Source organism: Arthrobacter sp. FW305-BF8, from assembly GCF_021789315.1.
In the GTDB taxonomy this organism is placed as follows: domain Bacteria; phylum Actinomycetota; class Actinomycetes; order Actinomycetales; family Micrococcaceae; genus Arthrobacter.
Window position 1 is genome coordinate 4519362 of the sequence record NZ_CP084561.1, and the last position, 57083, is coordinate 4576444.

Annotated in this window: 51 protein-coding genes and 1 riboswitch (2 of these 52 cut by a window edge); of the genes, 28 read left to right on the forward strand and 23 right to left on the reverse strand. The window is 67.1% G+C overall.

Annotation, left to right across the window (positions count from 1 at the left end; translation table 11 throughout):
- Positions 1-788 carry the 3' portion of a metallophosphoesterase gene (locus tag LFT45_RS20530; protein WP_236805407.1) on the forward strand. It extends 73 nt beyond the left edge of the window, so only the last 788 of its 861 coding nucleotides appear in the window; its start codon lies beyond the left edge, outside the window; its stop codon occupies positions 786-788.
- Positions 789-847: 59 nt separating this feature from the next.
- Positions 848-1717, forward strand: a complete 870-nt coding sequence (locus LFT45_RS20535) for a DUF4031 domain-containing protein (RefSeq protein WP_236805408.1) — start codon at positions 848-850, stop codon at positions 1715-1717.
- A gap of 28 nt (positions 1718-1745) precedes the next feature.
- On the opposite strand, the gene LFT45_RS20540 is transcribed toward LFT45_RS20535, so the two are convergent.
- The 3 genes from LFT45_RS20540 to LFT45_RS20550 are packed head-to-tail and all read right to left on the reverse strand — an operon-like array spanning position 1746 to position 4004.
- A complete protein-coding gene (locus tag LFT45_RS20540; RefSeq protein ID WP_236805409.1) occupies positions 1746-2147 on the reverse strand; it encodes a YccF domain-containing protein in 402 nt (133 codons plus the stop codon).
- A 59-nt stretch (positions 2148-2206) separates the two neighbouring features.
- On the reverse strand, positions 2207-3400 hold the full coding sequence (locus tag LFT45_RS20545) for an MFS transporter (protein ID WP_236805410.1): 1194 nt from the start codon (positions 3398-3400) through the stop codon (positions 2207-2209).
- A gap of 7 nt (positions 3401-3407) precedes the next feature.
- Positions 3408-4004: a phosphoribosylanthranilate isomerase gene (locus LFT45_RS20550; RefSeq protein ID WP_236805411.1), complete on the reverse strand. Its 597-nt coding sequence runs from the start codon at positions 4002-4004 to the stop codon at positions 3408-3410.
- Positions 4005-4110: 106 nt separating this feature from the next.
- On the opposite strand from LFT45_RS20550, the gene LFT45_RS20555 reads away from it, so the two are divergent.
- The 5 genes from LFT45_RS20555 (at position 4111) to LFT45_RS20575 (ending at position 6854) form a co-directional block, all read left to right on the forward strand.
- A complete protein-coding gene (locus LFT45_RS20555) occupies positions 4111-4749 on the forward strand; it encodes a HutD/Ves family protein (protein ID WP_236805412.1) in 639 nt (212 codons plus the stop codon).
- Between the two features lie 43 nt (positions 4750-4792).
- Positions 4793-5323 carry a ferritin gene (locus LFT45_RS20560; RefSeq protein ID WP_236805413.1) on the forward strand — a complete coding sequence of 177 codons (531 nt, stop codon included), beginning with the start codon at positions 4793-4795 and terminating at the stop codon, positions 5321-5323.
- Between the two features lie 70 nt (positions 5324-5393).
- Positions 5394-5460: riboswitch (guanidine-III (ykkC-III) riboswitch) on the forward strand.
- Between the two features lie 9 nt (positions 5461-5469).
- Complete coding sequence (locus LFT45_RS20565) at positions 5470-5793, forward strand: DMT family transporter (protein WP_236805414.1); 324 nt, start codon at positions 5470-5472, stop codon at positions 5791-5793.
- Entirely contained in the window at positions 5793-6176 is a 384-nt protein-coding gene (locus LFT45_RS20570; protein ID WP_236805415.1) for a DMT family transporter, read from the forward strand. Before LFT45_RS20565 ends, LFT45_RS20570 begins: the two co-directional genes overlap by 1 nt.
- Positions 6177-6203: 27 nt before the next feature.
- Positions 6204-6854: an MBL fold metallo-hydrolase gene (locus LFT45_RS20575; RefSeq protein WP_236805416.1), complete on the forward strand. Its 651-nt coding sequence runs from the start codon at positions 6204-6206 to the stop codon at positions 6852-6854.
- Positions 6855-7005: 151 nt separating this feature from the next.
- On the opposite strand, the gene LFT45_RS20580 is transcribed toward LFT45_RS20575, so the two are convergent.
- Positions 7006-8859 carry a DEAD/DEAH box helicase gene (locus tag LFT45_RS20580; RefSeq protein ID WP_236805417.1) on the reverse strand — a complete coding sequence of 618 codons (1854 nt, stop codon included), beginning with the start codon at positions 8857-8859 and terminating at the stop codon, positions 7006-7008.
- 721 nt (positions 8860-9580) lie between these two features.
- On the opposite strand from LFT45_RS20580, the gene cycA reads away from it, so the two are divergent.
- From cycA to LFT45_RS20605, 5 genes are all read left to right on the forward strand, one after another.
- Positions 9581-11071 carry a D-serine/D-alanine/glycine transporter gene (cycA, locus tag LFT45_RS20585; protein WP_236805418.1) on the forward strand — a complete coding sequence of 497 codons (1491 nt, stop codon included), beginning with the start codon at positions 9581-9583 and terminating at the stop codon, positions 11069-11071.
- A 201-nt stretch (positions 11072-11272) separates the two neighbouring features.
- A complete protein-coding gene (locus LFT45_RS20590; protein WP_190604760.1) occupies positions 11273-11620 on the forward strand; it encodes a molybdopterin oxidoreductase in 348 nt (115 codons plus the stop codon).
- Positions 11620-14130, forward strand: coding sequence for a nitrite reductase large subunit NirB (nirB, locus tag LFT45_RS20595; RefSeq protein ID WP_236805419.1), 2511 nt, complete (start codon positions 11620-11622; stop codon positions 14128-14130). Before LFT45_RS20590 ends, nirB begins: the two co-directional genes overlap by 1 nt.
- Positions 14127-14456, forward strand: a complete 330-nt coding sequence (locus LFT45_RS20600) for a Rieske (2Fe-2S) protein (RefSeq protein WP_236805420.1) — start codon at positions 14127-14129, stop codon at positions 14454-14456. Before nirB ends, LFT45_RS20600 begins: the two co-directional genes overlap by 4 nt.
- Before the next feature lie 43 nt (positions 14457-14499).
- Positions 14500-15204 carry an SAM-dependent methyltransferase gene (locus LFT45_RS20605; protein WP_236805421.1) on the forward strand — a complete coding sequence of 235 codons (705 nt, stop codon included), beginning with the start codon at positions 14500-14502 and terminating at the stop codon, positions 15202-15204.
- Positions 15205-15294: 90 nt separating this feature from the next.
- Here LFT45_RS20605 and LFT45_RS20610 read toward each other — a convergent pair whose 3' ends face one another.
- Entirely contained in the window at positions 15295-16692 is a 1398-nt protein-coding gene (locus LFT45_RS20610) for an MFS transporter (RefSeq protein WP_236805422.1), read from the reverse strand.
- 2 nt (positions 16693-16694) lie between these two features.
- Positions 16695-17768: an Lrp/AsnC family transcriptional regulator gene (locus LFT45_RS20615; protein WP_236805423.1), complete on the reverse strand. Its 1074-nt coding sequence runs from the start codon at positions 17766-17768 to the stop codon at positions 16695-16697.
- Between the two features lie 100 nt (positions 17769-17868).
- Here LFT45_RS20615 and LFT45_RS20620 point away from each other — a divergent pair, with 100 nt between their 5' ends.
- Complete coding sequence (locus tag LFT45_RS20620) at positions 17869-19167, forward strand: M20 metallopeptidase family protein (protein WP_236805424.1); 1299 nt, start codon at positions 17869-17871, stop codon at positions 19165-19167.
- A gap of 24 nt (positions 19168-19191) precedes the next feature.
- Complete coding sequence (locus tag LFT45_RS20625) at positions 19192-20478, forward strand: MFS transporter (protein WP_236805425.1); 1287 nt, start codon at positions 19192-19194, stop codon at positions 20476-20478.
- 70 nt (positions 20479-20548) lie between these two features.
- Here LFT45_RS20625 and LFT45_RS20630 read toward each other — a convergent pair whose 3' ends face one another.
- The gene (locus LFT45_RS20630; RefSeq protein ID WP_236809458.1) at positions 20549-21811 is read right to left on the reverse strand and encodes an MFS transporter; all 1263 of its coding nucleotides are present in this window, start codon (positions 21809-21811) and stop codon (positions 20549-20551) included.
- A gap of 208 nt (positions 21812-22019) precedes the next feature.
- On the opposite strand from LFT45_RS20630, the gene LFT45_RS20635 reads away from it, so the two are divergent.
- Positions 22020-22439, forward strand: a complete 420-nt coding sequence (locus LFT45_RS20635; protein WP_236805426.1) for a hypothetical protein — start codon at positions 22020-22022, stop codon at positions 22437-22439.
- A 20-nt stretch (positions 22440-22459) separates the two neighbouring features.
- Here LFT45_RS20635 and LFT45_RS20640 read toward each other — a convergent pair whose 3' ends face one another.
- Positions 22460-23707, reverse strand: coding sequence for an FAD-dependent oxidoreductase (locus tag LFT45_RS20640; RefSeq protein ID WP_236805427.1), 1248 nt, complete (start codon positions 23705-23707; stop codon positions 22460-22462).
- 185 nt (positions 23708-23892) lie between these two features.
- On the opposite strand from LFT45_RS20640, the gene trmB reads away from it, so the two are divergent.
- Together trmB and LFT45_RS20650 are read left to right on the forward strand one after the other, a co-directional pair.
- Positions 23893-24825 (forward strand): tRNA (guanosine(46)-N7)-methyltransferase TrmB, encoded by a 933-nt coding sequence (gene trmB, locus LFT45_RS20645; protein ID WP_236805428.1) that lies wholly within the window; start codon positions 23893-23895, stop codon positions 24823-24825.
- Positions 24826-24930: 105 nt separating this feature from the next.
- On the forward strand, positions 24931-25737 hold the full coding sequence (locus tag LFT45_RS20650) for a DUF1206 domain-containing protein (protein WP_236809459.1): 807 nt from the start codon (positions 24931-24933) through the stop codon (positions 25735-25737).
- Between the two features lie 46 nt (positions 25738-25783).
- Here LFT45_RS20650 and LFT45_RS20655 read toward each other — a convergent pair whose 3' ends face one another.
- Together LFT45_RS20655 and LFT45_RS20660 are read right to left on the reverse strand one after the other, a co-directional pair.
- Positions 25784-26467, reverse strand: a complete 684-nt coding sequence (locus LFT45_RS20655) for a zf-HC2 domain-containing protein (protein WP_236805429.1) — start codon at positions 26465-26467, stop codon at positions 25784-25786.
- A complete protein-coding gene (locus LFT45_RS20660; protein ID WP_190604781.1) occupies positions 26464-26964 on the reverse strand; it encodes a sigma-70 family RNA polymerase sigma factor in 501 nt (166 codons plus the stop codon). The genes LFT45_RS20655 and LFT45_RS20660 overlap by 4 nt, the downstream gene beginning before the upstream one ends.
- Positions 26965-27156: 192 nt before the next feature.
- Here LFT45_RS20660 and LFT45_RS20665 point away from each other — a divergent pair, with 192 nt between their 5' ends.
- Both LFT45_RS20665 and LFT45_RS20670 read left to right on the forward strand, forming a co-directional pair.
- On the forward strand, positions 27157-27669 hold the full coding sequence (locus LFT45_RS20665; RefSeq protein WP_236805430.1) for a COG4315 family predicted lipoprotein: 513 nt from the start codon (positions 27157-27159) through the stop codon (positions 27667-27669).
- Between the two features lie 57 nt (positions 27670-27726).
- Positions 27727-28320, forward strand: a complete 594-nt coding sequence (locus LFT45_RS20670; RefSeq protein WP_236805431.1) for a DUF5655 domain-containing protein — start codon at positions 27727-27729, stop codon at positions 28318-28320.
- An 81-nt stretch (positions 28321-28401) separates the two neighbouring features.
- Here LFT45_RS20670 and LFT45_RS20675 read toward each other — a convergent pair whose 3' ends face one another.
- The 6 genes from LFT45_RS20675 to LFT45_RS20700 all read right to left on the reverse strand — a co-directional run bounded on the left by LFT45_RS20675 (position 28402) and on the right by LFT45_RS20700 (position 35377).
- Entirely contained in the window at positions 28402-29922 is a 1521-nt protein-coding gene (locus LFT45_RS20675) for a glycoside hydrolase family 32 protein (protein ID WP_236805432.1), read from the reverse strand.
- 30 nt (positions 29923-29952) lie between these two features.
- The gene (locus LFT45_RS20680) at positions 29953-30831 is read right to left on the reverse strand and encodes a carbohydrate ABC transporter permease (protein ID WP_236805433.1); all 879 of its coding nucleotides are present in this window, start codon (positions 30829-30831) and stop codon (positions 29953-29955) included.
- A 1-nt stretch (position 30832) separates the two neighbouring features.
- The gene (locus LFT45_RS20685; RefSeq protein WP_236805434.1) at positions 30833-31792 is read right to left on the reverse strand and encodes a carbohydrate ABC transporter permease; all 960 of its coding nucleotides are present in this window, start codon (positions 31790-31792) and stop codon (positions 30833-30835) included.
- 83 nt (positions 31793-31875) lie between these two features.
- Positions 31876-33171, reverse strand: coding sequence for a sugar ABC transporter substrate-binding protein (locus LFT45_RS20690; RefSeq protein WP_236805435.1), 1296 nt, complete (start codon positions 33169-33171; stop codon positions 31876-31878).
- Between the two features lie 127 nt (positions 33172-33298).
- Positions 33299-34321: a LacI family DNA-binding transcriptional regulator gene (locus LFT45_RS20695; RefSeq protein WP_236805436.1), complete on the reverse strand. Its 1023-nt coding sequence runs from the start codon at positions 34319-34321 to the stop codon at positions 33299-33301.
- A 186-nt stretch (positions 34322-34507) separates the two neighbouring features.
- Positions 34508-35377: a DMP19 family protein gene (locus tag LFT45_RS20700; RefSeq protein WP_236805437.1), complete on the reverse strand. Its 870-nt coding sequence runs from the start codon at positions 35375-35377 to the stop codon at positions 34508-34510.
- A 187-nt stretch (positions 35378-35564) separates the two neighbouring features.
- Between LFT45_RS20700 and LFT45_RS20705 the strand changes: the two genes are divergently transcribed.
- Positions 35565-38999, forward strand: a complete 3435-nt coding sequence (locus tag LFT45_RS20705) for a DEAD/DEAH box helicase (protein WP_236805438.1) — start codon at positions 35565-35567, stop codon at positions 38997-38999.
- An 18-nt stretch (positions 39000-39017) separates the two neighbouring features.
- Here the strand turns inward: LFT45_RS20705 and LFT45_RS20710 are convergent, their stop codons facing one another.
- Positions 39018-39410, reverse strand: a complete 393-nt coding sequence (locus tag LFT45_RS20710; protein ID WP_236805439.1) for a hypothetical protein — start codon at positions 39408-39410, stop codon at positions 39018-39020.
- 292 nt (positions 39411-39702) lie between these two features.
- Between LFT45_RS20710 and LFT45_RS20715 the strand changes: the two genes are divergently transcribed.
- The 8 genes from LFT45_RS20715 (at position 39703) to LFT45_RS20745 (ending at position 49767) form a co-directional block, all read left to right on the forward strand.
- Positions 39703-41064: an NAD(P)H-dependent oxidoreductase gene (locus tag LFT45_RS20715; RefSeq protein ID WP_236805440.1), complete on the forward strand. Its 1362-nt coding sequence runs from the start codon at positions 39703-39705 to the stop codon at positions 41062-41064.
- Between the two features lie 76 nt (positions 41065-41140).
- Positions 41141-41881, forward strand: coding sequence for a FadR/GntR family transcriptional regulator (locus tag LFT45_RS20720; RefSeq protein WP_236805441.1), 741 nt, complete (start codon positions 41141-41143; stop codon positions 41879-41881).
- 89 nt (positions 41882-41970) lie between these two features.
- On the forward strand, positions 41971-43296 hold the full coding sequence (locus tag LFT45_RS20725) for an MFS transporter (protein ID WP_236805442.1): 1326 nt from the start codon (positions 41971-41973) through the stop codon (positions 43294-43296).
- A 136-nt stretch (positions 43297-43432) separates the two neighbouring features.
- Complete coding sequence (locus LFT45_RS20730) at positions 43433-45190, forward strand: GAF domain-containing protein (RefSeq protein ID WP_236805443.1); 1758 nt, start codon at positions 43433-43435, stop codon at positions 45188-45190.
- Positions 45187-45393, forward strand: coding sequence for a helix-turn-helix domain-containing protein (locus LFT45_RS23555; protein WP_442863633.1), 207 nt, complete (start codon positions 45187-45189; stop codon positions 45391-45393). Before LFT45_RS20730 ends, LFT45_RS23555 begins: the two co-directional genes overlap by 4 nt.
- 157 nt (positions 45394-45550) lie before the next feature.
- Positions 45551-46801 carry an iron-containing alcohol dehydrogenase gene (locus LFT45_RS20735; protein WP_236805448.1) on the forward strand — a complete coding sequence of 417 codons (1251 nt, stop codon included), beginning with the start codon at positions 45551-45553 and terminating at the stop codon, positions 46799-46801.
- A 48-nt stretch (positions 46802-46849) separates the two neighbouring features.
- Complete coding sequence (locus tag LFT45_RS20740) at positions 46850-48325, forward strand: NAD-dependent succinate-semialdehyde dehydrogenase (protein ID WP_236805454.1); 1476 nt, start codon at positions 46850-46852, stop codon at positions 48323-48325.
- A gap of 62 nt (positions 48326-48387) precedes the next feature.
- Positions 48388-49767, forward strand: coding sequence for an MFS transporter (locus LFT45_RS20745; RefSeq protein ID WP_236805460.1), 1380 nt, complete (start codon positions 48388-48390; stop codon positions 49765-49767).
- A gap of 82 nt (positions 49768-49849) precedes the next feature.
- On the opposite strand, the gene LFT45_RS20750 is transcribed toward LFT45_RS20745, so the two are convergent.
- The 6 genes from LFT45_RS20750 to LFT45_RS20775 all read right to left on the reverse strand — a co-directional run.
- Positions 49850-52228, reverse strand: a complete 2379-nt coding sequence (locus LFT45_RS20750; protein ID WP_236805462.1) for a SulP family inorganic anion transporter — start codon at positions 52226-52228, stop codon at positions 49850-49852.
- Between the two features lie 366 nt (positions 52229-52594).
- Complete coding sequence (locus LFT45_RS20755; RefSeq protein WP_236805463.1) at positions 52595-53455, reverse strand: phosphogluconate dehydrogenase C-terminal domain-containing protein; 861 nt, start codon at positions 53453-53455, stop codon at positions 52595-52597.
- A gap of 1 nt (position 53456) precedes the next feature.
- Positions 53457-54272: a sugar phosphate isomerase/epimerase family protein gene (locus LFT45_RS20760; protein WP_236805469.1), complete on the reverse strand. Its 816-nt coding sequence runs from the start codon at positions 54270-54272 to the stop codon at positions 53457-53459.
- Complete coding sequence (locus LFT45_RS20765) at positions 54269-55102, reverse strand: triose-phosphate isomerase family protein (protein ID WP_236805470.1); 834 nt, start codon at positions 55100-55102, stop codon at positions 54269-54271. Before LFT45_RS20765 ends, LFT45_RS20760 begins: the two co-directional genes overlap by 4 nt.
- Positions 55086-55556 (reverse strand): ribose-5-phosphate isomerase, encoded by a 471-nt coding sequence (locus tag LFT45_RS20770; protein ID WP_236805476.1) that lies wholly within the window; start codon positions 55554-55556, stop codon positions 55086-55088. The genes LFT45_RS20765 and LFT45_RS20770 overlap by 17 nt, the downstream gene beginning before the upstream one ends.
- On the reverse strand, positions 55553-57083 hold the 3' portion of the coding sequence (locus LFT45_RS20775) for a dihydroxyacetone kinase family protein (RefSeq protein ID WP_236805485.1). The gene runs 242 nt beyond the window's last position; 1531 of the gene's 1773 nt are visible here — the last part of the coding sequence; the start codon falls outside the window, past its right edge; it ends in the stop codon at positions 55553-55555. The genes LFT45_RS20770 and LFT45_RS20775 overlap by 4 nt, the downstream gene beginning before the upstream one ends.

The following is a 57083-nucleotide window of genomic DNA, read 5'->3' on the forward strand; positions in this document are numbered from 1 at the left end:
GCGAGCAGGATTTCTGTGACATGGTCACCGGCAAGCTGGGCGGCCACTTTCCCTACCAGGTGGTCAGCGGAAACCACGAGAGCGACGGCCATGACGGCGACATCGCCAACATCGTCAACTGCCTGCCCAACAAGTTGGCGGGGCTGCAGGGCGAGTACGGAGTGCAGTGGTACGCCGACTACCCGGAACGGAACCCGCTGGTGCGTTTCATCATGGTGTCCCCGGGGATCGAATTCCATGACGGAAACATCCTGGACTACTCGCGGGGCAGTGAGCGGTGGCGCTGGACAGCAGCAGCGTTGGACGGTGCCAAGTCCAAGAACATCCCGTGGACCGTGGTGGGCATGCACACTCCTTGTCTCAGCGTGGGCAAATATGATTGCCAGGCGGGAGCCGACTTCACGGACATGCTCATCGACAAGAAGGCAGATCTTGTTCTGAGCGCCCACGACCACATCTACCAACGGAGCCACCAACTGGGTGGGGGCCGGGGCTGCCCTGCACTGGTGCCGGACACATTCTCCCAAGGCTGCCTCGCCGATTCGGACGCCACCATGGTCCAGGGTGCCGGAACGGTCTTCGCCACGGTCGGAACGGGCGGCAGGGGGCTGTATGACGTCAACGATCAGGATTCGGAATCCGGCTACTTTGCCGCCTGGTCCGGGAGCAACTGCGACGCCGCCCTCGGCACGCTGGACGTGACGGCCACCGCTGACCGGCTCGCAGCAAAGTTCGTCCCTGCGGAGAGGTATACCTTTACGGACAACTTCGAGATTGGACGAAAGTAGCCGGGCCGCAGCTGCACTGACGCGGATGGCGGGCACGGCACCGGACTAGACTCTCTCCCATGGCCGTCTACATCGATCCGCCGCTTTGGCCTGCCCATGAAACACTTTTTTCGCATCTGATTTCAGACACTTCCCTGGCGGAGCTGCACGCCTTCGCCGCTGCGGCGGGCATCCCTGAGCGGGCATTCGACGGCGACCACTACGACGTGCCGCAGCGCCGCTATGACGGTCTGGTGGCTGCCGGTGCCATTCCGGTTGAGGCGCGGGTCCTCGTGCGGAAACTCATTGCCAGCGGGCTCCGGATCCCCGCGCGCAGCCGCACGAAGTCCCTCAAGACTCCCCTGCTCCACCGCTGGAACATGGTGCTGCCCGGCCATGACGCCCTGTTCCTGGACCTGCTGGACCGCTGGAGCGAGAGCCACCGCAGGTACCACGGCTGCACGCACCTGCTCGCCGTGCTGGAGGCCCTGGACCTGCTCACCGCACCCGCGCGGCCGCCGCGCACCGTGCTGCTGGCGGCCTGGTTCCACGACGCCGTCTACCGGGGAGTGGCGGGCCAGGACGAGGAGGAGTCCGCCCGGCTCGCCGAACTCAGGCTCAGCCAGGCCGGACTGCCGGAAGCCGAGGTCGATGAGGTAGCGCGGCTGGTCCGGCTCACCTCGGACCACCGGCCGGAGGACGGGGACGACGACGGCGCCCTCCTCTGCGACGCGGACCTGTCAGTTCTGGGCGGGGAACCGGAGCGCTACGCCCGGTATGCGGCGGCCGTCCGGGAAGACTACGCGCACATCGGCGACGCCGACTTTGCGGCCGGGAGGGCCGCCGTCGTCCGCCAGTTGCTGGCACTGGACCCGCTCTTCCACACCGAGCGGGCCCGCAGCCTGTGGCTGGAGGCCGCCCGGCGGAACCTGAAGGCTGAGCTGGCCTGACCGGTGCCGGCCGGACGCCGCCCGGGTGTCAGCGGTAGGCCGTGATGAACGGCCTGTCCGTGGGCACGATCTGCTTGCCCAGTGGCATGAGGGAAACCGGGATCAGCTTCAGGTTGGCGATGGCCAGCGGGATGCCGATGATGGTGATGGCCATGGCGAACGCCGTGACCACGTGCCCAATGGCAATCCAGATGCCGGCCACCAACAGCCAAATCACGTTGCCGAGGAGCGAGAACACGCCGTTTCCGCCCGGCTTGTCCACCACCATCCGGCCAAAGGGCCACAGGGTGTAGGACGCGATCCGGAAGGAGGCGATGCCCCAGGGGATGGTCACGATGAGCAGGCAGCAGATGATGCCGGCGGCGAAGTAGCCCAGCGCCAGCCAGAAGCCGCCGAATACCAGCCAGATGATGTTCAGGAGTGTCTTCATCCGTCCATTCTGCCGGGCCGGAAGGCTGCAGCGCCTCGGGATCTGCCCTGAATTAACCCTTAACCTTCAGCCTGCGAACTTTCGGCCTTGGGCACCTTCACCCTTAGGCTGAGGCGCGGGACCCCGGCGGCCGCGACCAGCAGCGCGAGAAGCCCCAGGCCCAGCGGGAGCGAGGCGGCGGTGGCGACGGCTCCCACCAGGAGCGGGCCGCCGGCGTCGCCGAGTTCGCGTCCAAGCTCGGCCGAGCCCATGGTGCGCCCCATCCGGTCCTTCGGTGTGCTGTCGGCCAAATGCGCAAAGCCCAGCGGCGTGGCCGCGCCGACGCCGCCCCCGATGAGGGCCGCGGCGATAAAGATCGTCGCCGGCCCCGGGACGGCGGCCACCAGGGCCACCCCGGCGGCGGTGAGCAACAGGCCGGTCCGCATTCCGCCTGCGTCTCCGATGCGGTGCATGTCGCGCATCGCTCCGATCCGCGGCTGGACCAGCAGGGAGGCGACGGCCAGCACACTGACGGCGGCGGTGCCGGCCACCGGATCAAGGCCGTGCTGCACTGCCAGGGCCGGAAGGAAACCGATAGCCGCTCCCATGGCCGCCATCGATGCCGCCAGCACCAGCGTGGGCACCAGGAACCTGCGCTCCGCAACCTGCCGGGCCAGGTCCAGCACCGTGTACCGCTGGCGCGGGAGCGGCGGCAGGTGAGGGACGGCGAGAAGGATCCACACGGCGGTGGCTGCGGCAAGCGCGGAAAGAGCCCCGAAAAGCAGCGCAAAGCCGCCGCCCGCGATCAGCCCGGCGCCGAGCAGAGGGCCAATCACATAACCGAGGCTCTTCCAGGACCCGTACCTGCCGAAGAAGGTCCCGGCATTCTTCCCGGCCGAGAGCCGGGCCACCATCGCCGAGGACGCCGGGGAGAACGCCGATGCGGCGGCCCCTTGGCCCAGGCGGGCAAGGCCCAGCAGCAGCGGATCCGCGGCCCCCAGTCCGATCAGGGACAGCGCGGCGAAGCCGATCAGTCCGCCGACAATGACCGGCTTGGCGCCGATCCGGTCGCTCAGCGCGCCAAAGACCGGCTTGAGGAACACCTCGGAGATGTCGTAGACGGCCAGCAGGATTCCCAGGTTAAGCAGGGTCAGGCCGATGTTGCCACTCTGGGCGCCCATGCCGGCTGCAATGCTGTGCGCGCCGAACGCGGTCACGAATCCGGCAGCGTAGAGGGGAGCCGCGGGCGTCCGGGCGCGCGCCGCCTGGGTCACGGGGCGGTCAGCCTTTGGCTGCCGTGACGAAAGACCTGATCTTAGTCAGGTCCTTCACTCCCCTGCTTTGTTCGACGCCGGAGGAGACGTCCACGCCCCATGCCCCGGCATCACGGGCGGCTTCGGACACGTTGGCGGGGTCGAGACCGCCGGCCAGGAGCCACTGCCGTCCCGCCAGGCCTTTGGCGCGCACGGAACCGTAGTCCCAGGCCTCGCCGGAACCGGGAACCGCGGCGTCGATCAGCAGCAGTTCCTCGCCCCAGTTGCCAAACGCCTCCGGTGCGGCACCCATGGTGACGGCGCGGATGACCTTCATCCCGGCGTCGTGCGCTGTTTTGACGTCATCCGGTGTGCGGTCACCGTGAAGCTGGATCCAGCCCAGTCCCGCGGCGCGGGCGATGGCCACCGCGTCGGCGGCCGATTCGGAGCGGAAGACGCCGACGGCGGCTACACCCTCCGGTACAGCCTTCACCAGCTGGGTGGCCAGATGCGGTGACACCACCCGGGGGCTGGCCGTCAGGACAAAGCCGACGGCGTCCGCTCCGGCTTCCACGGCCTCCCGGACAGATTCAGGCGTGCTCAGGCCGCAGACTTTGACGAACATTCACCGGCTCCTCGTTGTTGAAAGCGTCGACCACTTTCTGCAGCGATCCGTCGCCGACTTTACGCGGGGAAAGAGCGTGCGGGCAACGCGCGGATAGGCTGGGCTGATGCAGATCATCCGCTTCGCCCACCTCAAACCCCAGCCCTGGCGCAACGGCGGCGGTGTCACCCGCGAGCTGGCCAGCCATCGCGGCGGCACTTCAGCTGGGGCCACGTCATCGGACGGCGGCGCGTGGGACTGGAGGGTCAGCATCGCCGACGTCACCAGTGCCGGGGAGTATTCCCCCTTTCCGGGGATGGAACGAGTGCTGACCGTGGTCGAGGGCGAGCTGCTGTTGCTGGCCGTGGATGGGACCGAGCACCCGCTCGAAAAGTACCGGCCCTTCCGGTTTTCCGGCGGTGCGGCCTCCTCCTCGGCCCTGCCCACCGGGGATGTCCGCAACCTCAACGTCATCGCCCGGGAGGGCGCCTTCAAGGCGTACACCTCCATCGTGGAGCTGTCCAAGAAGCGAGCCCATCCCGTGTTCGAGGGCCAGCTGGGCATCCTGCTGCAGGGCCAGGCAGCGGTCAGTCCTGGGAATGCCGGGCAGGACAGTGGCGGCGGGCAGGACAGCGGCGGAGGGCAGGACGGCGCGCCCGTGGCACTGAACCGCTACGACTCAGTGGTGGGCTCGGACAGCCAAACACCGGAAATCCTGGGCCGCGGATTTCTGGCCGTGGCGTCCATTGATCCCCTGACCAGCTAACAGCTCTGGTCCGCAGGAGGTGCCGGACCCTAGACTCGGTGCCATGACCAAGTCAAAATTCAGCGACCTCCTGCTGCTGCAGATAGGCAACGAATTCGCAGCCTCGCAGCAGTACATTGCCGTGGCCGTCTGGTTCGCCAACCAGGATCTCCCCCAACTCGCCAGGTACTTCTACCGGCAGTCGGTGGAGGAACGCAACCACGCCATGATGATGGTGCAGTACATGGTGGACCGCGGCGTTTCCGTCAGCATCCCCGGCGTACCCGCCGTCCGCAATGACTTCGCCTCCGTCACCGACCCGCTGGCACTCGCGCTGCAGCAGGAGAAGGAAGTCACCCGCAGCATCGAAAGCCTCTTCCGCGCAGCCCGCGCCGAGGACGATGCCCTCGGCGAGCAGTTCATGCTCTGGTTCCTCAAAGAGCAGGTGGAGGAAGTCGCCTCGATGACCACCCTCCTGAACATCGCCGAACGGGCGGACAACACCTTCGACATCGAGAACTTTGTCGCCCGGGAAACCATCGGCGACGGCGGCCGCGATGCCGCAGCGCCGGAGGCGGCCGGCGGCGCCCTCTGATCGGGGGCCGCTGGCGGTGAGCTTTGCCACCAACGGTGGCCGCCGCCGTCGGGCGTTGCTAGGGTGAAAACCAAGGTCCCCTTCCGCGGACCTCCGGACGACGGTTCAGTACCCGGTGCGCGACAAGACTGGCCAAAGGATCTGTCATGTCGTGGTTCATCCTCATTTTTTCAGGTGCCCTCGAGGCGGTGTGGGCGGCAGCGCTGCACCGGGCGTCCCAGTCCTCCGGCCGGCGCCGGATGGCGGCCGGAGCCCTTTTCCTGGTCGCGGTCGTGGCCAGCACCGCAGGCCTCGGCATCGCCATGCAGTCCATTCCCACCGGCACCGCCTACGCAGTGTGGGTGGGCGTGGGCGTGGTGTTGACCTCCGCCTACGCGATCGTCGCCAAAGTAGAACGGCCGACGGCGGCGCGGCTCCTGCTGCTGGCCGGTATCGCCGCGTGCGTGGTTGGCCTGAAGGTGGTGGCCTGATGCTCGCGAAGCCTGCCACGGCGTGGATTATCCTCCTCGCCTCTGCCGTCCTGGAAGCCGTCTGGGCGACGGCACTGGGCCTGTCCGACGGCCTGACCCGGCCACTACCCACCGTTGTTTTCGTGGTGACGGCCGCGCTCAGCATGCAGGGCCTGGGCATGGCGGTGAAGCACATCCCGCTCGGCACCGCCTACGCCGTCTGGGTGGGGATCGGCGCGGCGCTAACGGTCGGCTGGGCCATGGCCACCGGCGTCGAGCCCTTCAGCCTGCTCAAGGTGCTGTTCATCGCGGGGATTGTGGGATGCGCGGCCGGACTCAAGATGCTGCCGGCCGGTTCTGCCCGCCAGCGCGGGACTCAGCGCGGGGCCGGTTCGCCTCCCTAGGCTGGGTCTCATCCCTAGACTGGCCTCATGGACACGCTCATTCACTCACTTCGGGACATCACCATCCGCCGGATCTCGGTCAGCGAGATGGACAACAACGTGTATCTGCTGACGGCAAAGGGGTCCGGAGCGCAGCTGCTGATTGACGCCGCTGATGACCTGCCGGCCATCCAGAGTCTGCTGGCGGATGCCACGGCGGACACTTCAGGCGAGCCCAAGCTGGCGCTCATCGCCACCACGCACCAGCACTGGGACCACGTGCGCGCACTGCCGGGCCTCGTTGAAGCCACCGGAGCCAAGACCGCCGCGGGCACGGAAGACGCCCCGGAACTGCCTGTAACGGTGGACGTGCTGCTGGACCACGGCGACGTCGGGAACTTCGACGGGTTCGACGTCACCGCCGTCCACCTGCGCGGCCACACCCCCGGCTCGGTGGCGCTCGTCTACCAGGACCCGGAGGGACCGGCCCACATCTTCTCCGGCGACTCCCTCTTCCCTGGCGGCGTGGGCAACACGCAGAAGGACCCCGAGCGGTTCAACCAACTGCTCACGGACGTCACCGAGCGGATCTTCGGCATCTACCCGGACAGCGCCGTGGTGCACCCGGGCCACGGCAAGCCCACCACGCTCGGCGCCGAGCGGCCGCACCTTGAGGAGTGGCGCGCCCGCGGCTGGTAGCTGGCGCTGCGCCCAGTGACCTGCGCTGCGCCCAGTGAGCTGCGCTGCGCTCAGTGATCTGCGCTACGCAAAATGCCGGTCGCTACGGGAATTCCCGTAGCGACCGGCATTTTGCGTGTCGCCAGTTACCTGGCGTGTCGTCGGCCGGGTATCAGCGGCCGCGGCGCTCGTTCGACGCCGGGGCCGACGCGCGGCGCGGGGCCTTCCGGGCCGGACGTCCGTCACCGGAGCGGCCGCTGCCGCCCGACGAGGAACCGCCTGCGTATGACCCACCCGATGTGCCACCGGTGGTGGAGGACCAGACCGGAGCGTTGCCGCCGGCCTTGCTGCCGGCCGCTGCGCGCTGGCCGGTGGCGGGACGTCCGCTGCGCTGGCCGCCGCTGGCCGGACGGCCGGTGCCGCCACGGGGGGATTCGCTGCGGGTGAAGCGGGACTCGGACCGTCCGTCCGAACCGCGTCCGGCCGATGAACGGCCACCAGCCGCAGGCACATCGTTGCGGTGCGTGGACGCAGTGCCACGGCCACGTGCGTTGCGGCGGGCAGCAGCTGCCGCAGTGGCGCGGTCCTCGTTCTGCTCAGCGACGCGGTCGGCAGCCGCACGAGCTTCGGTGCGGCCCTCGTAGGCCGCGGCCCGGCGCTCGGCGCGGGGCAGGTCCGTGCGCGGAGCCTCAGCGGAAACCCGCCCGCGCCCGCCACGGCCGCCACGGCCGCCGGCCGTGGGTGATGCCTGGCGGCGTGCGCGCTTGCGCTCCGCGTTGGCGCCGGTGGACTTGCCGGCACCCTGCTGCGGAGCTTTCGCCGCGAGGAGAGCCGCACGGGTCCGAGGATCAACCTTGTCGGCGATCGCGCCCACCAGCTCGGCAACGATCGGCGAGCTTGCGGTGACCCGCTCGAAGCTGACCTCGACGCCGGCAGCCTTCATGAGCTTCTTGACGTCCGTCTGCTGCTCGGGCAGGGTCAGCGTGACCACGGTGCCGTCGGAGCCGGCACGGGCGGTGCGGCCGGAGCGGTGCAGGTACGCCTTGTGCTCGGTGGGCGGGTCGACGTGGATGACCAGCTCGACGTCGTCCACGTGCACGCCGCGGGCGGCGACGTCGGTGGCCACCAGGACGCGGACGTCACCGGAGGAGAACTCGGCAAGGTTGCGGTCGCGGGCGTTCTGCGACAGGTTGCCGTGCAGGTCGACGGCGGGAATCCCGGCGTCGGTCAGGGTCTTGGCCAGCTTGCGGGCGTGGTGCTTGGTGCGCATGAACAGCACACGGCGGCCGGCGCCGGACGCCAGTTCAACGATCAGCTGCTTCTTGACGGTCTGGTCGTTGACCACCAGCACGTGGTGCTCCATGGTGGTCACGGCGGCCTGCGGATCGTCCACGGAGTGGGTCAGCGGGTTGGACAGGTAGCGCTGGACGATCTTGTCCACGCCGTTGTCCAGCGTGGCGGAGAACAGCAGGCGCTGGCCCTGGCTCGGGGTCATGTCCATGAGCTTCTTGACCACGGGCAGGAAGCCGAGGTCGGCCATGTGGTCGGCCTCGTCCAGCACCGTCACCTCGACGGCCTCGAGGGTCAGGATGCGCTGGCGGATCAGGTCCTCCAGCCGGCCCGGGCAGGCGATGACAATGTCGACGCCGGCGCGCAGCGCCTTCTCCTGACGGGCCTGGGAGATGCCGCCGTAGATCACGGTGGTGTTCAGGCCCATGGCCTTGGCCAGCGGCTCGATCGTTGCGTTGATCTGGGTGGCCAGTTCACGGGTGGGCGCCAGGACCAGGCCCATGGGGCGCCCGGGCTTGCGGAAGTAGGCGGCTTCGCGCTCCGCGAGGCGGGCCACCAGCGGGATGGCGAAGGCGATGGTCTTACCGGAGCCGGTGCGGCCACGGCCCAGGACGTCGCGGCCGGCCAGGGTGTCCGGCAGGGTCTTGACCTGGATGGGGAACGGGGATTCGATGCCCTGGGCGGCCAGGATTTCGGTGAGTGCCTTGGGCGTGCCGAGGGCAGCAAAAGTAGTCATATGCGTTTATCAGGGTCTTTCAGGCGGTATCCAGCGGATATCGGCCCCCGACGCCGGTTGGCTCAGGGGGTCGCCGAAGAAAAGTCAGGTGATCAACCGGGCTGCTGCCAGAGTTCAAACAGCGGCCGCCGGGACCAATAGCGTTCATCGACGCAGGATGTGCCTCTCACATGAAAAAAGCCCACTCTCCAAGTTTCAGAGCAAAGCGGGCATCACTGCACATCAAGTCCCACCAGTCTACCATCAGGGCCCCGCGAGCCATTCCCGCCCCGCTTGCTGCCGCCTATGCCGGAACTTTCGCTGCCCCCTTTGCGGCCTCAACCCGTCGCCGGCCGCGGCTCTTGCCCCTCTCGGCACCGCCCGGCAAGGCGTGATGCAGCTCACGGACAACAATGGGCGACATTTGGGACTGGCATGCTGGACATATGTCGAAGACTATTGCGGCGCTTCGCCCTCAGTGCGAATTTCCTGCCAGCGCGGCTAACCACCGGCTGGACTGCAGGAATGCGCTTTTCTGGCGGACCACTCCGCCCGGTACGGGGACACCCAGCCCGTCCGCTGCCGAGCAGCGCGGGCGGCGGTTGCACCCCCTGCCGCGCCCCGCCGCTCATAGTCTTAACACCATCCCAACTGTTAGTTCCGTCACATCCATGGCGGACCGACGCGGCCGGCACGGCAACTTCCCGGACGTGCCGGCACCTGTGACAAGGAAGAAGACTTGATGTCTGAACGCACCACCAGCATTTCCGATCAGCCGTCCGCAGAGCGTGCTGAATCCGGCCAAAGCAGGGAGCCGCACCTCGCCCGCGGACTCGGCAACCGCCACATCCAGCTCCTGGCCATCGGCGGCGCCATCGGCACCGGCCTGTTCATGGGCTCCGGCAAGACCATCTCCCTCGCCGGCCCGTCCGTCATCTTCGTGTACATGATCATCGGCTTCATGCTGTTCTTCGTCATGCGGGCCATGGGCGAAATCCTGCTCTCCAACCTGAACTACAAGTCCTTCAGCGACTTCGCCGGCGACATCCTTGGCCCGTGGGCAGGGTTCTTCACCGGCTGGTCCTACTGGTTCTTCTGGGTAGTGACGGGCGTGGCCGACATCGTTGCCATCGCCGGCTACGTGGACAAGCTGGCCCCTGGCACTCCCCTCTGGATCCCGGCACTCATCACACCCGTGGTCCTCATCCTGCTGAACCTTCCCACGGTCAAGGCCTTCGGCGAGGCCGAGTTCTGGTTCGCCATCATCAAGGTGGTGGCCATCCTCGCCCTGATCGCCACCGGCGTGGTCATGATCGCCACCAACTTCACCTCGCCGAGCGGCGCGGTCGCCAACCTGGCGAACATGTGGAACGACGGCGGCATGTTCCCGCACGGCATGTTCGGTTTCATCCTCGGCTTCCAGATCGCCATCTTCGCCTTTGCCGGCATCGAACTCGTGGGCACGGCAGCCGCCGAAACCAAGGACCCGGAAAAGAACCTTCCCCGGGCGATCAACTCGATCCCGATCCGTGTCCTGCTCTTCTACGTGGGCGCCCTGGTGGTCATCATGGCCGTCAACCCGTGGCGCAGCATCGACGCCGCCAGCAGCCCGTTCATCGGCATGTTCACCCTCGCCGGCCTGGGCATCGCCGCCGTTGTGATCAACCTCGTCGTCCTCACCTCGGCCGCCTCCAGCGCCAATTCCGGCATCTACTCCACCTCGCGCATGGTCTACGGGCTCGCGCAGGACGGCAACGCCCCGAAGGCCTTCGGCAAGCTCAGCGTCCGCAAGGTTCCGCAGAACGCGCTCCTGTTCTCCTGCGTCTTCCTGCTGGCCGGCCTGGTCCTGCTGTACGCGGGCGACTCCGTGATCGGCGCCTTCACCATCGTCACCTCCGTGGCCTCGGTGCTGACCATGTTCGTCTGGTCGATGATCCTCATCAGCTACATCATGTTCCGCCGCCGCCGGCCGGAACTCCACGCGGCGTCCGCCTTCAAGATGCCGGGTTCGGCCTTCATGCCCTACGTGGTCCTGGCCTTCTTCGTGTTCATGCTCGTAGCCCTGGCCCAGGCCGAGGACACCCGCCTCGCGCTGGTGGTTGCCCCGGTGTGGTTCCTGCTGCTGGGCGCTGCCTGGTACTTCAACCGCCAGACGCCGCTGCAGCAGGCCCGGATCGAGGAGTGGAAGGCCGAGGGCGCCAGCGTCCCCGCGGTGACCTCCGGCAAGGCCTAATTCCGCACGATAAACGCCGCGCCGCGGGGCACCCAAGTGACCCGCGGCGCGGCTTTTCCATGCCTGGCCGACGGACGGTGAGGAAGGTGTTAAGCGGAAATTACACAGGCAGCCGGGCGATGTAACACGTGCGGCGAAGGATGGACTCATGCCGGGCTGATGCCAGCGGCCGCAGCGTTCCTCCGCCGAAAGGATCTGACCGTGATCTTGAAGAACATCTTCCTTCAGGGCATCTTCCCGTTCGACGGTGCGGGGCTCGAAAAGGCCGTGCCCATCCACAGCCAGCTCTCCCATTTCGTCCCGGACGGCGTGATCAACCAGACCCTCTATTTCCGGGGCGGCAATTCCTCCGGGGAGCTGATCACGGTGGTCCTGATGCGCGACGGCGTGCCCATGCGGTACTTCCCGATTGCGGCCAGGGGCGACGTCCACGTCCCGCTCCGCGTTGTGGAAGACATCGACGGCGGCTCGCTGATCGAGCTGAGGCTGCTGGCGGACACGGGGGTCAGCGGATCCGTCGTTGTCGACATGGGCATGGTGGAACACTGATGACCGCCCTCGCCAGCCGCGGGCGGAGCACGCCCGCTGATACGCGGCGCAGGCTCGTGGTGATCGGCAACGGGATGGCCGGTGCGCGCGCCGTCGAGGAAATCCTGGCCCGCGGCGGCGCGGTCCAGCACAGAATCACCATGTTCGGCGACGAGCCCTATGGCAACTACAACCGGATCATGCTCAGCCATGTCCTCTCCGGCGAGGAGGACGCGGGTGGCATTTTCCTGAATTCGCTGGACTGGTACCGGGAGAACGGCATCACGCTGCACGCGGGGGTCCGGGTCGAAAAAATCGACCGTTTCGCCAAGCTGGTGTTCTCCGACGACGGCCGGGCCACGCCGTACGACGTCCTGATCATTGCCACCGGCAGCCGCTCGTCCATGCCCGCCGTCGAGGGCCTGTACACGCCGGGCGGACGGCTGCTGCAAGGCGTGTTCGCTTTCCGGACCATCGATGACACCCAGGGCATGGTGTCGTACGCCCAGCAGGACCACCACCGCCGCGCCGTCGTGATCGGCGGCGGACTGCTGGGGCTGGAAGCCGCGCGGGGCCTGCAAAGCCACGGTGTCGGCGTCGACGTCGTCCATTCCGGCGGGCACCTGATGAACGCGCAAATGGGCCCCGACGGCGGCGCGGTCCTGCGCCGCAGCGTGGAGGCACTCGGCATCAGGGTGCACACGAGCAGCCGGACCACTGCCATCCTGGGCGGCGACAAGGTGCGCGGCGTCCAGCTGCGGGACCAGCCGAACATCGAATGCGACCTGGTGGTGGTGGCTGCCGGAATTCGCCCCAATGTGGAGGTGGCGGTGACCAGCGGCCTGCCGGTGGAGCGGGCCATCGTGGTGGACGACCACATGCGCGTCCCCGACGAGGACGAAATCTACGCCGTCGGAGAGTGCGTCCAGCACCGCGGAGAGGTATACGGGCTGGTGGCGCCGCTGTGGGAGCAGGCCGCCGTGCTGGCCGACCACGTCACCGGGGCAGATCCCTCCTCTGTCTACCTGGGATCCCGCACCGCCACGAAGCTCAAGGTGGCCGGCGTCGACGTCGCCTCCATGGGGCTGCAGGCCCCGGAACGCGACACCGACGAGCACTTGGTGTTTTCCGAGCCCAGCAGGGGCGTGTTCAAGTCCATCGTGATCCGCGACAGCAAGATCGTGGGCGCAACGCTGCTCGGGGACAGCCGCAAGGTGGCCTACCTGACGCAGGCATTCGACCGCGGGCTGCCGCTGCCGGAGGAACGGGTGTCCCTGCTCTTCGATCTCGGCGGACCCGGCGAGGAAGCCGGGGTGGCCGAACTCGGCGGCGATGCCCAGGTCTGCAACTGCAACGGCGTCAGCAAGCGAGCGATCACGGACACCGTGAGGGGCGGCTGCACCACGCTGTCCGGCGTCATGGACGTCACCCGCGCCGGCAAGGGCTGCGGATCCTGCAAGCTGCTGGTCCGGCAGGTGGTGGAATGGGCCGCTGATGGCACCGTGGATGAGGACCCTGCGGCCGAATACTACGTTCCCGGTGTGCCGCTGGAGAAGGCCGCGCTGATGTCGGCGATCCGGGACCGGGGCCTGCGGTCCGTGTCTGCCGTGTTCGCGGCGCTGGCACCGGCCGGCGCCGAGGACGCAAAGTCCAAGATGGGGCTGGCATCCCTGCTGAAAATGATGTGGGCCGGTGAGTACATCGACGAGCGCGACGCGAGGTTCGTCAACGACCGCGTCCACGCCAACATCCAGCGTGACGGCACCTTCTCGGTGGTGCCGCAGATGAAGGGCGGGGTGACCTCCCCGGAGCAGCTCCGCCGGATCGCCGACGTCGCGGACAAATACAACATCCCGATGGTCAAGCTGACGGGTGGGCAGCGGATCGACCTGCTGGGTGTCCCCAAGGAGGACCTGCCGAAGGTGTGGGCAGACCTGGGCATGCCGTCGGGCTACGCGTACGGCAAGAGCTTCCGCACCGTCAAGACCTGTGTGGGCCAGGAGTTCTGCCGCTTCGGCACGGGGGATTCCACGAAGCTGGGCATCGAGATCGAGTCGCGGTTCCAGGGCATCGAGTCTCCCGCGAAACTGAAACTCGCGGTGTCCGGCTGCCCCCGGAACTGCGCGGAATCCCTGGTCAAGGACGTTGGGGTTGTGGCGGTCGACGGCGGACGCTGGGAGATCTACATCGGGGGCGCGGCGGGTGCCCACATCCGGAAGGGGGACCTGCTGGCCACCGTGGACGATCCCGGGACCGTGACGCTGCTGGCCGGTCGGTTCATGCAGTACTACCGGGAACACGCCAACTGGCTTGAACGCACATATTCCTTCGTGCCGCGCGTCGGGATTGAGCACCTCCGCGCCGTGATCGTGGACGACGCCGAGGGGATCGCCGCCGGGCTGGACGAGGCGATGCAGCGGTCCGTCGACAGCTATACCGACCCCTGGGCCGAGCGCAACGACCCCTTCACCCCTGGCCAGTTCCGCACGTCGCTCCCGCTCGAGGTGCTCCCCCGGGTGCCGATCCGATGAGCGCCGGACTGTCCGGCGGCGGGCTGCACGTCCTCGGTCCGGTGGACCAGATCCCGGTAGGCGAGGGGCGCGCGTACGGTGTGGCCGGCGAACAGATCGCCGTGTTCCGCCTCCGGGACGGTTCCCTGCGCGCGGTGTCCGCCTTGTGCCCGCACAAAGGCGGCCCCATCGCCGACGGCACCATCGACCGGAACGTGGTGATGTGCCCGCTGCACCAGCACGCGTTTGACCTGGAGACAGGCTGCTCCACCACCGGCGCCGGCCCCCTGCGGAGCTACCCGGTGTTCGCCGACGGCTCGCAAAACGTGGTGGTCCGGCTCCCCTGACTTGCCCTAGGTGCGCCCCCGATTCTGTGGCAGGGTGATCCCCATGGACCACGAAGGGCACGACGGCGCCGCGCGCCATTGGGACGAAATGTACCGCAGCAGGCCGCGCGTGTGGAGCGGCCGGCCCAACCCGCAGCTGGTGGCCGAAGCAACCGGGCTGGAGCCCGGCACTGCCCTTGACCTGGGCTGCGGAGAGGGCGCCGACGCCCTGTGGCTCGCCGAGCAGGGCTGGACGGTGACAGCGGTGGACGTCTCCGCCGTCGCACTTAAACGGGCCGAGCAGCACGCCGCGGATTCGGCGGCCGGGAGCCGCATCACGTGGCTGCAGCGCGACCTTGACGCGTGGGCGCCGGAGGAGCAGTTCGACCTCGTGTCGGCCCAGTTCCTGCACTCCACCGAGGCCCCATGGCAGCGGCCGCACCGTGTGGCAGCGGATGCGGTGCGACCGGGCGGGACACTGCTGATCGTCGGCCACCATCCCGACGGCCCGCCGCCCTGGCGGAGCACTTCGGATGAGGACAGCCACGCCGAGGGACACAGCCACTCGCACGGGGGCGGCGGCCACGCGGGTTCAGAGATGTTCTTCACTGCGGAGCAGGCCGCGGCCGAACTCGGCATCGCCCCGCCTGGGTGGCACGTGGACGTCGCGACCAGCCGGGAACGGGCGGCCACGGGCCCGGACGGGCAGTCGGCCACGCTCGCCGACGCCGTCCTGCGCGCCACCCGCCTGCAGACCCTGGACGGCTAGCACCCCATCGTCGTGCTCCAGGGCGACGCCGTGTCCCACCTCTGCTACAAGGTCCTCCCCCGCATCTGACCTATTCCATTGGAGTGCAAGCTAGTGGGCGACGCGGGGCGCTATGGCGACCGCGGCGGCGGCGATCACCGCGGTCAGCACGAAGACGCCGGCGAAGGAGGCCGCCGTCGTCGTAAATGCCGTGAACACGATTCCCGTGGCGGCGAGCGCGAGGGCACCGCCCAGGGAATCGGAAATGGACATCGCGGAGCTGTTGAAGCCTTCCGTGTCCGGCGTGGAAAGGGCCAGCGTCATCACGCTCAGCCTTGGATACGCCAGCCCCATCCCGCCGCCGGCAAGCACCCAGCCGGCAATGGCGACGGCGGCGGGCCAGCCAAGCGCCGTCGTCACCAACGCCAGGGCAATCGCCAGCAGCACCATCACGGAGCCGATCCGCACGGCGGCCGGGCTGGCCAGCCGCCCGCCCAGACGGCTCTGGACGCCCGACGCCGCGGCCCAGGCGAGGGCTCCGCCGGTCAAGGTCAGACCGGCGAACGTTGGCGAGAAGGCGTAACGCTCCACAAGCAGGTACGGCAGGTACACCTCGGCACCGAAGAAACCGGCCGCCACCAGCCCGCGGATCAGGATCACGCTGGGCAGGCCCCGCCGGGCGGTGAGGGTTCCGCGCGGCACCAGCGGCCTGACGGCCAGCAGGGCAATCACGACGGCGGCCCCCGCCGCGAGCGGTCCGGCCACCGGAAGCCCGGCGGACAGGTTCAGGCCCAACACCGCCAGCGCGGCCAGGGCCGCCCAGGCAAGCCGCCCCAGCGCCCAGGGCACCTGCCCGCCCACTGCATCTGAACCGTTCCCGTTCGCTGAACTGTTCCCGTTCGCGTTGCCGGACCGGACGCCGCGCAGCGCGGGAAGGAGCATCGCCACGGCGGGGAGTACCAGCACGACGACTCCGAGGAACACCCAGTGCCAGCTCGCCAGCTGGGCCACAAGCCCGGCGGCGAACGGCCCCACAAGGGACGGGATAACCCACGCGGCGGAGAAGGCGGCGAAGATCTTGGGATGCAGGACCGGCGGATAGACCCTGGCCACCACCACGTACAGGGCCACCGTCATGGCGCCGCCGCCCAGCCCCTGCACCAGCCTGCCGGCCACCACCGCCCACATGGTGCCGGCTGTCCCCGCCACGAGCAGTCCCAGCGCGAAGACCGCCACGGAGGCGAGCAGCGGGCCGACGGGCCCGCGCCTGTCGGACCAGTTCCCGGCGCCCACCATGCCGATCACACCGGTGGCCAGCGGGCCGGCGAAGGCGAGCGCGTACAGGCCGGCCCCGCCAAGCTCCCGGCTCACCACGGGCATGACCGTGGTGACGGCGAGGGACTCGAACGCGGCGAGAAACACGAGGGCGCAGGCCCCCACGGTCACCAGCACGTAGGGCCGCTGGAGGATTCCGGCGCCGGGTGGAGCGGACACGGCAGATTCGTGCACGGTCAGCCCACCAGCTCGGGGGCGCCCGTGGTCACGGCGACAACGTCACCGCTGGCCGTCGAATCGGGGTTGAGCATCCAGCCCACCCGCTTGACCGTCCTCAGCATGACCACGCTCTCCACCAGCTCGATGCCCGGGATGCGCTGCTGAAGGGCCAGCTCCGCGGTCATGACATCCGCGAGCGACTGCAGCCACATAATGATGACGAAGTTGGTGCGCCCGGTGGTGGAGGCGCTCAGCCGCACGTTCCGGAAACTGCGGAGCTCCTCGGCTGCCGCCTCATGCTGGCCCGGCGGGACGTTGGCGAACCAGTGGCAGGTCACCGGGAAGCCCGAATACCGCTGCGCAATCTCGCAGCGGAAGGAGAGTACGCCGCTGGCAAGCACCCTGTTCAGCTGGCGCTGCACCGTGGCCGGATGCCGGTCCAGAGCCCGGGCGATTTCCGCCGCCGTCGCCCGGCCGTCCGTCGACAGGAAAGGCAGGATCGCCAGGTGGCTGGCGGGCAGCGGCTCCCCCACCGCCGCCGAGGGGGCCGACCCTGCGGCCTCGGGACCGGCGAGCGCCCGGAGCGCCTGGAGCTGGCTCCGGTTGAGGACGTTGATGCGCCAGGCGTAGGCGCCAGTGTGCAGCCGTGTGGCCAGTGAGGTCTGGTATTTGACCAGCCCCTCGATGGCGTGCAGCTTCGACGCCACAGCGGTGAAGTGCTGCAGGGAGCCGGTGATGACCGTCAACATCAGGTCCCGGTTGCTCGCTGCCTCCTCCACGGTGACGATCTCGGGCACCGCCGCCAGCGCCCGGGTGACCTCTGCGCGGCGGTGGAGCTCGCACTCGACATCAACGAAGGCGAGGCACATCTTCTGCGGATCCCCCATCGGATGAGCCGTGACCCAGGCGGCACCGGCGGCGGTGAGGCGCTCCCACCGCGCGGCCAGGGTGGTGGCGTGCACGCCCAGGACCTCCGCGGCGTCGGCCCAGCTCAGCCGTGGTGCGATCTGCAGGGCGTTGATCAGCGCGAGGTCTTCCTCCGTGACGTCCAGCGGTCCTCCCTTCGGTCGGGCCCTGCATGAATCCTGCATATCGCCCAGTGCTTTTGCATCTTTCCAGCAGTTCGGACGGATGTGAAGCAGGCCACTCCAGAATAGACCCACAGCACCGGACCACCAACGAGGAGAACACGTGCCGATTGCCGCAGACGCCTGCCACATGCAGGAAGACCTTGCCAGGTTCCGCCACAGCCTGCACCGGGAACCCGAAATCGGACTGAAGCTGCCGCGGACGCAGGAGAAGGTGCTGAAGGCCCTGGAGGGCCTGCCCTACGAAATCACTCTGGGCAAAGAGACGACGTCGGTCACCGCAGTTCTCCGCGGCGGGGCTTACGACGGCGGCGCTTCCGCTGGCGCCGCAGGCACCGCGCCCGCTGTGCTCCCGCCTGCCGTGCTCCCGCCTGCTGTGCTCCTCAGAGCGGATATGGACGGGCTTCCCGTGCAGGAGAAGACCGGCGTCGGCTACACCTCCACCATCGACGGCGCGATGCACGCCTGCGGCCATGACCTCCACACTGCCATGCTCACCGGCGCAGCCACCCTCCTAGCCGAGCGGCAACACCGGCTGGCGGGCGACGTCGTCCTGATGTTCCAGCCCGGCGAGGAAGGCTTCGACGGCGCGAGCTACATGATCCGCGAAGGCGTCCTGGACGCACCAGGCCGGCGCGTCGACGCGGCTTATGGCATGCACGTCTTCTCCTCCCTCGAGCCGCACGGGACGTTCTGCACCAAGCCCGGCGTGATGCTCAGTGCCTCCGACGGCCTGGTGGTTACCGTGCTCGGCGCCGGCGGCCACGGCTCCGCCCCGCATTCGGCCAAGGATCCGGTGACGGCCGCAGCCGAGATGGTCACGGCCCTGCAGGTCATGGTCACGCGCCAGTTCAACATGTTCGATCCCGTGGTCCTCTCCGTCGGCGTCCTCCATGCGGGCACCAAGCGAAACGTCATCCCGGAATCGGCGCGCATCGAGGCCACCATCCGCACGTTCTCCGAGGAGAACCGGCAGCGGATGATGGATGCCGTCCCGCGGCTGCTCAAAGGCATCGCGGCGGCACACGGCCTCGAAGTCGACGTGGACTACCAGCAGGAATACCCCCTCACCATCACTGACCAGGACGAGACACACACCGCGGAAAACGTCATCACCGAACTGTTCGGCGACTCGAGGCTCTCGCGGTGGGCCACGCCGCTCAGCGGCTCCGAGGACTTCTCCCGGGTCCTCGCCGAGGTGCCCGGCACGTTTGTCGGGCTGAGCGCCGTCCCCCGGGACGCGGACCACGCCACTTCCCCGTTCAACCACTCGCCGTACGCAACGTTCGACGACGGCGTTCTGGCTGACGGGGCCGCGCTCTACGCCGAACTCGCCATCAACCGCCTGGATGCTCTGGCCGCCGCCGGCGCCCGGGTCCCCGCTTCCGTTCCGGCTCTTTAGCCCGCCCATTCCAGGGAGACAACCATGACCGCCATCATCAACGCCCAAGAGGGCAGGATCACGACCCGTAAGACCATCATCGGCACCGGCATCGGAAACGCCGTCGAATGGTACGACTGGGCCATCTACGCCACCTTCACCCCGTTCATCGCCAGCCAGCTGTTCAGCAAGTCGGACCCCGCCTCGGCTGTGCTGTCCACGCTGGCGATCTTCGCCGTCGGGTTTGTTGCCCGTCCTTTCGGCGGTTTCCTGTTCGGCTGGATCGGTGACCGGGTGGGCCGCAAGGCGTCCATGACGCTCGCCGTCGGCCTGGCGTCGCTGGGCAGCCTCATGATCGGCATTGCCCCCACCTTTGCCAGTGTCGGGGCGTTCGCGTCGCTGATGCTCCTGGTGGCCCGGCTGGTCCAGGGCCTGGCCCACGGTGGCGAGCTGCCGTCGTCGCAAACGTATCTCTCCGAGATGGCGCCCCGGGAACACCGCGGCTTCTGGGCGACGCTGATTTACACCTCCGGCACGGTGGGGATCCTGTTCGGCACCCTGCTGGGCGCCGTCCTGAACATGGCACTGACCACGGAGGTCATGAACGCCTGGGGCTGGCGCATCCCGTTCCTGATCGGAGCCGCGATGGGCCTGTACGCGTTGATCATGCGGTCCCGGCTGCACGAGACGGATGTCTTCGAGGGCGAGACCGCCACGGAGAAGCGCGCCCCGCTCTGGCCGCAGATTGTCCGGTACCGCAAGCAGGCGCTGCAGGTGATCGGCCTGACCGTGGGCCTGACGGTCATCTACTACATCTGGGGTGTGGTGGCTCCCAGCTACGCCACGACTGCGCTGAAGATCGACCGCGGCGAGGCTCTCTGGGCCGGCGTCATCGGCAACATCGTGTTCATTGCCGCGCTTCCGGTCTGGGGCAAGCTGTCCGACCGGATCGGCCGCAAGAAGGTGCTGTGGGCCGGCGCAATCGGTTCCGCCGTCATGCATTTCCCGATGACGTGGCTGTTGAAGGATTCCGCCTGGCAGCTGGCCGTGGGCATGTCCGTGATGCTCATCTTCATCGCCGCGAGCGCCGCCATCGTTCCGGCCGTGTACGCCGAGCTGTTCCCCACGAGCATCCGCACGGTGGGCGTGGGTGTACCGTACTCCATCTGCGTGGCGGTGTTCGGCGGCACTGCGCCGTACCTGCAGCAGTGGCTGGGCACCACCATCCACATGCCGGACCTGTTCAACGTCTACGCGGTGGTGCTGCTGGCCATCAGCGTCGCGTTCATCTTCACCATCCCCGAAACCAAGGGCAAGGACCTGGCGCACTGACCCAACTAGGTAGCAGCAGAGGGCGTTCCCACGGCTGGGAACGCCCTCTGCTGCTACCTACATGGGGGTCTCAGTCGCCGATGAACTTGTCCCGCCCCGCACGGTAGCCGAACACCGCCGCGAGCATTCCCACCGCCAGGAAGAGGAGCCCCGCTGCAGCGAAGGACCCGGTGCCCTGGTGCAGCTGGCCCACCAGCAGCGTGCCGGTGGAACCAAGCCCGTAGCCCACCCCCTGCATCATGCCGGAGAGGTGGGCTGCGGTGTGTCCGTCGCGGGTGCGGAGCATGATCATCGTCAGGGCGACGGCGGTGAGGCTTCCCTGGCCCAGCCCCAGCAGGCCCGTCCACACCCAGATCAGCTCAAGCGGGCCGAAGATGCTCAGGGCAAAGCCGCCGCCGCTCATGAGCGCCACCACGGTATTGATCACCCGCTGGTCGCGGAACCGCGCGGCGAGCGCCGGAGCGAACAGCGAACCCAGCGTCTGCAGCACGATGGACACGGACACAATCAGCCCGGCTGTTCCCCCGTCCACCCCGCGCTCGCGCAGGATAGGCGCGAGCCAGGCGAAGACGCTGAAAGACATCATCGCCTGCAGCACCATGAAGATGGTGACCTGCCAGGCCACCGCCGAGCGCCACACGTTCACGCCGTCCCGCACCGCTTTGTGCTGTCCGTGCCGCTGTCGTACGGCCACCGGCAGGAAGAGCAGAAGTACGACGGCGGCCGGTGCCGCCCAGAACCACAGCGCCGACGTCCACTGGCCGGTAACGTTGAAAACGGGGTAGGTGAAGCCGGCACCCAGGGCGGCGGAGGCGCAGATGGCCGTAGTGTAGAGCCCGCCCATCAGGCCGAGCCGGTGCGGAAAGTCCCGTTTCACCAGACCGGGCAGCAGCACGTTGCACAGCGCAATCGCGGCACCGCACGCCGCCGTTCCGGCGAACAGCGCCGGCAGGTGCCCGGCGCCCGGGACCTCGGCCGGCCGCAGGAGCAGACCGGCCGTCAGGACAGCCATGGCGCCCAGCAGAACCCGTTCGGCGCCGAACCGGCGGGCCAGGACCGGGGCCAGCGGCGCGAAAACGCCGAGCAGGGTGACCGGCACCGTGGTCAGCACCACCACCGCCCAGCCTGGCAGGCCGGCGTCGGACGTCACCTCGGGAAGCACCGCCGAAAAACTGGAGAACACAGTCCTGAGGTTCAGTCCGATCAGCACCAGGCATAGGCCCAGGTAAGCCAACTCCCGGCGGCCGGCCACACGGGTGGGTTCGGCGGCGGGAACGTCGTCGGCCTCTGCATCCACGAGCGTGTCCGGGCTAACGGCTGGGCGCTGCGGCAGGCTGCCGTGGCTGCGGGAATTCTGGGCATCGATCACCCGCCCATTCTTGCAGTCGCGCTGTGCTGTGCTGACCGGTCGAGGGCCCGGACGGCCCCCCTCCGCGGTTATCCACATACGGGCGCTGCATGGTGTCCCGGGTCACCGGGGCGCCCATACTCTGGCTGCACATGCACTTCACAGGCCAGTCGCCCCAGTCAAGGAGGACACCATGAGCGATCAGCGGGCACCGGAGTACCTTGAGCCGCCACCGGGGTACGGCCCGCCGGGCAAAGGCCCCGGCAGCCAAAGGCAGCGCGGGACCGGCCCGGGCGTGGCCAGCATCATCTGTGCCGTGCTGGTGATGCCCAGCATGCTGGTCACCATCGTGCCGACCATGTTTGTCGCGCTGTTCACCCGCCCGGATACCGGCAGCAACGGCAAGGAATGGATGGCAAACTTCGTCTTCCTGAGCCTGCCTGTGTTGCTCGGACTGCTCGCCCTGACGTTTGGACTCTTCGCCCTCAGGCGGTCGCCGCGCGGTTCCATCGGGTGGAGCGCTGCTGTTGCCGGCCTTATAGTTGTGCCGGTGGAGGCCGTCATCTTATTTCTACCGTCAATTCAGCGCGGCCAGTTTGATGTCTTCTATTGAGCAGGCAGCCCTCGCCCCGGTCAGCGCGCCCAGAGCGGCCACAGGCGCTCGGCGCGGCGGCGGACCTGGGAGTAGGGCACATCCGCACTTTTGGCCTGCTCGAAGATGCTCAGGCCCAGCATCGACGTGGCAAGCGCACGGACCGTGTGGAACCGGTTTTCGAAGAGGCTTCGTTCACTGATCCAGGACACCGCGTCGGCTTCCGGCTTCCACCGTTCCGTGTACATTTGGGCCGCGTGCGGCAACCTGTCCGGCGAACTGCCGGTGTCCCGGATGCACTGGTCCAAGACCATGGCCGATTCCATGGCCCCGTTCACTCCCTGTCCGATCGGCGGGTAAGGCGCGGCTGCATCCCCGATCAGGACTGCTTTGCCGCCATGGAACTGGGAACAGGTCAGGCTGCGTCCGATGTGGTAGCACGTCCGGCTGGCGAAGGCCGATACCTGCTCGTCGCCAGCGAATTCAAGAACCCGGGGACACCGCGTCTGCAGAAATTTGCGCGCCTCCTCCGTTCCAGAGAACCGAATCTTTTCCTTGGTTCCGATGGCACAGAACCACCGGGCAGACTCATGCCCTGCATCACCCTTTATGGCGCCTGCCACGCAGAAGGGCCGGGTCGACAGTCCGTGGAGATAGTTCTTGTCCAGCCGGTCCCCGACGTTATCGAGCTCAATCATTGTGCAGTAGTTGGGAAAGGACTTGGAAGTGACCGTAAACCCGGGAATTCGGGCCTGCAGCGCCGACCGAACTGTGGATCCGGCCCCGTCGGCCCCAACAAGCAGGCCGAAGGTCCTGATGTTCGATTCCCCGGATCGTTGCCGGGATGTCAGTGAACCTGTGACTGGGTCGACGCCTTCCACGTTTGTTTCGAACTCGAGTGCCACCCTGTCCTGATATCGGTCGAGGACCGCCATAAGCGCCCGGAGGATGTCGCCCCGCGATCCGGTCCACCCGGGCAATGTCCACTCCTCCGTTCCACGACCCGGGATTTTGAGGCCCTTAAAACGGAACATGCGGCGGTCGAACTCGGCCACGGCCTCGATGTGGCGGAGTGCCTTGAGCCCGTGGCCCGAGATGTCGATGGTGTAGGAACGGTCAGGATTGAAGCGCGGTGCAATGTCTGGAGGGACGTCGCGTTCGATGACGGTGGCAGATAGCCCGCGCCGGGCAAGGGAGATTGCGAGTACCAGCCCTGCCGGTCCCGCACCGAGGATGGCTATGGTGCCCGGTGAATTCGCGGGTTCAGCGAGGAATGCAGATGGTTCCATGGCGTTTCCTGAAGCTGCGTTGTTTTGCATTCATCCGCCGGCACGGCGGGAAAACGTCCCCGGGGACGGGCGGCGGCTGATGACCGTTCCGCTTGGGCAGCCGGCGGAATAGCAACACTGTACGCCGCCCTGCTGCACGGCGTAACTGGCATACGCCGCCAAAAACCGCCGGTATTCTGGAAGGGATGAGCGAATCTCCCGAATCCCCCCAGCCGTCGGCCGACCCGAACCAGCCCCGGCCGGTCACGCCGGGAAGCCAGGCATCCTACGGAACCTACGGCGGACGGCCGGTCAGCTTCGTCCGCCGCGGGACCCGGCTGCAGGGGCGCCGCCAGGCGGCCTGGGAGGAGCACTCGGGCCGATGGGCCATCGACGTGCCCCGCCATGTTGCCAACACTTCGGTCCACCCCGACTACACGTTTGATGCCGAAGCCGAGTTCGGGCGCAAGGCACCGCTGATTGTGGAGATCGGCTCAGGCCTGGGCGATGCCGTCTGCCATGCCGCGGAGGAAAACCCGGACACGGACTTCCTCGCCGTGGAGGTCTATACCCCCGGCCTGGCGAACACCATGATCAAGATCAACAGCCGTGGCTTGACCAACGTGCGGGTCGTCGAGGCGAACGCTCCCGAGGTCCTGGCCACCATGCTCCCGGCCGGCTCGGTCAGCGAGCTGTGGGTTTTCTTCCCGGACCCCTGGCACAAGTCCCGGCACCACAAGCGCCGCCTGATCCAGCCCGAATTCGCCGAGCTCGCCGCGAAGGCGCTGAAGCCGGGCGGCCTCTGGCGCATCGCCACAGACTGGTCCAACTATGCCGTGCATGTGCGGGACGTCCTCGCCGGATCGGAGGCGTTCGAAAACCTTCACAACGGCGAGCGCAGCGGTCCCGAAAGCCCCCTCACCCACGTGTGGCAGACCGGCGTCGAGTCGCTGGTGGGCGGCGCGCCGGTCAAGGAAGGACGGGCGCCCGTGAGCACGGAACACACGGGACCCAACGAGGGCATCGACGAAAGGGGCGGGTGGGCGCCCCGCTTCGAGGGCCGTATCCGTACCAGCTTCGAGAGCAAGGCGCACGAAGCCGGGCGCATGATTTTCGACCTCTGCTACCGGCGGGTTTAACCCCGTCCGGAGCCTCTGTTCCCCGGCGCCACGCCGTGGCACGATAAGCGTGTGGCGCAGTGCCACAGCAGCTGCCGGCGCGAAGGAACGATCATCAAACGAGAACTGAGAAGCGCAGCCGGCAGGGCCGAGGACGTCACGAACTCGAAGCCCCTCGAAATGCTGGCGCGCGGCGGATTTGCCGTGAGCGGCGTGCTCCATATCCTGGTCGGCCTCATTACCTTCGGGCTCGCCCGGGGCCGTGGCGGCCGCGCTGATGTGAGCGGCGCCGTCGCCGAACTTGCCAGCCAGCCGGCCGGCCCGGTGCTTCTGTGGTGCAGCTTTGCCGGATGTGTGGCGCTGGCCCTGTGGCAGGCCGGCGATGCGATTTTCGATTTCGAGCGGTTGCCCACCAAGCACAAGGCCGGCAAGAAACTGCAGGCCTCAGCGCAGGCTGTCGTGTATGCCGGGCTGGCATTCACGCTGGCCGCTTTCGCGCGTGGCGCCGGCAAGGACAACCGGGAATCAACCAGTGACTTCACGGTCAATCTGATGAAGGCACCGGGCGGCGTCCTGCTCCTGGTGCTGATCGGTGCGGGGGTGGCCGTCGTGGGGATCATCTACGCGGTCCGCGGGTTCAAAAAGTCCTTTGAGAAGCACATCAATCCGCCGTCAGGGCCGGGCGCGCGCAAAGCGGTCACTGCCCTCGGGATGGTGGGCTATGTGGCCAAGGGCGTGGCCCTCTTTGTGACGGGCCTGCTGGTGGTCATCGCCACCGTCACCGTCCACCCCGAGCAGTCGACAGGTCTTGACGGCGGGCTCCGCGCACTGCGGGAACAGCCTTACGGTGTGTACGTGCTGGCCGCAGTGGGCGCCGGACTTATTTGCTACGGGGCCTACACGGTGGTGCGGGCGCGGCTCGCCAAAATGTGAGCTCGCCACCAATGTGAGTCAGGCGGGTCCGCTCGGGCTGGACGGCTCAGGTTCCGGGTACGGCAATGACGGCAATGGTCTGCTGCCGGTCGTTCCGCAGTTCGACGCTGGCGATGCTTGTGTACTGCAGCGGCGTCGCGCTGGTGACACGAACCCTTCCGCTGGGCGTCGCCATCCACGCGCAGGCCCGGTCCGCAACCCCGGCACGGTCCTTCACCCACAGTGAAAGCCGGCCGTTCTGGGGCAGACTCCGTCCGTCGACGGCCAGCTCGGTGCCCCAGGTTTTCTTGACCATTCCCACCGTGACCTGCATGCCGGTATCGGCTTTGACCGAATAGCTGGCGTCGGGCTTGTCGGCGGGGTCAAAGAGGGGCGCCGCCGCAAATCCCAGGGCGAGGCAGGCCGCGGCCACCACCCCAACGAGGGCCGTCAGCCGCCGTCGGGAATTACGACGGCGTGCCGCCAGCTGGTCCAGTATCGGCTGGGGGACGGGGGACGGGGCAGGTGACGCGGCTTCGGAGCCGGGCCGGCCTGCCACCGGAACGGCGAGCGCCACGGCGTCCGGGACCGGCACGGCATCCAGCAGTCCCGGCAGGGATTCCAGGTCTGACAGTTCGCTGCGGCAGGTGCCGCACTGCTTGAGGTGGTCTTCGAAGCGGAGCCTCTCTGCGTCGTCGAGCCCTCCCAGCAGGTATGCCCCCAGCAGCTCATGGACTTCCTTGCCGTTCACCGTTCCACACCCATTTCATCGAGTATTGTCCGCAGGGCCTTCACCGCGTAGAAAGCCCTGGATTTCACCGTTCCGCTCGGAATGTTCAACTGGACCGCAGCCTCGCCCACCGTGAACCGCCGGTAGTGCAGGGCCACCAGAACATCACGGTGCTCTGCGCTCAGCCGGAGCAGCGCTTCCTCCATCAGCACCTTGTTCAGCAGGTCGTCAACCCGCCCCGTGGCTTCCTCCGGATCCGCAACGTCACGGTCCTCGGCTTCCACCGGTCGTCGCTGGGCCTTCCGGTAGTTGTCGATCATGATGTTCCGGGCAGTCCGGAAAAGGTAACTGCGCATGCTGCCCGTAACCGTGGGCGCCTGTTGCCAGACGCGAAGCACTGTTTCCTGCACGATGTCGTCGGCAAGATGCGGGTCGCGGGAGGCGCTGAGCACAAACCGGCGCAGCGCCGTTCCGTGCTCGCGGTATATCGCTGCAACCAAATCCTCATCCAGCGGCACCTTCGGCCTCCCTGCAATGACCTATAAAGCCGGCTCCGAGGGCCGGCCTTTCTGGCAAATACGACGCCGGCAGGCGGCGAAAAGTTCAATTCCAGCCAGCGTCAGATTTTCTTTGAACCATTCTTCACCTTTGTGCGTCATTCCAGATAGCGCCGGTCTCTCAGTCTGCCGGCCCGAGCCAAGGAGCAGCACATGAAGAAGCAACTGAGCGTTGGCCTTGCAGTTATGGCCCTTGCCGCCTCACTGACGGCCTGTGGCGGCGGATCCGGCACAACCACCACCACCTCGGCGGCCGCCCCGGCCAGCGAGTCGCCGGCGACCACCGCAAGCGCGTCGGCCACCAGCGACAGCGCCACGGTCGAATTGAAGACCGCGTCGTCCAGCAAGGGTGACATCCTGGTGGACGGCAAAGGCATGAGCGTCTACTACTTCACGAAGGACGTGAAGGACTCCGGCAAGAGCAACTGCACCGGCGACTGCCTCGTGAAGTGGCCTCCGGTGTTTGCTGCCACGGACACCCCCAAGGTCGAGGGTGTAACGGGGACGGTTGGCACCATTGATACGCCGGACGGCAAGAAGCAGGTGACGGTCAATGGCATGCCCGTCTACCTGTGGGAGAAGGACAAGGCCCCCGGCGACATCACCGGCCAGGGCGTCGGCAACGTCTGGTACCTCGTGGCACCCGACGGGACGATGATCAAGTAAAGCCCGCAGGTCTGGGGCCGGCACCTCTGACGGAGGTGCCGGCACTACCATCGGAGCATGGCGGATCCACACAATTTGAAAACAGCGGCAAGAACCTGGAAGTCCATGGTGGACAGCAACCAGGCACTGCTGCTGCGGAAGTCAGGACACGACGTCCTTTGGTGGGCGGAGCGGGGACACTCGGCCGGAGTGAAGAGCGATATCGAGCTGCGCGAATGGATGCGCACCGAGCACGGAATCACCGGCTACGCCCAATACGCCGTGTCCTGGGAGATGTTCGGCTATCCCGAGTTCATGCTGCGGGACGCCGACGAACTCCTTGATGGCCAGTACACGGACCATCCGAACCTGCGGCCCATCGCCAACACCCTCCTGGCATGGGCCGCAGCCCATCCGGGCGTGGAGATCCAGATGCGCAAAGGCTACATATCGCTGCACACCAGCCGCCGGAAGTTCGCGCAGGTGACGCGGGCGAACCGCACATCAGTGGACGTTACTCTCCGCATTGAGGCGCCAATTGGGGAGCGCCTCAAGGCGGTCAAGGTCCGTGCGGGCGACTTCTTCGACCGCAAGGTCCGGCTCATGTCGGAAATGGATGTGGACCAGGAATTCCTGGACATCCTCGAGACGGCACTTGGGCAGAACAGCTGACACCAACGCGAGGTCACTTAGGGCCCATTCCGGAGCGGTTATTGGGCTGTAAGTGACCCCGCGTTGCTTTAGTTTAAGGAACTAGCCGGTGATGCTGAGGCTTACCAGGGTGGCGCCGTCACCTTCGGCCAGCAGCCCGACGGCGGTGCTGGACTCCGCGGGGAAGATCTGGTCCGTAATGGTCACCAGTCCGTCCTGGGCGAAGACCTCCACAGAGCAGCGGTCCAGGAACACCGTGAGCCGCAGCAGGCCGCTGCTGTCCAGCGAAACGGGCACGCACTCCACGGACGGGAAGTCGGCATGGAACCCGACGTTCCCCGACGCCGTCCGGTCCAGGGTGAGCTCGCCCGGCGAAGAGTAGGTCAGCACCGTCCGCTCGTGGAGCCCGTCCGCCTCGCCGGCACGCAGCACCAGCCCCACCTTGCCTGCCGGACCGGGACGGATTTCGGCGTCGATGCGCAGCACATCCCCGGATGCCTCCACGGGCAGCCACTGCACGCCGTCCGCAAGCGGCGCCGGCCCGGCGCCGAACACCTCCGTCCCCGAAGCCGCGAACGGGTCCACCGCAGCCTGCACCAGCGCAGGGCGCCCCGCGCGGGTCTCCAGCCGGACCTCGCGGACCAGCGACATGGCGCTGCGCCAGCCCTGCGACGGTGTCGAAGCCGCGTACTGCCAGTTGTTCATCCAGCCGATCATGAGACGGCGCCCGCCGGGGGCGTTGCTGAACGAGACGGCGGCGTAGTAGTCCCGTCCCCAGTCGAGCCACCCGTAGTCGGGCATCCGGGTGTCGTCGGTCTGCATGCCCTCGGTGACGGTGGTTTCAGAACTGAACGTCACGCCGTCGAACGTTCCCAGGAAGTACTGGCCCGCCGAGCCGCCGGCGATCCCGCCGGGGTTCAGGTTCACCACGAGGACCCACCGGGTGTTCCCGGGATCGCCGTCCACGGGCAGCTCGAACAGGTCCGGGCATTCCCAGACCCCGCCCGTAGCGTTGGCAGGACCGAACGAGCTCAGGAATTCCCAAGTGAGCAGGTCGGCGGACTTGTAGAGCACCACCTCACGCCGGACGGCCTCGACGGCGGCCATCACCCAGTAGCTGCCGGCATCGCCGTCGTACCAGAAGACCTTCGGGTCACGGAAGTCAGCGGACGCCCGGTCCAGCACCGGGTTCCCCGCGTACTTGGTCCAGGTGGCGCCGTCGTCGGTGCTGTACGCGAGCGACTGCGCCTGCCGCCCGGCGAGCGGCGACGCCGGGGAGTAGGCGCTGGTGTAGACCGCCACCAGCGGCGGCACTCCCCCGACGCCGAAGCCGCTGGTGTTCAGCGTGTCCACCACGGCTGATCCGGAGAAGATGGCCTCCTGCTCGTCGCACGGGATGGCCACGGGCTGCTCGTCCCAGGTCAGCAGGTCCGCCGAGGTGGCGTGGCCCCAGGACATGTTGCCCCACACGTCGCCGAGCGGGTTGTGCTGGTAGAAGAGGTGGTACACCCCGTTGGAGTACACCAGCCCGTTCGGGTCGTTGAGCCAGTTGCGCTCGGCCGCGTAGTGCCATTTGGGGCGGTAGCGGCAGTCGAGGGCTGGCGTTGCATTCAGGGAAGTCATGGTTCGCTTTCGAACTAGGAAGAGGGCTGATCAGCCTTTGACACCGCTGGAGGCGATGCTGTTGATGAAGGAGCGCTGGAACGCGATGAAGAGGACCACCACGGGAACCGTGATGAGGGAGGCGTAGGCCATCACCTCGCCCCAGGAGACGTTCAGCTGGAAGAAGTACTGGATGCCGATCATCACCGGGCGGAGCTCCTCGGACTGGACCACCATGAGCGGCCACAGGTAGGAGTTCCAGGCGGGCAGGAAGGTCAGGATGGCCACCGTGGCCGTGGCGGGACCGGCAAGCGGCATCACCACCTGGCGGTAGATCTTGAACCACCCGGCGCCGTCGATCCGGGCTGCCTCGTCCAGTTCCTTGGGGATGGACTCGAAGTACTGGTGGTACAGGTAAATGGAAAACGCGTTGGCGATGAACGGGATGATCTGCACCTGGTACGTGTCCAGCCAGCCCTTCGAGATCTCCAGGCTGAAACCGTTGAGTTCGAAGTAGGGCAGCTGGTTCACCCACCACACCAGCGGCAGGGCGAGCGTCTGGAACGGCACGATAAGGGTTGCCAGGATCGCCGTGAACACCACGCGCTTGCCGCGCACCTGCATGCGGGACAGCGCGAAGGCGCACAGGCTGTTGATGAAGATTCCCAGCACCACTGTCACGGCGGAGATACCGACGGAGTTGATAAGGAAGCGGGCGGCCGGAACCCGGTCAAAGACGGCGGTGTAGTTGTCCAGCGAGATGTTGCCGATGGGCAGGAAGGCCGCCACCGAGGACATGTCGCCGAAGATCTGCTGGTCCGGCTTGAGCGAGGACACGAGCATGAACACGATGGGAAAGGCGGCGACGGCGGCGAACAGGATGCGCACGGCCATGGCGCCGATCGAATTGAGGCGGAGCACGTTTTTCACGTCAGTCCTTCTCTCGGGTCAGATAGCGCTGCACTGCGGAGATCAGCAGCACGAGCACGAAGAATACGAGGGAGATGGCCGAAGCGTAGGAGGTCTCCTGCTGCTTGAAGCCGGAGCGGACCGCCTCGTAGATGATGGTGGTGGTGGAGTCGAGCGGGCCGCCCTGCGTCATGACACTCACCTGGTCGAAGAGGCCGAGGGCCTGGATGGTGATGGTCACCAGGACAAGGCTGCGGGTGTGCTTGAGGCCCGGCCAGGTCACGTACCGGAACTGGTGCCAGCGGCTGGCACCGTCCAGCTGGGCGGCCTCGTACAGTTCCCCGGAGATGCTCTGCAGTCCGGCGAGCCAGATGATCATGTGGAAGCCCGCGGCCTGCCAGATGGACAGCGCGATGATGGCCGGCATGGCGGTGGCGGGGTCGTTCAGCCAGTCGGCGCCCTGGATGAGGCCGAAGCTGAACGTGGACAGCAGCTCGTTGATCAGGCCGTCCTTGCGGTACATGAAGAGCCAGAGCAGCGACACCACCACCATGGACGTGACCACGGGCAGGAAGTACACGGTACGGAAGAAGTTCACGCCGCGGAACTTCTTGTTGATCAGCAGGGCCATGGCCAGGGCGAGGCCGGACTGCACCGGCACCACCACCACGGCGAAGTAGCTGACGTTCAGGAGCGCGCGCCAGAAGGTGGGGTCGGTGAAGAGCCGGGCGAAGTTGTCCATTCCGACGAACTCCACCGGCCGCGGGGAGATGAGGCGGGCGTTCGTGAAGGCCAGGCCGAAGCCGAGGATCGCCGGCAGGAACACGAAGGCGAGCAGGAGGACCGCGGCCGGCGCGATCATCCCCCAGCCGCTGAGCTGTTCGCGCAGGTGGCCCGGGCGCTTTCGGCGGCCTGCCGCCGGGGTGGTTCCGCCCGGCGCCGGTGTGGCGGAGGGACGGGAGCGAAGCTGGGTGGTTGTCATGGGAGTCTCCGTTGACAGTCAGTGCCGGTTGGAGGACGACGGCGGCAGGTGCCGCCCGCCGTCGTCCTCCGTCCGGCGGCTGGCTAGTTCTTGTAGCCGCCGTTGGACTTGATGTTGGCGTCGATCGCCTTGACCGCCTTGTCCAGGACAGTCTTGGGCTCGGCGCCGGCCAGGATGTCCTGGACGGCCTTGCCGTACTCCGTCGCGATGAACGGGTAGGCAGGCGTTTCCGGACGCATCACGGCCTGCTGGCGGGAGAGTTCCATGAAGATCCGGTTTTCTCCGCCCTCCGCGAAGGCGGGGATCAGGGCCGCGGCTTCATCGGTGGCCGGGATGGTTCCGGTGGCCTTGGCCACGGCGGCGATGTTTTCCGGCTTCAGCGAGTAGGAGAGGTAGTCCATCGCGGCCTCGGAGTTCTTGCAGCCACTGGTCACGCCCCACTGCCAGGAGGCGCCGCCGATCTTCGGCCCGTTGCCGAGGTCCACGGAGGGCATGACCGCCAGGTCCTTGCCGAGCGCCTTGCGCGCCTTGTCCGCGGCCCACGAGCCGGTGTAGACGAGGCCGCTCTTGTTGTTCAGGAAGTCCTGGGTGGAGTCCTTGCCGCTCTTCTTGGCCATGAATCCCTGGTCGGCGAGTCCGCGGAACCACTCGGCCCACGCCACGGCCTTGTCGCCGTTCAGGGCGCCGTCCGCTGACTGGAAGCCGTCGCGGTTGACGAGGTCCCCGCCGAAGGACTGCAGCAGCGGCGAGTACGCGTAGGGCAGCCACTCACCGGTGCCGGCCGTCCCCATGTCGAGGGGGTACTGCCACTTGCCGAGAGCCTTGAGCTTGGTCAGCGCGTCCTGGAACTCCTCTTTGGTCCACGGCTTCTCCACTGTGGCGGCGCGGACACCGGCCGCCTTGAGGTCCGAGGCGCGGGCGAGCATGGCGAGGGCGACGTCGTAGTAGCCCACCGCGTACGTTTCACCCTCCCACTTGGCGACGGTGCTGGGGAGGTTCTTGGACAGGTCGGCCGTGAGCTTGAGCGGGGTCAGGTACTTGGCCCAGGCCCAGTTGGGCACGTTGGGCCCGTCGATGTCCACGATGCACGGGAGCTTCCCGGCAGCGGCGGCTGAGACCACCGAGTCGTTGTAGGAGTCCTGCGGGAATGCCTGCACCTTGATCTGGGCCTTGGCGGCGCCGCTCTTGTTGTAGGAATCGACCACGGACTTGATGGCCGCGAGCTCGTCAGGGTTTCCCGCGTTGTGGGTCCACATGGTGATCTCGTTGCCGTCCTCGGAGGTGGCGGACGCGCTTCCCTTGCCGCAGGCGGCGAGGCCGCCCATCAGTGCCGCCGCGGTTATGCTGGTGGCCAGGATCCGTGTGAATCGCTTGTTCATGAAGGTCCAGTCTTTCTGCTGATTTTGCGCGTGGATGATTGGCCCGGGGTCCGGAAGGGGCGCGGCCGCTGCAACGGCTGCGTCCCTTTTTCAGGGGGCACCGGGTAGTTTGTTTCGAGAAATGCCGTCAGGTCCTGGGCGGTCCTACGGATCCCCGTTCGATCAGGGGACAGGCGAGCCGCACCTGTTGTGGCGGCACCCCCGGGTTCTCAATGTCGTCAAGAACGCGGTTGACCGCCCATCGCCCCATGTCGTAGTGCGGCAGGGCCACCGTGGTGAGCCCCGGCCACAGCGAGTCCGCAATGAGCTCCAGATTGTCGATGCCGACGATCGAAACGTCCTCCGGGACGGTCAGTCCCAGAGCTGCGGCCGCCTGGTAGGCGCCCATGGCCACCCGGTCGCTGAAGCAGAACAGGGCCGTTGGCCTGTCCGGCTGGCTCAGGAGACCCAGTGCCGCTTCACGGCCACCGGAAGTTATCGGTTGCGCGATGACGAGGTGCCGCGGATCGTGCCCGATGCCGTGGCGGCGCAGCGCGTTGTGGAAGCCCTCCAGCCTGCCGTGCGTAGCGGGAATGTCGTCCACGTTGTTGATCATTCCGATCCGCGTGTGGCCCGCCTTGATGAGGGCTCCGACGGCGGTTTCGGCGGCAGCGATCTCGTCCGGCACGATGGAGGAGACCGCCGGATCGCCGGTGACGGCGTCCAGCAGCACGGTGGGTATCCCCGAGAGCGCCGGCGGCAGGTCGACTCCCTGGTGGTACAGCCTGGCGTACACCACGCCGTCCACCTGGTGCTGCTGAAGCATGGTGATTTCGCGGTGTTCGAGCTCGCTGTCCAGGCCCGAGTTCACCACCATGACCACGTAGCCCCGCTCGTAGGCCGCATCCTGCGCTCCGCGGATCATTGCCCCGGCGAATGGCGTGGTGGTGATCTCGTCGCTGACCAGGCCCAGGATTTGCGAGCGCTGGTTGCGCAATCCGCTGGCGAGCCGGTTTGGAGCGTAGCCAAGGTTTCTGGCCACGTCCCGGACGTGCTGTTGGGTTTCCGCTTTGACCCGGGAGCTGGTGGCGTCGTTAAGGGCGTGGGACACAGTGGTCACTGAGACTCCTGCGGCCCTGGCCACTTCGCGTATCCCTACTCGCGTCGTCATCGACTTCCTTTGCAAAACGTTTTGGTTCGGTGTGCACGAGCGTACACAAAACGTTTTGCATGTGTCAAGCGTCACGCCTGTAGTTGAAGGTGCGGGTTCCGGTGGCTCAACACCGCAACCAGGCACCGGGGTCTAACTGCCGGTTGAGCCTGCACTCAGCAGGCCCAACCAGCAGCCCGCTTTGCGCTACGCCTCCACGAGGTCCTCGTCCAGCTCTTCGAACTCGACGGCGGCCACGATTTCCCTGGTGTCCGGGTTGAGCATGAAGGCCTCGTCGTCGTCCTCGATCATAAGGAAGTCGCCGTGATCGGTGCTGAAGTGCCACGCCAGCACGGCCGCGCCGTTGTGGTTGTAGTTCGGGTCGCCCATGGTGATTTTCTGCAGCTCGTACCCTGCAATGTCGCACAGTTCGCGGATGATGACCTCGAATTCGGGGGCATTCTCCAAGGCTTCTTCCTCGGCCTCGGCGCGCCGCTCTTCGAGGTCCGGCAGCGCCGCCACGCGCTGGGCGATGTGTGCGGTGAGCTCGTCGTCGCTCAAGACCAGCAGGCCTTCCTGCACACGCAGCCACGCCGCATTGAGGGCCACGATGTCCTCCGTTTCGAGGAGCGATTCGAATTCGGCGTCGAGGTCCTCCATGGCCTGTACGCGTTGCGGGAGCTCGCCGTCCTGCTCGGCGTCGGCCTCGCCGTCGAGGTAGATGTCGGCTTCCTCCTCGGACAGGGAGTCGAATGCCTCCGCGGTGCGGTCAAAGAGCGCAACATGCCCGGCGGCGCCCATGCCTTCGAGGCCCTCGCGGATGTAGGCGTCAAGCTCCTCACGGTCCGGGGCGGTGAAGACATACTGGGCAAAGCCGCCGCCCAGGGACTGCGTGAGGTAGAAGTCCACGAAGTAGCTGCGCAGGGCGTTGGGTGCGATCTCCCCCGGGCCGAGCAGCTCCTGGTACATGCTGTTCACCACGGCGACGTTGGAATCAACAATCTCCGCGTCACTGGCAATGCCGCCGCCCGGGGTGGCTTCGACGGTCAGGACAACGGGGTACTCGCTGGAAGTCATGGGAAATCCTCACTGCAGAAAGCCGGTGGTGCTCAGGACTCTCTCAACGTACGCGCCGCCTGCACCCGCAGGTTGAGGACGAAGTGAACGTCAGGCGAAGTTTGCGCAATTTGAGGGCCCCTTCCGCCCGACTAAGATGGATCAGATAACCTGCAGATTTTCGACTTGCCGAAAGTAGCGCGCACCCATGCCTTCCCAACCGGACGACAGTGCGGCACTGGCAATCCAGACCCCCGCGATCAACGACCGCTCCCTCGCGGCCGGGCTCGCTTATGCCATGGGCGGCCGCGTCTCCGGGATCTCGTTCGATTCCGCCACCGGCCTGATGCTCGGCAAGGTCCGCGGCGGCTCCGACCTGCCGTACTCCACCACAGCCAAGCTGGTCCGGAAGGGCGGCGGCTGGAGCTGCACGGTAGGCGTCTGCAGCTGCCCGGTCCGCAAGGACTGCAAGCACGTGGCCGCGCTGCTGTTCGCTGCCGAGGACAACCCTGCCGTGCGGGTGCAGCTCCTGTCCCCCGCCGACGTCTCGAGGGTGTCGCGCGAAAAATCCGTGCCGGCGCTCTCGGATTGGGAGCAGGCGCTCAGCCCCCTGATTTCACAGGCCGGTTCCGCCCAGCAAAGCGGTGGCACTCCCCTGGCCCTGCAGTTCGAGGTGGAGGAACCGGCCCCGCACTTCTCCTACACCGGCCGCCGGGATCCGCTCCGCAGCGTCCGCCAGCTCAAGGCCCGCCCGGTGATCATGGGGGCCAAGGGCAAATGGATCCGCGGCGACATCTCGTGGAACACCCTCAGCTACCTGAACTTCAAGCGCGAGTGCAACCAGGTTCATGTGGAGTGGCTGCAGGCCTTCCTCGCCGCGCACACCGCCGGCGCCAACCGCTCTTACTCGTCGTCGTCCCTCTGGCTGGGGCTGAACACTTTCGCCGGAAAGAACCTGTGGGGCCTGCTGGAGGAAGCCCGGCAGATCGGCGTCGCGCTGGTGCACAGCCGCGGCTCGGAGCCGGTGAAGGTGGCGGCGGAGCCGGCGGCGGTCGGCCTTAACCTGGGCCGCTACGGAAGCGACGGGCAGGAAGGCGGCCTGGAGCTCGCGTCCACCATAACAGTTGACGGCACCGAGGTTGATCCGGCGTCGGTGGGTACCATCGGACGCCCGGCGCACGGCATCTTCCTCACCTCCAGCGGAGACGCGCTGCCGGGGGTCGCCGCGGACGAGACCATCACCCTCGCCCCGCTGGAGAGCGGACTGAGCGAGGAGCTGCTGGCCTTCGTCACGGCGGGCAGCACGCTGCACATTCCGGCACGCGATGAGGGACGCTTCCTCACGGGCTTCTACCCCAAGCTGAAGCAGACCGCACGCGTGACGGCGGCGGACGAGTCCGTCGAGCTGCCCGAACTCGCCCTCCCGACGCTCTCGCTGCTGGCCAATTACGGCGCCGACCACCGTGTGCGCCTGCACTGGGAATGGCACTACAAGTCCGGCTCCATCGTCACCGCACAGCCGCTCTGGCGCCATCCCGGTGACCACGGATACCGTGACGATCCTGCTGAGGCCCGGATCCTGGAGGCTGTGGGCCAGCCGTGGGACCTGGTGCCCAAGCTGGGCGAGTCAGCCACCGGCGGCTGGGGCACGCCGCGCCTCGCCGCCACTGCGGAGCTGAGCGGGCTGGACACTCTGGCCTTCACGGAGGAGGTGCTCCCCCGGCTGCGGAACACGCCCGGCGTCGACGTGGACACCTCGGGCGACATCGCCGACTACCGGGAGGCGGAAGAGGCGCCGGTGGTGGCGATTTCCACCAAGGCCACTGACCAGCGCGACTGGTTCGACCTTGGCATTGTGATCACCCTCGAGGGTCAGCCGGTGTCTTTCGCGGCGCTCTTCTCCGCCCTCGCTGCGGGACAGACACGGATGCTGCTGCCGAGCGGCGCCTACTTCTCTCTGGACCTTCCGGAGTTGCACCAGCTCCGGGCCCTGATCGACGAGGCACGCGCGCTGCAGGATAACTCGGGCGACAAGGACGCGCCGCTGCAGATCAGCCGGTTCCAGGCCGGCTTGTGGGATGAACTTGCCCAGCTGGGGATCGTGGACGAGCAGGCGTCCGCCTGGCGCGCAGCCGTGGGCGGGCTTCTGGAGGACGGCGTCCAGGGCCTGCCGCTGCCGGCCACCCTCAATGCCGAGCTGCGCCCGTACCAGCTGGAGGGCTACAACTGGCTGAGCTTCCTGTACCGCCACAGCCTCGGCGGCGTGCTCGCCGACGACATGGGCCTGGGAAAGACCGTGCAGGCGCTGGCCCTGATGTGTGCGGCCAAGGAACACGCCGCGTTTGCCGCGGGCGTTAGGGAAGCGGACACCGCAACAGCCGATGCCGCAACAGCCGACGGCGGCGCGCCTTTTTTGGTGGTGGCGCCCACCAGCGTCGTGGGCAACTGGGAGGCCGAGGCCGCCCGCTTCGCACCCGGCCTTACGGTCCGGGCCGTCGGCGAGACGTTCGCCAAGAGCGGCGCCGACCCCGCCGAGGCCTTGGCCGGCGCGGACATCGTCATCACGTCCTACGCGCTGTTCCGGATCGACTACGAGTCCTACGCTGGACGGCGTTGGGCCGGGCTGGTGCTGGACGAGGCGCAGTTCGTCAAAAACCACCAGTCCAAGGCCTACCAGTGCGCCCGCAAACTTCCGGCGGCGTTCAAGCTGGCCATCACCGGCACGCCGCTGGAGAACAACCTCATGGAGTTCTGGGCCCTGACCTCCATCGTGGCGCCGGGGCTGTTCGCGAGCCCGTCGAGGTTCGCCGAGTACTACCAGAAGCCGGTGGAGAAGAACGGCGACAAGGGGCAGCTGGACAAGCTCCGCCGTCGGGTCCGTCCGCTAATGATGCGGCGGACCAAGGAGCAGGTCATCAAGGATCTGCCGCCCAAGCAGGAGCAGATCCTTGAGGTGGTGCTCAACCCGCGGCACCAGAAGGTTTACCAGACACACCTGCAGCGCGAGCGGCAGAAGATCCTGGGCCTCATCGAGGACGTGAACAAGAACCGCTTCACCATCTTCCAGTCGCTGACGCTGCTGCGCCAGCTCAGCCTGGACGCCACACTGGTGGACGAGTCGCTGTCCGGCGTGCGGTCAAGCAAGCTGGACGTGCTGTTCGAGCAGCTGGAGGACCTCGTGGCCGAAGGCCACCGCGCCCTGATTTTCAGTCAGTTCACCGGCTTCCTGGGCAAGGTCCGCGAGCGCCTCACCGAGGAGAACATCGAGTTCTGCTATCTCGACGGCGGCACCCGGAACCGTACCGACGTCGTCAATGAGTTCAAGAACGGCACGGCGCCGGTGTTCCTGATCAGCCTCAAGGCCGGCGGGTTCGGCCTCAACCTGACCGAGGCCGACTACGTCTTCCTGCTCGATCCGTGGTGGAATCCTGCGTCAGAGGCGCAGGCGGTGGACCGCACGCACCGCATTGGCCAGGCCAGGAACGTCATGGTCTACCGACTGGTGGCCAAGGACACCATCGAGGAGAAGGTCATGGCGCTCAAGGCCAAGAAGTCGCAGTTGTTCGCCGACGTGATGGAGGGCGATGCGCTCTCCGGCGGTGCGCTCACCGCGGAGGACCTGGCGGGGCTCTTCAACGACTGACCGGTCCCCCAAACGCCGTCAGGCCGGCGCCGGCAGGATCCGTGGCGCAGTCTGCTTCCGCAGCCAGCGCCCCAGCGCCTTGCCCTTTCCCTTCCACCAGTTCTCCTCGTCCGTGTCCGTCCGCCACCGGTACGTCACCACCACCAGCACAAACATCCCGAGCGTAACGTCCCCCCAGACGCCGGAGGCCGCATCAATCAGGACGGTAATTGCCATGACCAGAATCGCTGGCGGCGCCAGCGTCCTGAAGACGGTGTTGGCCACGTAGCGCCCGCGGGAGCGCGGCACGGAGAGCAGCCGGAGCATGTCGGCACAGGCGCAGACGAGGACCAGGGCCTGCCCCAGCGTCAGCAGGATCGACCCCGGCAGGGACCCGGCGAACTGTACCGCTGAGGCCAGTCCGGCGCTCATGGCCCGTACCCGGGCGCGGCCGGCTTCCTGAAAAGTGCATGCTGTCTCCTCCGTCGCTCTGGGCGGTTCACGTGTCCGACCATTCAAGTGCCCCGTACGGCCCCTGTCACGGGCACCCGCTACCCGTCTTTCGTGGTTGAAGTACCCGGATTCGGACAGCGGTACGCAGCCACCGGCGTAAAGGCAGTTGGAAGTGACGCTTGACACAGTCTCGATGGCATGTCATCGTGGTTGCAACATCAGATGGTCAGACCAACTAACCACCGCGACAATCGTTACGAGGAAGCAGTCCATGAACCTTCATTCGCTCCTGCAAAAGCGAACAGCCACCCAGGGCCCCATCCGCGTGGGCGTCATAGGCGCAGGCAAGTTCGCCTCCATGTTCTTGACCCAGGCCCTCAATTCAGAAGGCATCCACGTCGTCGGCGTGGCCGACATCGATGTCCCCAAGGCCAAGGGCGCCCTGCAGCGGACCGGCTGGCCCGCGGAGCGCTACGCCGCCGGCAGCTTTGCCGAGGCGCTGCGCAACGGCACCACGTTTGTTACCGACAGCTCAGCCGATTTGATCCAGCAACCGCAGATCGAGGTCATCCTCGAGGTGACTGGCAACCCGATCGTCGGCACCGCCCACGCGGTGCAGAGCATCGACAACGGCAAGCACATCATCATGGTCAACGTCGAGGCAGACTGCATGGTGGGCCCGCTCCTGCAGCGGCGCGCCGAGGCAGCCGGGGTGGTCTACTCCATGGCCTACGGAGACCAGCCGGCCCTGATCTGCGAAATGGTCGACTGGTGCCGCACGGTGGGCTTCGACGTCGTGGCCGCCGGCAAGGGCACCAAGTACCTGCCCGAATACAACTACTCCACTCCGGACACCGTCTGGAACTACTACGGTTTCACTGACGAACAGCTCGCCAGCGGCGACTTCAACCCGAAGATGTTCAACTCGTTCCTGGACGGCACAAAGTCCGCCATCGAGATGGCCGCCGTTGCCAACGGCACCGGCCTCACCCCACAGGATGAGGGACTCTTCTTCCCGCCTGCCGGCGTCGACGACCTTCCGCACGTGTACCGCGAGCAGTCGGTCGGCGGCGCTCTGACCCGCCGGGGCACCGTGGAAATCGCCTCGAGCCTGAACCGTGACGGCACAGAAGTGGACCGCGACCTCCGCTGGGGCGTCTACGTAACCTTCGAGGCCAAGACCGACTACGCTGCGCAGTGCTTCGCTGAATACGGCGTGAAGACAGACTCCACCGGCCGCTACGGCTCGCTGTACAGGCCGTACCACATGATCGGGCTGGAGCTCGGAGTCAGCATCGCGTCCGCGGTGCTCCGCGGGGAAGCCACCGGCGCCCCCACCGGGTTCCGCGGCGACGTCGTCACCACCGCCAAGAAGGACCTCAAGGCCGGCGAAATCCTCGACGGTGAGGGCGGCTACACCGCGTTCGGCAAGCTCGCCCCCGCGCGGATCTCGCTGGAACGCAACGCCCTCCCCCTTGGCCTCGCCCACGGAATGAAGCTCAAGCGGGACGTGCCCAAGGACCGCACCGTCTCTTGGGACGACGTCGACGCCGACGAGAGCCTGCTTGCCGTCCAGATCCGGCGCCAGCTCGAGAACGAAGCCCGGGCCGAACTGTTCCAAGCACAGCGGTAAGACGGTCAGGCCGAGCAACTACCATGAAATAGCCGCGGCCGTCTGCCGCAGGCAAAAACTCAGAGGGGTGATCGGCGTGACAGCAGAAGCATGGGAACCGGTACAGCGGGTCCGGACCTACGAACAGGTCATGGCCCAGATAGAAGATCGCATCCTGGACGGCAGGCTCAAGGCCGGGGACAAGCTCCCCAGCGAACGTGACCTGTCCGCCCTCCTGAACGTTTCCCGCCCATCCCTGCGGGAATCGCTCAGGGTCCTTGAGGCGCTGGGCATCGTCGACATCCGCCCTGGCGGAGGAGCCGACGGCGGCGCGGTCCTGGTTGAGGAGCCCGGGTCAGGGTTCATCAACCTCCTCAAACTCCAGCTCGCGCTCGGCCAGTTCGACCACACAGAGGTACTCGAAACCAGGATCGCACTCGAAACCTGGTGCTGTGAGGAGGCTGCCCAGCGGGCAACTGAAGAGGACCTGGCGGAACTGGAACAGATCCTGGACCAGATGGACGACCCGGAGATCTCCACCCCAGAGTTCAACCGGCTGGATGCGGCGTTCCATGTGCGGATCGCCGAGTCCACCGGCAACTCGCTCACGGCACACCTGATGGGTTCCCTCCGGACCGCCATCAACCGCCAGATGATCGAGGCCTACGCCCGGCTGGAGAACTGGCGGGAAACGGCCAAGGTGGTCCGCAGCGAACACCGCGAGATCCTTGCGGCGGTCCGCCGGAAGGAAGCCGATGGGGCCCGGCGGGCCGTGGGCAACCACATCCGCAGCTTTTACAACATTGACAACGCCAAGGCCTTGAACCAGCCCAGGTGACGCCGGGGCCGGTGTCCATGGGGACAGCGCCTGCGGCAACCGCAGGGGCAGGAAGCAACCTGTCCCATATCGAAGGAGATATGAACGCGATGAGCACCCTCACGCAAACGCACGCCCAGCAGGCAGAGCACGGATCACCGGACAAACTGAAGGTGGCCATCGGCAGCGCCGTCGGCACGACTATTGAAAACTACGACTTCCTCGCTTACGGAACGGCGGCAGCGCTGTACTTCGGCAGCGCCTTCTTCCCCGGACAGGATCCGCTCGCCGCCACACTGCTCGCATTTGCCACCCTGGCCGTGGGCTTCGCCATGCGGCCGCTGGGCGGCCTGATCGGCGGCTACCTTGGCGACAAGTACGGCCGGAAGCCGGTCCTGGTGGGCGCGCTGCTGGTGATGGGCGCCGCGACGTTCCTTATCGGCGTCCTGCCCACCTACCAGCAGGTGGGCGTCCTGGCACCGATCCTGCTCGTGGCCATCCGCATCATCCAGGGGCTGGCGTTTGGCGCCGAGTGGGGTGGGGCCATCATGATGACCTTCGAGCACGCCCCGTGGCGCAAACGTGGGCAGTACACGGGCATCCCGCAGGCCGGCGTTCCGCTCGGCCTGCTCCTGGCAAACCTCGTGTTCCTCGGCACCACGGGCTGGAACAACGAGTGGTCCTGGCGCGTGCCGTTCCTGGCCAGCTCCATCCTGATCATCGCCGGCATCATCATCCGGATGAAGGTCAGCGAATCCCCCGAGTTCGAAGAGACAAAGGCACGCGGCGAACTCGTCAAGAACCCGCTGCTGACAGTCGTCAGGGAGGACTGGCGGAACATCCTCCGTGTCATCGGGCTGCGCCTGGCCGAGTCGGGCGGCTTCTACGTCATCGTTACCTACCTGCTCTCCTACATCAGCACGAACAAGATCGTTGACCGGCAGGTGGGCCTGACCGGCCTGGTGCTCGCAGCCGCAATCGGCGTCGCCGCCACCATCCTGTGGGGCCGGGTAACGGACCGAATCGGCCGCCGCAAGCTCTACCTCGCCGGCTGCGCCGGGATCATCCTGTTCGGGTTCCCCATGTTCCTCATGGTGAACACCGCCGTCCCGTTCCTGATCGTGCTCGTGTACGTCGTGGGCCTGCCGGTGCTCCACGACATGCTGGCCGGCGCCCAGGGCGCCTGGTTCTCCGAACTGTTCAACGCCAATACCCGCACCTCCGGGGCATCCATTGGCTACCAGTTCTCAGCCGCCATCTCCGGTTTCATCCCGCTGATCGCCGCAGCCACGGCGGCTGCCTGGGGCTGGAGCGGAGTGTCCATCGTCTACATCGCCTGCGGAGTCATCGGCCTCATCGCGGCACTGTCAACCAGGGAAACCTGGAGCAGCCGCGAACAGAAGGAAGTCGAAACCCTGATCGCAAGCGGCAAGTAGAACAAGACAACGTAAACGCAGATGGTCCCAGGCAGGAATTCCTGCCCGGGACCATCTGCCTTACCGCCCTTCTCCTGATCGGAGGGGCCGTTCCATTTCCATTCGAGCAACTGGCGGCAGACACTACCATTGGCCTATGGGTGCCCAAGACAGTCCGCCAGCCCGTGCGGGCGCCGCTCCCCCGCAGGAAGCGATGACGCTGGGGCGGCTTCTGGCTCTTCTGGGCGAAGGCATCTCTGCCGAAGCTCTTGAGACACAACTGGCTGCTATGCAGGCGGAGCACCTCCTCGACCCTTCGACGGCAGCGGCGGCCCGCAGCCTCAATGCACGGCTTCGGGAGGCGAGCCGGAGGGAGGGCCTGCTCCGCGTCCTGTACGACACCGCCACGGACCTCACCGGCATCCGCGACGTCGAGGCCGTCCTGAAGGCCATCGTCCGCAGAACCCGCTCGCTCATCGGCAGCGACATCGCCTACCTGAGCCTGAACGACTACAACTCCGGGGAATCGTACATCCGGGTGACTGACGGCGCCGCCACAGCCCTGTTCCGGAACATCCGCATGCCCCTGGGCGAGGGCGTCCTCGGTGCTGTGGCCACCGGCGAAGCCCCTTCGCAATCCGCGGACTACCTTGTGGACCAGACCAAGTCGCACCTTGAGTCGAGTGACGTGGCGGTGGCGGCAGAAGGCGTACGGGCCATCATGGGAGTTCCCTTGCGGGCCGAGGGCAAGGTCATCGGCGCGCTCCTCGTGGCGGACCGGCACGCGCACACGTTCAGCAGCGACGACGTCGCACTCATGGAATCCATCGGCACCCACGCTGCTGTGGCCCTTGAGAACGCGCGTCACTTCACTGAAATGGCTGATGCCCTGGCCCGTCTGGATCAGGCACAGCGGCAGAATCTTGCCCATTTGAAGGCCTTGGAAGAGCTCTCCTCCCTTGACCAGAGGCTGATGGAGACCCTCGCGTCCGCCAACAGCCTGCCCAACCTCATGATGCTTCTCGCCGAATCCATGGACAGCGAGGTGTCCGTCGTTTCACCCATGGGCGAGACCCTGGCAGGACTCGGTGCCAACACCGACTTTGGCAGTCCCGCGGCCTTAAGCGCCGCGGAACTCTCCGCCGCGCGGACGCTGCCTATGCCTTTTACAGTCAGGGGCCGGCACTACACCGTGATGTCTGCGGTGGCCGGCGACCAGCATCTGGGTTCGCTGATCGTTGCCGGCCACGTCAGCCAGGACCGGCTTGCAGTGCTGGAACGAAGCGCCCTGGTCCTCAGTGCGGCGTTGCTCTCTGAAAGAACCTTCCAGGACGCGCAGTACCGGCTGCAACTCGAGCTCGTAGACGAACTCCTGAATCCGCGGTCCGAGGATACCGAAGCGCTGAAACGGCGGGCCGGCAGATTCGGCTTGGCGGACAACATCCCGCTGGTGGTCCGGGTGGTGGGCGTCCGGGAGGACCAGCGGCAGAGGGCTCTGGCAGTACTGAAGCGGCATTCGCAGGACCGTCCCGGCATCACTGCCCTTCACGAGTCCCATCTGTGCGTCATCGAGCCGCCCGCGCGCCGAGGCGGCACTTCCGGTGTTGACGTGGGCGAGGACAACGGACAGTCACTCGTTGATGCCCTGAAGCACCAGCGCATCGAGGCCAGCGTTGGATCGTCCCAGCCGGTGGCGGGTTTCTCCCGGCTGGCGGACGCTCACGCCGAGGCTGGTGCCGTGCTGCGTGCGCTGCAGGCGCTGGCACGAAACGGTGAGGCAGCCGACCGGGCTGCCCTCGGCACAGCCGGCATGCTGCTGGGCGCCATGGACAGCCCCTTTGCCGCCAGCTGCTGGCGGCTCAGCTCGGACCCCTGCTGGACTATGACGGCCGCCGGGGAACACAGCTGGTTCTGACCGCCTGGACCTTCCTTGAGAACGACGCCTCCGGCACCGCTGCGGCGGAGGCCCTGCACATTCATCCCAACACGCTTCGCCAACGGCTAGAACGCATCGACAGTGTCCTCGGGGCCAGCTGGCGCAGGGGCGGCCGGTCCCTGGACATCCACGTGGCACTGCGGCTCTGGCGTCTGCAGTCCGCAGGAAGCCGGGGCCACTAGCACTGGCCCGGCGCACCCTGCATGTGGTTTCCAAGCACATGCTTCCGCCGCCAATGTGGCAAAAACTTCCATAGGCCACGTCACACCGCTCTGGAACGATGAGATCTGCGGCACCTGTCAGGTAGCCGGCGATCCCCATCCTTAGGAGTCAGTAACAATGTCGTGTGCGCATGCAGCGGGCATCCGTCCCGCAACCTTCGGCGTCCTGCGCTTGCCGCGGAACATCGTCGTCGGCGCCCAGCAGCGTTTTGCCATCGCCGATATCGCAGCAGAGCTCGGTGACAGCGTCCTCATCTGCACGGACCCCCGGCTCGCGGCTTCGGACGAACTGCAGAGCCTCGTTACAAGCCTTGAGAGCCGGCAGCTGTCCGTCCGGGTCTACGGAGAAACCCAGGCCGAACTGCCCACCCCAGGCATCATGGCCTGCATCGAAGAGCTCAAGGGCCAGGACGTCGACGTCGTCATCGGCTTCGGCGGCGGCAGCTGCATGGACATGGCAAAAGTGGTCTCGGTGCTGCTGACGCACGGCGGCCAGCCCAGCGACTACTACGGCGAATTCGCCGTTCCCGGTCCCGTCAAGCCCGTCATCGCCTTGCCCACCACGGCGGGCACCGGGTCCGAAGCGACTGCCATTGCCGTGGTCTCCGACCCCGGACTCGGCATGAAGATGGGCATCTCAAGCCCCCACATCATCCCCTTCGCCTCGGTGTGCGACCCCGAACTGACTTACACCTGCCCGCCGTCCCTGACGGCAGCCACCGGCGCGGACACCTTCGTCCACTTGGTCGAATCGTTCACCGCCATCACCCGGGAACCAACCCGCACGCTCGCCAGCGAGCGCGTGTTCGTGGGCAAGAATGTCCTGACCGACTCCCTGGCACTGGACGGGATCCGGCTCCTCGGCAGAAGTCTGGCCACCGCCTACAAGGACCCGGGCAACACCGATGCCCGAGCCGGCATGATGCTCGCCGCACTCTACGGCGGCATAGTCCTCAGCAACGCCGGAACGGCGGCGGCGCACGCCATCCAGTACCCCGTTGGCGCGCTGACACACACTCCACACGGCGTGGGCGTCGGCCTGCTGCTCCCCTACGTTGTCCGCCACAACTTCAGCGCCATCGAACCGCAGCTGGGGCAGATTGCCGAGGCGCTCGGACGCGACATCAAAGGCCTGGACTCCCGGAGCGCGGCGGTTGCCGGAGTGGAGGCCATCGACGAAATCATCGCCACCATTGAACTGCCTGCAACGCTTCAGGACCTCGGCGTCCAGGAGGCCGACCTTGGCCAGATCGCCAGGCTGTCCCTGAACTCGAAGCGGCTCATCGACAACAACCCGGTGCCGCTCGACCTCGAGTCAGTTATGTCCATCGTGCAGGCCGCTTACGACGGCGACCGTACCATCCGCTAAAACGCTTCGCTGTCCTATCAGCACCTGATCAAAACCCGAGGATCCCCCATGACAATTCTTTCCGCCCAGGAACCGCTCGACGTCGATGAGCTTGCGGTCCCCCGCCAGCTGCTCATCGCCGGAGGCTGGCAGGACGCCACCGCCGGCCACACCGTCGACGTCGTTAATCCTTCCGATGGGACCATAATCACCACCATCGCGGACGCCGACGTCGAGGACGGCCTCGCCGCCGTCGATGCCGCCGCCGCGGCATTCCCCGAGTGGGCGGCGACGCCGCCCCGGCGCCGCGCCGAAGTCCTCAGCCGCTGCTTCGAACTGATGACGGAGCGCAGCGAACAACTGGCCCGCCTCATCTCTCTCGAGAACGGCAAGGCCCTTCCCGATGCCCGGGGAGAGGTGGCCTACGCCGCAGAGTTCTTCCGCTGGTACGCCGAGGAGGCCGTCCGGATCATCGGCGAGGTGTCCACCTCGCCGTCAGGGGCGAACCGCATCCTGGTTCAGCACCAGCCCATCGGTGTCTGCGTCCTGATCACGCCCTGGAACTTCCCCGCCGCCATGGCCACGCGCAAACTCGCACCCGCGCTTGCCGCGGGCTGCACCGCGGTGCTCAAGCCAGCGACGCTGACCCCCTTGACCTCACTGGCCATCGCCCAGCTGATGGTCGACGCGGGCGTCCCGGCCGGCGTCGTCAACGTGATCACCACGAGCAAGACGGGCGACGTCATGACGCCGATCCTGGCTGACCCCCGCGTTCGTAAGCTGTCGTTCACCGGTTCCACCGGAGTCGGGCGCCACCTGTTGCGGCAGGCGGCGGACAACGTCCTCAAGTGCTCCATGGAACTGGGCGGCAACGCCCCTTTCCTGGTGTTCGAGGACGCCGACCTGGACAAGGCTATCGACGGCGTCATGATTGCCAAGATGCGCAACGGCGGCCAGGCCTGCACCGCAGCCAACAGGATCTACGTACAGCGCGGAATCCAGTCGGAGTTCGCAAGTCGCCTGGCCGCCCGCATGGCCGCCCTGACGGTCGGGCCGGGCACGGATCCGTCCACCGACGTGGGTCCGCTGGTGGATCAGGCAAGTGTCCTGAAGGTGGACGCCCTGGTCCGCGATGCCCTCGACCAGGGTGCGCGCCTGCTCACCGGCGGGCAGATGCCGCAAGGGGAAGGCTACTACTACCCGCCCACGGTGGTAACCAACGTGCCGCTCCATGCACGCATGGTCAGTGAGGAAATCTTCGGGCCCGTGGCATCGGTTATCGGTTTCGACACCGAAGACGAAGTCATCGCGGCTGCCAACGACTCCGAGTACGGCCTCGCGGCGTATGTGTTCACCGAGGACCTGCGCCGGGGGCTGCGGGTATCCGAGCGCATCGAAAGCGGAATGGTGGCCCTCAACCGGGGGCTCGTCTCTGACCCGGCCGCACCGTTCGGCGGCGTCAAGCAAAGCGGCCTGGGACGCGAAGGCGCCCATCAGGGCCTGTTGGACTTCACTGAAACCAAATACATCGCCGTCGACTGGTGAACCGGGTTCACTCCCCCTAATCATTCCCCACGTCCCTATTTGACCTTCGAAAGAGAAGACCAATGACGCTCTCTGCAGCAACTGCCGGCAACGCACGCCGAGTGCCCTGGCGGGTATCCCTCGCCAGCTTCGCCGGAACCACCATCGAGTGGTATGACTACTACATCTTCGGCCTCCTTGCGGCCACCGGCGTTTTCAGCAGGCTCTACTTCCCCGAGCAGGACCCCGCTACCGGTCTCCTGCTGGCCTTCCTCACGTACGCGGTCGGCTTCGTTGCCCGGCCCTTCGGCGGCATGTTCGCCGGCCACTACGGCGACAAGATCGGCCGCAAGCCGATGCTGGTGCTGTCGCTCCTCCTGATGGGGTTCGCCACCCTGGCGATGGGCCTGTTGCCCGCCTACGCACAGATCGGCGTTTGGGCTCCGATCCTGCTGACCGTCCTGCGGCTCGTGCAGGGGTTCGGTGCGGGCGCCGAATGGGCCGGGGCCGCCATCATCTCCACCGAACACGCCCCGGAAGGCCGCCGCGGATTCTTCGGCAGCTTCACCCAGATGGGCGTCCCGGCCGGGATGCTGCTTGCCAACTCGTCCGTCCTGGCCGTGAAGGCCAGCGTCCCTGCGGATGTCTTTGATGCCTGGGCCTGGCGCATTCCGTTCCTGCTGAGCGTACTGCTGATCGTCGTGGGCCTGGTGGTCCGGGCAAAGCTCGAGGACTCCGAGGACTTCAAGGAGCTCGTGGCCAAGAAGCAGACCGCTCACAACCCGCTTGGTGAGGCCCTCAAGAAGGAAACCAAGGGCGTCTGGCTGGTGGTCGGCATGCGCCTCGCCGAGAACTCGGCCTTCTACCTGTACACCACCTTCTCGGTTGTCTACATCATGCGGACGTTCGGCCCCGAACGCGCCAACCAGGGATCCATGTCCGTTCTGATCGCTTCCGCCATCGGCGTCATCGCCGTGCCGCTCTGGGCGGCGCTGTCCGACCGGATCGGCCGGAAGCCGCTTTACCTGTTCGGCTCCATCGGCGGACTGCTGTTCTTCCCGCTCTACTTCGTCATGACGGACACCGGCAGCGCCCTGCTGGCAACCCTGGCCATCATCATCGGCCTCGCGGTCTTCCACAACTCCATGTACGGCCCGCAGGCCGCCTTCTTCGCCGAACTCTTCTCCACAAAGCTCCGCTACAGCGGCGCCTCCATGGGCTACCAGTTCGGCTCGGTCCTGGCCGGAGGCATCGCGCCGCTGGTCGCGGTGGCCCTGCTCAACGCAGGCAACGGCGAACCGGGCTGGGTGATCCTGTACTTCAGCATCATCGGCGTCATTACCGTAGGCTCCGCAATCCTGGCGCCGGAAACGGTGAAGCGCGTGCGCGGCAGCCTTGAGGCGGCGCAGCAGCAGGATTCGCAGGTCTCGGAGGATGCAACTTCCCGGGCCGGCGTCCGCTAGGAAACATTTAGCACACCCAGGCTAGAAAAAACCGGCGGCATTGGCAGTGTGGACTGCCAATGCCGCCGGTTTTTCTCCCCCGTCAGGCCGGGGCCAGCTCTTCGGCCCGCGGCAGCGGGTCCAGGTGGCTGATGCCCGTGGGCGTGATCTGCAGGACCCGTGCCGTGGCAATGTCATAGAACAGGCCCGTCACATGGACGTCACCGCTCCGGACGGTGTCCTGCAGGCTGGCGTGCTGCTGCAGCCGCTCGAGCTGGACGGCAACATTGACCATGGCCAGCTGGTCCACCGCGCCGTACCCGGCTTGCTCGGCTGCAACCTGGACGGGGTGGCCCGCATGGAACGACTCAAGGCTCGGCCGTCCGTGGTCCAGCCAGGACTCGACGGGGCAACGCTCCTCCTGCCCTTCCGTACCCTGGCCGGAGCCCTGCTGGACCGAGGCCTGCTGGACCGAGGCCTGCTGGCCTGAGGCCTGCTGGTGCGGGCCAGGTCCGGCGAGCAGGGCCGTCATGGCGCCGCAGCCGGAGTGGCCGCAGACCACCACCGACGTGACCGACAGCTCGTCGAGGGCGAACTTCAGCGACGCCTCAACGGACGGTTCGAGGCGGTCACTACCCACCACGTTGCCCACGTTCCGGACCGTGAACAGGTCCCCCGGGCCGCTGCTGGTAATCAGGTTGGGCACCAGCCGGGAATCGGCGCAGGTGATGAACAGCGTGTCGGGGTCCTGGAACGTGGAGAGCTCCTGGACGTGCGGACGCAGCAGGTGGGCGTGGCGGCGGTGGTAGCTGTCCACCCCGTTAAGCACCGACCGTACCGGGGCCGGGACGTGCCCGGCTGCCTCCGCAGCCAGCGGCGCAGCGTCCCGCTGCCAGCTCCGCCACGGCGCGAAGCCGCCGCGCAGTGCGGAGCGCGACGAGCCGCGTGCGGGAGTTCCCGCCACGGCGGCGCGGAGCGTGGCGGTGCCGGTTTCCTCGATCTCTACGCTGCCGCCATTCTTCACGTGCCGCACGCGCCAGGCCTCCAGGGTGTCGTGCACCGGGTGGTCGAGGTAGTCGACGTCGAGTTCCACCGTGACATGCGCCGCCGACGGCACCGCGGCCAGCACCTTGCTCAGGCGGGGAAGCGACAGGAACGTGCAGGAGCCGTCGATGACCACACGCCAGCGGCCTTCGGCGGTTCCGCCGAGGGGCTCCGCGTGGATGCTGGCCCGGACCACACGCCACAGGACCAGCAGCACTGCCAGCGCGAGCCCAATCAGCACCCCTGCCAGCAGGTTGACGAACACCACCGTGAGCAGAGTGGCGGCGTAGACGGCCAGGTCACCCGTGACGCGGGCCGTCTGGAAATCGGCCACCTTCACGAGGCGGATGCCGATCATGATGAGCAGCCCGGCCAGCACGGCCTGGGGCACCAGCTGGATGACTCCCGCCAGCAGCAGGGAAAAGACCAGAACCCAGATGCCGTGGAGGACGGCGGACTTGCGGGTGTGTGCCCCGGCCTCGACGTTGGTGGCACTGCGGACGATCACACCGGTGACCGGCAGGCCGCCCAGCATGCCTGACGTCACGTTGGCAGCGCCCTGGCCGAGCAGTTCACGGTTGAAATTCGTACGCTCGCCGTGGTGCATCTTGTCGACGGCGACGGCGGACAACAGCGACTCCACGCTCGCCACCAGGGCGATGGTAACGACGCCGACGGCAATGGCGGTCCATTCCCCCTGCGGCAGGTGCGGGAGGGCAAGGGCGTCCAGCAGGGAACCATCGAAGGTGATCCGGTCGACGTCGGAATTGAACGGGAGGGACAGCAGCGTCGCGGCCACCACGGCGACCAGCGGGCCGGGCACGCGGCGGATGGCGGCCGGCATGTGCTTCCATGCGACGAGCAGTGCGATCACCACAGCCCCCAGGAATGCAGCCTGCGGATCCACGGCGGCCAGGCTGTCCGGCAGAGCCACAATATTGTGCAGCGCCGCTTCGCCGGCTTCGCTGCCGAGCATCACATGCAGCTGCTGCAGGACGATGATGATGCCGATCCCGGCAAGCATCGCGTGCACCACCACCGGCGCAATGGCAAGCGCCACCCGCCCCACCTTGGCCATGCCAAGCAGCACCTGGAGGACACCGGCGGCCACGGTAATGGCGCACGTGACGGGCCAGCCGAACTGCTCAATGAGGCCGGCGACAATAACGGTCAGGCCTGCTGCCGGTCCGCTGACCTGCAGCGGGGAGCCGCCCAAGCTGCCTGCAACGATGCCTCCCACCGCTGCCGCGATCAGTCCGGCCATGACCGGCGCGCCGGACGCCGCGGCGATGCCGAGCGACAGCGGAACGGCAACGAGGAACACCACGAGGGACGCGGGCAGGTCCCAGCGGAGGCCCGATGTGAGGCGAGCCAGGACTGGTATCCGGCTCCTGCCGGGATGGATGGGTTGTGGATCCGTGGCGGCTGGCGAGGGCATATAAGTCCTTAGCTCGTTCGAAGGGTCCTTATCCACGCTATTGACGCCCCGCCAGAGGCCGCAAGGAGAGGGCCCGTGAGAAGAAACACGAGGTCAGGGCGGACATAATGCGAAAACTAGTGCACTAATCCATTCGTTTGCATAAAGCGGCGCTACTTCGGCCTGGGCAGTTCCCCATGGCGCAAGGAGTCCCGGCTGGGAAGGAAAACCGGCGGCCGTTCAAGTCACATTGAGGCCGGAGACGTCCGACGCCGGATCAGCCGGCCAAGATTTAACCTGCCGGAAATCTTTGGCAGCGCGCTTAAACGGCAATGGATCCATCCGGGGATGGATCCATTGCCTGCAACCGGTTTGCCGGCGGGCGTTTTAGCGCTTGACGGCGTCCAGCTTCAGCATCTTGGCGATGACGTGGTCCAGCTGAGAGTCGTCGAAGATCTTCTTCCAATCGTCCTTGATGATGGTGTCCTTGCCGTACTGGATGGCGATTTCGCAGGCCTCGGAGAACGGGTTGGAGCCGCGCAGGGCGTTGGTGAGGGCGATCTGCACGTGGCCGAACAGCATGGCCTTGGCTGCTTCCTCGGGCACTCCGCAGGTGTTCACGGTCTCGTGCAGCGCCTCGTTGAGCAGGGTGCCGATCATGCAGGCCACGGTCTCCACGAGGGTGGGCTCGAGGATGGCGAGCTGCTTCACGGTGACCCAGTGGACGTCGATCACGGGGGCGTAGATGACCTTGATGGTCGCCTCGGCGGCAGCCCGGGTGGCCTCGGATGCGTCCTCGTCGATGGCTGCGACGACGTTCTGCGGGGCGCCCTCGCCGCCGAAGGTGTCGGCCCATTCCTCCTTGGTGGTGCGCTCCAGGAATACGGACGGGTGGCAGGGGTGGGCCACGGCCTGGACGACGTCCTCGCGCTGGGCGAGCAGGCCGGCGTAGGCGGCGGCCGGGTCCAGGGTGAGCAGGATCGCGCCGGACTTCATCTGCGGGACGACGCCTTCGGACACGACGCCCAGGACGGTGTCCGGAACGGCGAGGATCACGACGTCGGCACCCTTGACGGCCTCGTCGGTGGCGGTGATTTCACGGCCTTCGGCGCGGACGCGGTCCTGGCCGGCGGGTGAGTTCTCGGAGTAGAACACGGTGTGGCTGGACTTCTGGAGGTTGCGGGAAACGCGCATCCCCATCTTGCCTCCGGCTCCGATAACGGCGACGGTCAACTGTTCTGCAGACATTTCATTTGCTCCTTAGGAAATCGAGGCTTTGCTGGGTCCACTGGTTTTCGAGGCGGATGGTTTCGTCCTCGGAGTCCTGCCACGGCAGCCAGTGTTCGACGATCTGGTTGATGTTTCTTTCTTTGGGCTGAAGCTTCCGGACCATGTAGTCGTAGTCCAGGAGGCCTTCGCCGAGCGGTGCGCCGGAGTATGTGAATCCGACCCACCCCTCCTTGCGGCTGAACGCAAAGTCTTTGATGTGCATGTTCAGCACGTGGGGTGCGACGGCGTCAATCACCTCACGCGGGGACTCCAGGGCCGCCACGGTGTTGGCGGGGTCGCTGCACACGCCCAGGTACAGGCTTCCGACGCGCTCCACGACCTCCAGGATCCGGGAGGTGGGGACCTGCTCATACGTTTCGATGGCGATCCTCACTCCGGCGGCCTTGAACTCTGGCAGGACCCCGGTGAAGATCTCCACGGCCTCGTCCGCCGTCGGGGTGTGGCCCGGGACGTTGAACATGGTCCGCAGCAGCGGCGCGCCCAGGATCCTGGCGATGTGCAGGAACTTCCGGAGGTGCGCCGGCCGGATGCCCTTGGTTCCCAGCTCGAGGCTGATCCCGAGCGAGTCCGCGGTGGCCCGCACGGCCTGCAGGTCGTCGTCGGTCATGGTTTCCAGCGGTGCGTAGTCGCAGATCTGGAACAGGTCCACGCCCAGCGCGGCGGTCCGCTCCAGCGCTTCATGGATGCTGAGCGGCTTGCTGACCTGGTCCGAGAGCTGCCAGAAGAACGCGTAGCTGCTCAGGCCGATTTTTGAGCCCTGGCCAATACGGCTCATGCTGCCACCTCCAGGAGCCCGAGGCGGGCTGCGGCTTCGTCCAGGATGTCGCGGACGGCTGCCGGGTTGTGGGCGAAGCGGCCCAGGAACAGTCCGGCGACGGCGGGGCCGAGCTGGCTGATGAGGCCGGGGCCGGCGCTGCCGCCGTAGATGACCCGGCTGTCTTCCTGGCCTGCGCGGCTGCGCAGGTGGGCGTCCAGCCCGGTGATGACTTCGCTGATGAACTCCGGCGAGGCCGGTTCGGGTGCTCCGATGGCCCACTGCGGCTCGTAGGCCACGATGGTGCGCCCCGTGCTGCCCAGGCTGCCGGCCCGGTTCAGGACGCCGTCGATTTCGCGGATGCAGTGCTTGATGGCGTCCGCAGCGGTGCCGGTGCCGGCTTCGCCCACGCACAGGACGGGGGTGAGGCCATTGCGGTAGGCCGCAGCGGTCTTCAGCCCGATCACGTCGTCGTCCTCGCCGAAGATGCGGCGCCGTTCGGCGTGGCCCACCTCGGCGTACCGGCCGCCGGTTTCGGCCACCATCTTGCCGCTGACCTCGCCGGTGAAGGCGCCCTCGTCCTCCCAGAAAATGTCCTGGGCACCGGCTGCCGCACCGGCGTCGGAGAGGATCCGCGCGCATTCGGGCAGGACCGGGTGGGCCGGCAGGGCGAACAGTTCAATGTCGCCGCGGCGGACGGCAGGGTGGGCCGAGGCGATCGCGGCCACTTCCCGGCACCAGTCCAGGGTGCGCTCGTAGCCGAAATACATCTTCAGGCTGACGCCGATGATCGCCTTCGGGTGCCCGGAGCGGGATGGACCGGCGGCGGAGGGGTTAGCAGGAAGTGACACCTTCGTAGTCCTTAATCAGGGTGACCTTCTCGGCGGAGGCCGAGGATTCATCAAAGGTGTACGTCAGCCATTCCTTGGCCAGGCGCCGGGCGAGTTCCAGGCCGACGACGCGCTGGCCGAAGGTGAGGACCTGGGCGTTGTTGGACAGGACGGAGCGCTCAACGGAGAAGCTGTCGTGCGCGGTGACGGCGCGGACGCCGGGAACCTTGTTCGCGGCGATCGCCACGCCCAGGCCCGTGCCACAGACCAGCAGGGCGCGGTCGGCCTTGCCGGCGGCGATGAGTTCGGCGGCGGCGATGGCCACGGACGGGTACGGGGTGTGGCTGGTGGCGTCCACTCCGACGTCGGTCACGGACTCGACCAGTTCACTGGCTACCAGGTCCGCCTTCAGGGCTTCCTTGTACTCGAATCCGGCTTCGTCGGAACCGACGATCAGGCGCAGTTTGGCGCTCATGCGTTCTCCTTAGTGGTGGTTGCTGTAGCTTTCGCCTCGGCGAGGGTGTTGTGGATGGCGCGGACGATCAGCGCCATGGATACGGCGCCGGCGTCCGGGGTGCCGAGGCTCTTCTCGGCGTGCGGCCGGGCCCGGCCCATCAGGGGCAGCAGGTTGGCGGTTTCCTCGGCGGCCTGCTGGGCCACTGTGGCGGCGCCGCCCCAGGCGTCGGTGAGGGACTGCCCCGAGCCGACGGCGGCGGACAGGGCGTCGCGGAACGGAACCAGCACGTCCACGAGGGTCTTGTCGCCCACCTTGGCCTTGCCAAAGCCCATGATCGAGGCGGCGGCCCCGGCCACTCCGGTGGCGACAGCACCGCCGTCGGGCGTGTTGCTGTTCCCGATCGCGTCCCCGACTGCCCGCAGGGCCATGCCCCAGAGCGCACCGGAGGTGCCGCCGGCCCGGTCGGCCCAGGCGTCGGCTGCCAGGTGCAGGGTGGTGGCCGCGCCGGCACCGCGTTCGACGGCGTCCGTTGCGGCCTCGACCGCTGCCCGGACACCGCGCTCCATGCCGATGCCGTGGTCGCCGTCGCCGGCGACCGCGTCGATGCGTCCCAGTTCCTCGACGTTGGCGTCGACGACGTTTTTGGCGGCGGCGAGGGCGGCCAGGACACGGACCGCAGCCGCACGCGACTCGTCCGTGGTTTCCGGGATCACCACGGCATCTGCCGCTTGCACGGAGAGTTCGTCGGCGTTCAGGGCAGCAGTGTCGAGGGCAGCGGCCGTGACGGCTCCGCGGCGGAAGGCAGGCGCGTCGGCGGGCGCGTTCCAGAGGGTTTCCAGTTCCTCGTCGAGCCAGAAGAGGGTCAGGGAGGTCCCGGCCATGTCGAAGCTGGTGACCAGCTCGCCGACCTGCGGGTCCACGGCCTCCACACCCGCTTCGGTGAGGAGCTGGGCGACGCGGCGGTACACCACGAACAGTTCCTCATACTTCACGCTGCCCAAACCGTTCAGGATCGGCACCACCCGCGCTCCCTTGGTTTCAAGGTTTTCCGGGACTTCGGTGAGGAGCTTGGCCACGAGCAGCTCGGCGAGCTGATCCGCCGTCGGGACGTCGGTTTCATCGATGCCGGGTTCACCGTGAATGCCCATGCCCACGGCCATCCGGCCCTCGGGGACGGTGAACAGCGGGGTCTCGGCCCCGGGAAGGGTGCAGCCGGTGAACGCGACGCCGAAGGACCGGGTGCGGTCGTTGGCGCGTTCGGCGATTTCCACCGTGGCGTCCATGCCGTAGCCGGCCTCGGCGGCGGCGGCCGCGACCTTGAAGACCGTCAGGTCCCCCGCGATGCCGCGCCGCTTCGCCCGCTCGGCCAGCGGGGCGGAGGAGACGTCGTCGGTGACGGCGATGCTGCGGCAGTCAATGCCCTCACGGCGCAGGCGCTCCTGTGCCTGGGTGAAGTGCAGGACGTCGCCGGCGTAGTTGCCGTAGCCCAGCAGCACGCCGGCACCGTTGTTCGCGGCCTTGGCCACGCTGTAAACCTGCTGCGCC

Bases quoted from the DNA above. Each gene is read 5' to 3' on its own strand.
- trmB (WP_236805428.1), top strand. From the start codon at position 23,893: ATGAGCGAATCTCCCGAATCCCCCCAGCCGTCGGCCGACCCGAACCAG.
- LFT45_RS20615 (WP_236805423.1), bottom strand. From the start codon at position 17,768: ATGCAGGATTCATGCAGGGCCCGACCGAAGGGAGGACCGCTGGACGTC.
- nirB (WP_236805419.1), top strand. From the start codon at position 11,620: ATGACCGCCCTCGCCAGCCGCGGGCGGAGCACGCCCGCTGATACGCGG.
- LFT45_RS20770 (WP_236805476.1), bottom strand. From the start codon at position 55,556: ATGAGCGCCAAACTGCGCCTGATCGTCGGTTCCGACGAAGCCGGATTC.
- LFT45_RS20715 (WP_236805440.1), top strand. From the start codon at position 39,703: ATGAACCTTCATTCGCTCCTGCAAAAGCGAACAGCCACCCAGGGCCCC.
- LFT45_RS20640 (WP_236805427.1), bottom strand. From the start codon at position 23,707: ATGGAACCATCTGCATTCCTCGCTGAACCCGCGAATTCACCGGGCACC.
- LFT45_RS20725 (WP_236805442.1), top strand. From the start codon at position 41,971: ATGAGCACCCTCACGCAAACGCACGCCCAGCAGGCAGAGCACGGATCA.
- LFT45_RS20750 (WP_236805462.1), bottom strand. From the start codon at position 52,228: ATGCCCTCGCCAGCCGCCACGGATCCACAACCCATCCATCCCGGCAGG.
- LFT45_RS20700 (WP_236805437.1), bottom strand. From the start codon at position 35,377: ATGACTTCCAGCGAGTACCCCGTTGTCCTGACCGTCGAAGCCACCCCG.
- LFT45_RS20690 (WP_236805435.1), bottom strand. From the start codon at position 33,171: ATGAACAAGCGATTCACACGGATCCTGGCCACCAGCATAACCGCGGCG.
- LFT45_RS20575 (WP_236805416.1), top strand. From the start codon at position 6,204: ATGGACACGCTCATTCACTCACTTCGGGACATCACCATCCGCCGGATC.
- LFT45_RS20675 (WP_236805432.1), bottom strand. From the start codon at position 29,922: ATGACTTCCCTGAATGCAACGCCAGCCCTCGACTGCCGCTACCGCCCC.
- LFT45_RS20705 (WP_236805438.1), top strand. From the start codon at position 35,565: ATGCCTTCCCAACCGGACGACAGTGCGGCACTGGCAATCCAGACCCCC.
- LFT45_RS20535 (WP_236805408.1), top strand. From the start codon at position 848: ATGGCCGTCTACATCGATCCGCCGCTTTGGCCTGCCCATGAAACACTT.
- LFT45_RS20565 (WP_236805414.1), top strand. From the start codon at position 5,470: ATGTCGTGGTTCATCCTCATTTTTTCAGGTGCCCTCGAGGCGGTGTGG.
- LFT45_RS20580 (WP_236805417.1), bottom strand. From the start codon at position 8,859: ATGACTACTTTTGCTGCCCTCGGCACGCCCAAGGCACTCACCGAAATC.
- cycA (WP_236805418.1), top strand. From the start codon at position 9,581: ATGTCTGAACGCACCACCAGCATTTCCGATCAGCCGTCCGCAGAGCGT.
- LFT45_RS20735 (WP_236805448.1), top strand. From the start codon at position 45,551: ATGTCGTGTGCGCATGCAGCGGGCATCCGTCCCGCAACCTTCGGCGTC.
- LFT45_RS20605 (WP_236805421.1), top strand. From the start codon at position 14,500: ATGGACCACGAAGGGCACGACGGCGCCGCGCGCCATTGGGACGAAATG.
- LFT45_RS20570 (WP_236805415.1), top strand. From the start codon at position 5,793: ATGCTCGCGAAGCCTGCCACGGCGTGGATTATCCTCCTCGCCTCTGCC.
- LFT45_RS20665 (WP_236805430.1), top strand. From the start codon at position 27,157: ATGAAGAAGCAACTGAGCGTTGGCCTTGCAGTTATGGCCCTTGCCGCC.
- LFT45_RS20740 (WP_236805454.1), top strand. From the start codon at position 46,850: ATGACAATTCTTTCCGCCCAGGAACCGCTCGACGTCGATGAGCTTGCG.
- LFT45_RS20670 (WP_236805431.1), top strand. From the start codon at position 27,727: ATGGCGGATCCACACAATTTGAAAACAGCGGCAAGAACCTGGAAGTCC.
- LFT45_RS20755 (WP_236805463.1), bottom strand. From the start codon at position 53,455: ATGTCTGCAGAACAGTTGACCGTCGCCGTTATCGGAGCCGGAGGCAAG.
- LFT45_RS20600 (WP_236805420.1), top strand. From the start codon at position 14,127: ATGAGCGCCGGACTGTCCGGCGGCGGGCTGCACGTCCTCGGTCCGGTG.
- LFT45_RS20555 (WP_236805412.1), top strand. From the start codon at position 4,111: ATGCAGATCATCCGCTTCGCCCACCTCAAACCCCAGCCCTGGCGCAAC.
- LFT45_RS20695 (WP_236805436.1), bottom strand. From the start codon at position 34,321: ATGACGACGCGAGTAGGGATACGCGAAGTGGCCAGGGCCGCAGGAGTC.
- LFT45_RS20635 (WP_236805426.1), top strand. From the start codon at position 22,020: ATGAGCGATCAGCGGGCACCGGAGTACCTTGAGCCGCCACCGGGGTAC.
- LFT45_RS20730 (WP_236805443.1), top strand. From the start codon at position 43,433: ATGGGTGCCCAAGACAGTCCGCCAGCCCGTGCGGGCGCCGCTCCCCCG.
- LFT45_RS20685 (WP_236805434.1), bottom strand. From the start codon at position 31,792: ATGACAACCACCCAGCTTCGCTCCCGTCCCTCCGCCACACCGGCGCCG.
- LFT45_RS20625 (WP_236805425.1), top strand. From the start codon at position 19,192: ATGACCGCCATCATCAACGCCCAAGAGGGCAGGATCACGACCCGTAAG.
- LFT45_RS20760 (WP_236805469.1), bottom strand. From the start codon at position 54,272: ATGAGCCGTATTGGCCAGGGCTCAAAAATCGGCCTGAGCAGCTACGCG.
- LFT45_RS20550 (WP_236805411.1), bottom strand. From the start codon at position 4,004: ATGTTCGTCAAAGTCTGCGGCCTGAGCACGCCTGAATCTGTCCGGGAG.
- LFT45_RS20745 (WP_236805460.1), top strand. From the start codon at position 48,388: ATGACGCTCTCTGCAGCAACTGCCGGCAACGCACGCCGAGTGCCCTGG.
- LFT45_RS20710 (WP_236805439.1), bottom strand. From the start codon at position 39,410: ATGAGCGCCGGACTGGCCTCAGCGGTACAGTTCGCCGGGTCCCTGCCG.
- LFT45_RS20540 (WP_236805409.1), bottom strand. From the start codon at position 2,147: ATGAAGACACTCCTGAACATCATCTGGCTGGTATTCGGCGGCTTCTGG.
- LFT45_RS20560 (WP_236805413.1), top strand. From the start codon at position 4,793: ATGACCAAGTCAAAATTCAGCGACCTCCTGCTGCTGCAGATAGGCAAC.